50 protein-coding genes, 1 tRNA gene and 1 pseudogene (1 of these 52 cut by a window edge) are annotated in these 57,671 nt (G+C 51.7%); 29 read left to right on the forward strand and 23 right to left on the reverse strand.

Annotated elements, in window-relative coordinates; all coding sequences use genetic code 11:
• Positions 1–108, forward strand: a pseudogene (locus tag WKJ04_RS01715) (zinc metalloprotease HtpX); the annotation flags it as partial.
• Positions 109–149: 41 nt separating this feature from the next.
• Here the strand turns inward: WKJ04_RS01715 and WKJ04_RS01720 are convergent.
• Positions 150–1,082, reverse strand: a complete 933-nt coding sequence (locus tag WKJ04_RS01720; RefSeq protein WP_337878833.1) for a GGDEF domain-containing protein — start codon at positions 1,080–1,082, stop codon at positions 150–152.
• 162 nt (positions 1,083–1,244) lie between these two features.
• Here WKJ04_RS01720 and WKJ04_RS01725 point away from each other — a divergent pair, with 162 nt between their 5' ends.
• The 3 genes from WKJ04_RS01725 to WKJ04_RS01735 all read left to right on the forward strand — a co-directional run bounded on the left by WKJ04_RS01725 (position 1,245) and on the right by WKJ04_RS01735 (position 4,050).
• Positions 1,245–1,478: a TIGR02647 family protein gene (locus WKJ04_RS01725; RefSeq protein WP_337878834.1), complete on the forward strand. Its 234-nt coding sequence runs from the start codon at positions 1,245–1,247 to the stop codon at positions 1,476–1,478.
• 177 nt (positions 1,479–1,655) lie between these two features.
• Positions 1,656–3,005, forward strand: coding sequence for a 3-deoxy-7-phosphoheptulonate synthase class II (locus WKJ04_RS01730; protein ID WP_337878835.1), 1,350 nt, complete (start codon positions 1,656–1,658; stop codon positions 3,003–3,005).
• The gene (locus WKJ04_RS01735; protein WP_337878836.1) at positions 2,989–4,050 is read left to right on the forward strand and encodes a 2-dehydropantoate 2-reductase; all 1,062 of its coding nucleotides are present in this window, start codon (positions 2,989–2,991) and stop codon (positions 4,048–4,050) included. Before WKJ04_RS01730 ends, WKJ04_RS01735 begins: the two co-directional genes overlap by 17 nt.
• 2 nt (positions 4,051–4,052) lie before the next feature.
• Here WKJ04_RS01735 and WKJ04_RS01740 read toward each other — a convergent pair whose 3' ends face one another.
• Complete coding sequence (locus tag WKJ04_RS01740; protein WP_337840142.1) at positions 4,053–4,862, reverse strand: pyruvate, water dikinase regulatory protein; 810 nt, start codon at positions 4,860–4,862, stop codon at positions 4,053–4,055.
• Between the two features lie 137 nt (positions 4,863–4,999).
• On the opposite strand from WKJ04_RS01740, the gene ppsA reads away from it, so the two are divergent.
• The 7 genes from ppsA to WKJ04_RS01775 all read left to right on the forward strand — a co-directional run bounded on the left by ppsA (position 5,000) and on the right by WKJ04_RS01775 (position 19,102).
• Positions 5,000–7,375: a phosphoenolpyruvate synthase gene (gene ppsA, locus WKJ04_RS01745; RefSeq protein WP_337878837.1), complete on the forward strand. Its 2,376-nt coding sequence runs from the start codon at positions 5,000–5,002 to the stop codon at positions 7,373–7,375.
• A gap of 438 nt (positions 7,376–7,813) precedes the next feature.
• A complete protein-coding gene (locus tag WKJ04_RS01750) occupies positions 7,814–8,218 on the forward strand; it encodes a hypothetical protein (protein ID WP_337878838.1) in 405 nt (134 codons plus the stop codon).
• A complete protein-coding gene (gene bcsQ, locus WKJ04_RS01755; protein WP_337878839.1) occupies positions 8,215–8,994 on the forward strand; it encodes a cellulose biosynthesis protein BcsQ in 780 nt (259 codons plus the stop codon). Before WKJ04_RS01750 ends, bcsQ begins: the two co-directional genes overlap by 4 nt.
• Before the next feature lie 22 nt (positions 8,995–9,016).
• Entirely contained in the window at positions 9,017–13,402 is a 4,386-nt protein-coding gene (bcsA, locus tag WKJ04_RS01760) for a UDP-forming cellulose synthase catalytic subunit (RefSeq protein ID WP_337878840.1), read from the forward strand.
• Positions 13,395–17,549 (forward strand): cellulose synthase subunit BcsC-related outer membrane protein, encoded by a 4,155-nt coding sequence (locus tag WKJ04_RS01765; protein ID WP_337878841.1) that lies wholly within the window; start codon positions 13,395–13,397, stop codon positions 17,547–17,549. The genes bcsA and WKJ04_RS01765 overlap by 8 nt, the downstream gene beginning before the upstream one ends.
• Entirely contained in the window at positions 17,542–18,054 is a 513-nt protein-coding gene (bcsD, locus tag WKJ04_RS01770; RefSeq protein WP_337840136.1) for a cellulose biosynthesis protein BcsD, read from the forward strand. The genes WKJ04_RS01765 and bcsD overlap by 8 nt, the downstream gene beginning before the upstream one ends.
• Positions 18,038–19,102, forward strand: coding sequence for a glycosyl hydrolase family 8 (locus WKJ04_RS01775; protein ID WP_337878842.1), 1,065 nt, complete (start codon positions 18,038–18,040; stop codon positions 19,100–19,102). The genes bcsD and WKJ04_RS01775 overlap by 17 nt, the downstream gene beginning before the upstream one ends.
• Here the strand turns inward: WKJ04_RS01775 and WKJ04_RS01780 are convergent.
• Positions 19,028–19,579 carry a transglycosylase SLT domain-containing protein gene (locus WKJ04_RS01780; RefSeq protein WP_337878843.1) on the reverse strand — a complete coding sequence of 184 codons (552 nt, stop codon included), beginning with the start codon at positions 19,577–19,579 and terminating at the stop codon, positions 19,028–19,030. The two genes, WKJ04_RS01775 and WKJ04_RS01780, sit on opposite strands and share 75 nt — an antisense overlap.
• 35 nt (positions 19,580–19,614) lie before the next feature.
• Complete coding sequence (locus WKJ04_RS01785) at positions 19,615–19,836, reverse strand: hypothetical protein (protein ID WP_337878844.1); 222 nt, start codon at positions 19,834–19,836, stop codon at positions 19,615–19,617.
• Here WKJ04_RS01785 and WKJ04_RS01790 point away from each other — a divergent pair.
• On the forward strand, positions 19,828–20,742 hold the full coding sequence (locus WKJ04_RS01790; RefSeq protein WP_337878845.1) for a cation diffusion facilitator family transporter: 915 nt from the start codon (positions 19,828–19,830) through the stop codon (positions 20,740–20,742). The two genes, WKJ04_RS01785 and WKJ04_RS01790, sit on opposite strands and share 9 nt — an antisense overlap.
• A gap of 55 nt (positions 20,743–20,797) precedes the next feature.
• On the opposite strand, the gene yfbR is transcribed toward WKJ04_RS01790, so the two are convergent.
• The 4 genes from yfbR to WKJ04_RS01810 form a co-directional block, all read right to left on the reverse strand.
• Positions 20,798–21,388 carry a 5'-deoxynucleotidase gene (yfbR, locus tag WKJ04_RS01795; protein ID WP_337878846.1) on the reverse strand — a complete coding sequence of 197 codons (591 nt, stop codon included), beginning with the start codon at positions 21,386–21,388 and terminating at the stop codon, positions 20,798–20,800.
• A complete protein-coding gene (locus WKJ04_RS01800; RefSeq protein ID WP_337840130.1) occupies positions 21,385–22,599 on the reverse strand; it encodes a pyridoxal phosphate-dependent aminotransferase in 1,215 nt (404 codons plus the stop codon). Before WKJ04_RS01800 ends, yfbR begins: the two co-directional genes overlap by 4 nt.
• A 90-nt stretch (positions 22,600–22,689) precedes the next feature.
• On the reverse strand, positions 22,690–23,121 hold the full coding sequence (locus WKJ04_RS01805; protein WP_337878847.1) for a hypothetical protein: 432 nt from the start codon (positions 23,119–23,121) through the stop codon (positions 22,690–22,692).
• Positions 23,121–23,747 (reverse strand): hypothetical protein, encoded by a 627-nt coding sequence (locus WKJ04_RS01810; RefSeq protein ID WP_337878848.1) that lies wholly within the window; start codon positions 23,745–23,747, stop codon positions 23,121–23,123. Before WKJ04_RS01810 ends, WKJ04_RS01805 begins: the two co-directional genes overlap by 1 nt.
• A 221-nt stretch (positions 23,748–23,968) precedes the next feature.
• Here WKJ04_RS01810 and WKJ04_RS01815 point away from each other — a divergent pair, with 221 nt between their 5' ends.
• Genes WKJ04_RS01815 through WKJ04_RS01825 form a run of 3 tightly spaced genes read left to right on the forward strand, consistent with a single transcriptional unit; the run spans position 23,969 to position 25,966 of the window.
• Complete coding sequence (locus tag WKJ04_RS01815; RefSeq protein ID WP_337878849.1) at positions 23,969–24,835, forward strand: glucosaminidase domain-containing protein; 867 nt, start codon at positions 23,969–23,971, stop codon at positions 24,833–24,835.
• 1 nt (position 24,836) lies between these two features.
• Positions 24,837–25,481: a DUF2987 domain-containing protein gene (locus WKJ04_RS01820; RefSeq protein ID WP_337878850.1), complete on the forward strand. Its 645-nt coding sequence runs from the start codon at positions 24,837–24,839 to the stop codon at positions 25,479–25,481.
• Positions 25,481–25,966: a tRNA-uridine aminocarboxypropyltransferase gene (locus WKJ04_RS01825; protein ID WP_337878851.1), complete on the forward strand. Its 486-nt coding sequence runs from the start codon at positions 25,481–25,483 to the stop codon at positions 25,964–25,966. The genes WKJ04_RS01820 and WKJ04_RS01825 overlap by 1 nt, the downstream gene beginning before the upstream one ends.
• Positions 25,967–25,984: 18 nt before the next feature.
• Here WKJ04_RS01825 and ttcA read toward each other — a convergent pair whose 3' ends face one another.
• From ttcA to ccoN, 11 genes are all read right to left on the reverse strand, one after another.
• Positions 25,985–26,914 carry a tRNA 2-thiocytidine(32) synthetase TtcA gene (ttcA, locus tag WKJ04_RS01830; protein WP_337878852.1) on the reverse strand — a complete coding sequence of 310 codons (930 nt, stop codon included), beginning with the start codon at positions 26,912–26,914 and terminating at the stop codon, positions 25,985–25,987.
• Between the two features lie 68 nt (positions 26,915–26,982).
• Positions 26,983–27,915: a universal stress protein UspE gene (uspE, locus tag WKJ04_RS01835; protein WP_337878853.1), complete on the reverse strand. Its 933-nt coding sequence runs from the start codon at positions 27,913–27,915 to the stop codon at positions 26,983–26,985.
• Positions 27,916–28,024: 109 nt separating this feature from the next.
• On the reverse strand, positions 28,025–28,741 hold the full coding sequence (gene fnr / locus WKJ04_RS01840; protein ID WP_337840122.1) for a fumarate/nitrate reduction transcriptional regulator Fnr: 717 nt from the start codon (positions 28,739–28,741) through the stop codon (positions 28,025–28,027).
• 31 nt (positions 28,742–28,772) lie between these two features.
• The gene (locus WKJ04_RS01845) at positions 28,773–29,456 is read right to left on the reverse strand and encodes a sulfite exporter TauE/SafE family protein (protein ID WP_337878854.1); all 684 of its coding nucleotides are present in this window, start codon (positions 29,454–29,456) and stop codon (positions 28,773–28,775) included.
• Entirely contained in the window at positions 29,449–29,619 is a 171-nt protein-coding gene (gene ccoS, locus WKJ04_RS01850; RefSeq protein WP_337840120.1) for a cbb3-type cytochrome oxidase assembly protein CcoS, read from the reverse strand. Before ccoS ends, WKJ04_RS01845 begins: the two co-directional genes overlap by 8 nt.
• Entirely contained in the window at positions 29,616–31,997 is a 2,382-nt protein-coding gene (locus WKJ04_RS01855) for a heavy metal translocating P-type ATPase (RefSeq protein ID WP_337878855.1), read from the reverse strand. Before WKJ04_RS01855 ends, ccoS begins: the two co-directional genes overlap by 4 nt.
• Before the next feature lie 21 nt (positions 31,998–32,018).
• Positions 32,019–32,507 (reverse strand): FixH family protein, encoded by a 489-nt coding sequence (locus tag WKJ04_RS01860; RefSeq protein WP_337878856.1) that lies wholly within the window; start codon positions 32,505–32,507, stop codon positions 32,019–32,021.
• A 72-nt stretch (positions 32,508–32,579) separates the two neighbouring features.
• A complete protein-coding gene (gene ccoP / locus WKJ04_RS01865) occupies positions 32,580–33,557 on the reverse strand; it encodes a cytochrome-c oxidase, cbb3-type subunit III (protein WP_337878857.1) in 978 nt (325 codons plus the stop codon).
• Positions 33,550–33,726 carry a CcoQ/FixQ family Cbb3-type cytochrome c oxidase assembly chaperone gene (locus WKJ04_RS01870; RefSeq protein WP_337840116.1) on the reverse strand — a complete coding sequence of 59 codons (177 nt, stop codon included), beginning with the start codon at positions 33,724–33,726 and terminating at the stop codon, positions 33,550–33,552. Before WKJ04_RS01870 ends, ccoP begins: the two co-directional genes overlap by 8 nt.
• A gap of 5 nt (positions 33,727–33,731) precedes the next feature.
• Entirely contained in the window at positions 33,732–34,373 is a 642-nt protein-coding gene (gene ccoO, locus WKJ04_RS01875; RefSeq protein WP_337840115.1) for a cytochrome-c oxidase, cbb3-type subunit II, read from the reverse strand.
• A gap of 11 nt (positions 34,374–34,384) precedes the next feature.
• Positions 34,385–35,812, reverse strand: a complete 1,428-nt coding sequence (ccoN, locus tag WKJ04_RS01880) for a cytochrome-c oxidase, cbb3-type subunit I (RefSeq protein ID WP_337878858.1) — start codon at positions 35,810–35,812, stop codon at positions 34,385–34,387.
• A 364-nt stretch (positions 35,813–36,176) separates the two neighbouring features.
• Here ccoN and WKJ04_RS01885 point away from each other — a divergent pair, with 364 nt between their 5' ends.
• Positions 36,177–36,494 carry a hypothetical protein gene (locus WKJ04_RS01885; protein ID WP_337878859.1) on the forward strand — a complete coding sequence of 106 codons (318 nt, stop codon included), beginning with the start codon at positions 36,177–36,179 and terminating at the stop codon, positions 36,492–36,494.
• Here WKJ04_RS01885 and WKJ04_RS01890 read toward each other — a convergent pair.
• Both WKJ04_RS01890 and gap read right to left on the reverse strand, forming a co-directional pair.
• The gene (locus WKJ04_RS01890; RefSeq protein WP_337878860.1) at positions 36,473–37,348 is read right to left on the reverse strand and encodes a D-hexose-6-phosphate mutarotase; all 876 of its coding nucleotides are present in this window, start codon (positions 37,346–37,348) and stop codon (positions 36,473–36,475) included. The two genes, WKJ04_RS01885 and WKJ04_RS01890, sit on opposite strands and share 22 nt — an antisense overlap.
• Positions 37,349–37,412: 64 nt before the next feature.
• Complete coding sequence (gap, locus tag WKJ04_RS01895; RefSeq protein ID WP_337878861.1) at positions 37,413–38,426, reverse strand: type I glyceraldehyde-3-phosphate dehydrogenase; 1,014 nt, start codon at positions 38,424–38,426, stop codon at positions 37,413–37,415.
• A gap of 184 nt (positions 38,427–38,610) precedes the next feature.
• Between gap and malQ the strand changes: the two genes are divergently transcribed.
• The 5 genes from malQ to msrB all read left to right on the forward strand — a co-directional run bounded on the left by malQ (position 38,611) and on the right by msrB (position 47,215).
• The gene (malQ, locus tag WKJ04_RS01900; RefSeq protein WP_337878862.1) at positions 38,611–40,794 is read left to right on the forward strand and encodes a 4-alpha-glucanotransferase; all 2,184 of its coding nucleotides are present in this window, start codon (positions 38,611–38,613) and stop codon (positions 40,792–40,794) included.
• 126 nt (positions 40,795–40,920) lie between these two features.
• Positions 40,921–43,098: a 1,4-alpha-glucan branching protein GlgB gene (gene glgB, locus WKJ04_RS01905; RefSeq protein WP_337878863.1), complete on the forward strand. Its 2,178-nt coding sequence runs from the start codon at positions 40,921–40,923 to the stop codon at positions 43,096–43,098.
• A 3-nt stretch (positions 43,099–43,101) separates the two neighbouring features.
• The gene (gene glgX / locus WKJ04_RS01910; protein WP_337840108.1) at positions 43,102–45,138 is read left to right on the forward strand and encodes a glycogen debranching protein GlgX; all 2,037 of its coding nucleotides are present in this window, start codon (positions 43,102–43,104) and stop codon (positions 45,136–45,138) included.
• 76 nt (positions 45,139–45,214) lie between these two features.
• Complete coding sequence (gndA, locus tag WKJ04_RS01915; RefSeq protein WP_337840107.1) at positions 45,215–46,744, forward strand: NADP-dependent phosphogluconate dehydrogenase; 1,530 nt, start codon at positions 45,215–45,217, stop codon at positions 46,742–46,744.
• A gap of 87 nt (positions 46,745–46,831) precedes the next feature.
• The gene (msrB, locus tag WKJ04_RS01920) at positions 46,832–47,215 is read left to right on the forward strand and encodes a peptide-methionine (R)-S-oxide reductase MsrB (protein ID WP_337840106.1); all 384 of its coding nucleotides are present in this window, start codon (positions 46,832–46,834) and stop codon (positions 47,213–47,215) included.
• On the opposite strand, the gene WKJ04_RS01925 is transcribed toward msrB, so the two are convergent.
• On the reverse strand, positions 47,205–48,005 hold the full coding sequence (locus WKJ04_RS01925; RefSeq protein WP_337840105.1) for a DUF2989 domain-containing protein: 801 nt from the start codon (positions 48,003–48,005) through the stop codon (positions 47,205–47,207). The genes msrB and WKJ04_RS01925 overlap by 11 nt on opposite strands.
• 167 nt (positions 48,006–48,172) lie before the next feature.
• Between WKJ04_RS01925 and WKJ04_RS01930 the strand changes: the two genes are divergently transcribed.
• The 5 genes from WKJ04_RS01930 (at position 48,173) to WKJ04_RS01950 (ending at position 54,294) form a co-directional block, all read left to right on the forward strand.
• Positions 48,173–49,624, forward strand: coding sequence for a glyceraldehyde-3-phosphate dehydrogenase (locus WKJ04_RS01930; protein WP_337840104.1), 1,452 nt, complete (start codon positions 48,173–48,175; stop codon positions 49,622–49,624).
• 146 nt (positions 49,625–49,770) lie between these two features.
• Positions 49,771–50,898 (forward strand): M14-type cytosolic carboxypeptidase, encoded by a 1,128-nt coding sequence (locus tag WKJ04_RS01935; RefSeq protein ID WP_337840103.1) that lies wholly within the window; start codon positions 49,771–49,773, stop codon positions 50,896–50,898.
• Between the two features lie 105 nt (positions 50,899–51,003).
• The gene (locus tag WKJ04_RS01940; protein WP_337840102.1) at positions 51,004–51,330 is read left to right on the forward strand and encodes a zinc ribbon domain-containing protein; all 327 of its coding nucleotides are present in this window, start codon (positions 51,004–51,006) and stop codon (positions 51,328–51,330) included.
• A 2-nt stretch (positions 51,331–51,332) separates the two neighbouring features.
• Positions 51,333–51,611, forward strand: a complete 279-nt coding sequence (locus tag WKJ04_RS01945; RefSeq protein WP_337840101.1) for a DUF1315 family protein — start codon at positions 51,333–51,335, stop codon at positions 51,609–51,611.
• On the forward strand, positions 51,598–54,294 hold the full coding sequence (locus WKJ04_RS01950; RefSeq protein ID WP_337878864.1) for a DUF349 domain-containing protein: 2,697 nt from the start codon (positions 51,598–51,600) through the stop codon (positions 54,292–54,294). The genes WKJ04_RS01945 and WKJ04_RS01950 overlap by 14 nt, the downstream gene beginning before the upstream one ends.
• A gap of 51 nt (positions 54,295–54,345) precedes the next feature.
• Here WKJ04_RS01950 and ansA read toward each other — a convergent pair whose 3' ends face one another.
• Positions 54,346–55,359, reverse strand: a complete 1,014-nt coding sequence (ansA, locus tag WKJ04_RS01955; RefSeq protein ID WP_337840099.1) for an asparaginase — start codon at positions 55,357–55,359, stop codon at positions 54,346–54,348.
• Positions 55,360–55,525: 166 nt separating this feature from the next.
• On the opposite strand from ansA, the gene WKJ04_RS01960 reads away from it, so the two are divergent.
• The 3 genes from WKJ04_RS01960 to uvrC form a co-directional block, all read left to right on the forward strand.
• A tRNA-Ser gene (locus WKJ04_RS01960) sits at positions 55,526–55,616 on the forward strand.
• A 169-nt stretch (positions 55,617–55,785) separates the two neighbouring features.
• Positions 55,786–56,430 (forward strand): UvrY/SirA/GacA family response regulator transcription factor, encoded by a 645-nt coding sequence (gene uvrY, locus WKJ04_RS01965; protein WP_337840098.1) that lies wholly within the window; start codon positions 55,786–55,788, stop codon positions 56,428–56,430.
• Between the two features lie 6 nt (positions 56,431–56,436).
• Positions 56,437–57,671: the 5' portion of an excinuclease ABC subunit UvrC gene (gene uvrC / locus WKJ04_RS01970; protein ID WP_337878865.1), read on the forward strand. Its footprint extends 580 nt past the window's final position; 1,235 of the gene's 1,815 nt are visible here — the first part of the coding sequence; the start codon lies at positions 56,437–56,439; its stop codon lies off the right edge, out of view.

Consider the following 57,671-nt stretch of genomic DNA (forward strand, 5'->3'; position numbering starts at 1 on the left):
ATGATGGCCTTTGGTATTGCCAGTAAACCTGCGGCTTCTGAGCTGTTTTTAAGTCACCCACCACTGGAAAAGCGAATTGCAGCTTTACGTGGCCAGTACATCGCTTAATACCTGGTCCGGACCAGAAGGCTGCAATTGAGCCTTTTGGTCTAGAAGGTGATCACCCGGTTTCGGCCTGCGGCTTTGGCCTGATACAGTGCCTGATCCGCCGCTTGAATAAGATTAAAAGCCGTAGTGCCATGTTCAGGGTAACAGGCAACGCCGGCAGAAATGGTGACTGTGAGCGGCTGCTCAGCGGCAAAAATCTGCGACTGCTCAATCTGTGCCCGCCAGCTTTCCGCCAGGTGACCTGCCTGAACTTCGGTGGTATTGGGCAACAAAATTAAAAACTCCTCACCACCATAACGAAACAGGATATCGCTGCGCCGGCTTTGGCGCAGTAAATGCCGGGCAACCAACTCAATGATCTGGTCGCCTGTCTGGTGACCAAACTGGTCATTCAGTTGCTTAAAGTGATCCAAATCCAGCATCACCAAACTCAGCGGTTTTTGATTCCGCCTGGCTAATGCCAGTTCGCGCTCCATAAATTCGTTGAGGAAACGGCGGTTAAACAGGTTCGTCAGCGGATCCCGTATGGCTTGCTCACGGATCCTGTTTTTTAGTCGTTCAATGTCAGAGAGCTTCTGCTGCAGTTGGCGGCACTCCTGCTGCCACTGGGTGATGTCGGTGAGCAGAGCAAAATACAGACGTTGCTGCTCAATGATACGGAGCTGTAACGACAATACAAACCAGCGTTCAAACTCATGCTGACGGATCTTCAATTGCAGTGTACAGCTGCAGCCTTCAGCCAGATCAGCAAGCTGCTTTTTCAGATCGTGCGCCCAGTCGGATGGCAGATGGATATCAGCCAGCGAAGCAGGCAAACTGACAGGTTCGGGCAGCAGTTGCAGGAACGCCGGATTTGCTGACACCAATTGCAATTGATGTGCTGAATCGTCCAGCAAAATAAATGCCGGATTGGACAGGTGCTGAAAGAAACTGACCAGCCATTGTTGCTGGCTGAATTGAAAAGTACTGGCCACTGTTGCGAGCCTCCTTGCCCTGCAACTATAGAAGGTGGTTAAAAATACCGCAAAATGAAAATAAGTAAACCATATTGTGTTGTGACTGGTCGCAAGGGGAAAGGCACTGGCACTTTCGTGCGGTCTGGACTAACTTCAAACCAGAATAACAAGGAGACGACTATGGCTGTCAGCGCAGAACTGAATGACGAAATCCGCATTCTGAATTTGTTTAATCTCGACACCTCACTTGAAGGTATTAAAGCCCATAAAGATGCCACTGCCGAGTACAAGGCTGCTATAAGCCGGCTGTATCAGAAAGGCTTGTTGACCCAACCTGATGGCGGCTACCTGACCGATCTTGGTCGTCATTGTGCAGAACATATTCAATCGGCTTTGCGTATTCTGAGTCCCTGAAACTATCATCAAACAGCTGGCCAGCTGGACTCTGCAGCTGGCTTTGTCGTTTTTTTTCAATCCAAATGGCGTTCAGACCAATTTCTCATTGAATTTCTCCGGCAATAAATTTACTTTGTCTGCGGATCCATAACCCAAGCGAAGAATTTATTTAATCTGTAATAGGAAACTTAAAAAGTGACGACCTGGACGCCTCAAAGTTGGCGAGCTTTTCCAATCCAACAACAACCCACCTATGATGATAAATCCCTGCTGGCCTCGGTCGAGCAACAATTGCATAAATATCCGCCGCTGGTGTTTGCGCAAGAGACCCGGGATTTGTTTAGTCAGCTCGGCCAGGTGGCCGAGGGCAAAGCATTTTTATTGCAGGGTGGCGATTGTGCTGAAAGCTTTAGTGACTTTAATGCACCAAAAATCCGCGACACCTTTAAAGTGCTGTTACAGATGGCCGTCGTGCTGACCTTTGCCGGTGGCTGCCCCGTGGTCAAAGTGGCACGTATGGCGGGTCAATATGCCAAACCGAGGTCCAGCGATCTGGAAACCATCAATGGCGTGTCTTTGCCCAGTTACCGTGGCGACATTATCAACAGCTTCGAGTTTACTGAAGACGCCCGCCGGCCCGATCCAAACCGGTTATTAACGGCCTATCATCATTCAGCGGCAACGTTAAACCTGTTGCGAGCTTTTGCACAGGGGGGGCTCGCCGATTTGCATCAGGTGAGCCGCTGGAATATGGGCTTTGTGGAATCCAATCCACTGAAAGGCCGCTACCAGGACATTGCCCAGCGTATTCAGGAAGCGTTGCGGTTTATGGAAATCTGCGGCATCACGTCTGAAAATGCGCCGTCAATCCGTGAGACCTCGCTCTACACCTCGCATGAAGCGCTGCTGCTTAATTATGAAGAGGCACTGACCCGCCGTGATTCACTGACCGGAGACTGGTACGACTGTTCAGCCCATATGGTTTGGATTGGTGAGCGGACAAGGCAGCTGGATCATGCCCATCTGGAGTTCTTTAAAGGGATTAAGAACCCTGTTGGTGTGAAAATTGGCCCTGGTATGGACGAAATGGATCTGATCCGTCTGATTGATGCACTGAACCCGGACAATACGCCGGGTCGACTGACCCTGATCACCCGAATGGGGGCGGACAAGCTGGCAGAAAAACTGCCGGCTCTGGTGCGTCGGGTGCAGCGCGAAGGTCGTAAGGTGGTCTGGAGCTCTGATCCTATGCATGGCAATACAGTCAAGGCGAGTAATGACTACAAAACCCGTGACTTTGAAGCCATTCTGCGTGAAATCCGCTACTTCTTCGCCGTGCATCAGGCCGAAGGCAGTCATGCTGGCGGTATTCACCTGGAAATGACCGGTGAAAACGTTACTGAGTGTACAGGCGGTGCTTATGGTTTGTCGGAGCAGGATTTAAGCCGCTGTTACACCACTCAGTGTGATCCGCGGTTGAATTCCGATCAGGTGCTGGAACTGGCATTCCTGATCGCTGACACTTTACGTGCAGTCCGCAAATAACCACAGTTCTGCCACAACAGCCGCTGCCGTTGCAGCGGCTTTACCTCATTTAGTGGTGCTCGGCGCTGGTAGCATCGGTTGTTACCTCGGCATACTGGCCGCTCAGAGTGGGCTGTTTCAGGTCAGTTTTATTGGTCGCGAATCGCTGGCGCTTGATGCAGCTGTGTATGGCTTTACGGCCCAGAATCTCGAATTACGCTGTTATTCACTGAACAGCCCGGCAGTGTTTACCTCATTAGAGGCGCTGCGGGGAGCGGATCTGGTGCTTTGTACTGTCAAAGCTGTTTCATTGCATTCCTTGTTACCTGAACTTGGCCACTACCTGCGCTCTGATGCCGAAATAATCGCGTTGCAAAATGGCGTCGCAATGCAAAGCTGGTATCAGCAGTTTCTGCCGTTAAAGGTGGGGCGAGCGATAGTGCCTTTTAATGTTGTAAAAGCCGGACCTGGTTTGTATACCCGTACCAGTGGTGGGGCCATGGTGTGGTCAGGGCCAGCAACGACGCTGCAATCCAGGTTGATGGACGCCTTGTCAGCCACTGGTTTGCAGTCAGAGTTACAGCCCAATATTCTGGCGGCTGAACTCGGTAAGTTATTGCTGAACCTGAATAATGCCATTAATGCTTTGTGTGGACTGCCGTTGAGGCAGCAGTTACAGCAACGCCCGTATCGTCTGTTGTTGGCAGGCGTGATGGATGAGTTGTTGACCTTGTGCCGTTACAGGAAACTGTCACTGCATCGTTATACCCAAGTCCCTAACGCCGCACTGCCCACTGTACTGCGGTTGCCGGACGGGCTGTTTCGTGTTGTAGCCAGTTCCATGTTGGCTATCAATCCTGAGGCCCGTTCATCAATGTGGGACGACTTGCAGGCTGGACGGCAGACAGAAATTGATTACCTGAATGGTGCCGTGGTGGCTTTGGCTGAAGAAGCCGGACTGAAGGCGCCCCTTAATCAGGCGCTGGTCAGCCTGGTGCGGCAAAAGCAACAGGGCCAGTCTGTCAGCCTGACACCACAGCAGGCCTTGCAGTTGCTGGCACTTTAGACTCAGTACTTCTGCCGTTTTAAGCCGGTTTGCGCCATGATTTTGGCTGAAATTTCTTCAATCGATAAGTGGGTGGAGTTCAGATAAGCGATACGCTCTTTCTGATACAAAGCTTCCACTTCATCCAGTTCCAGTTTGCACTGGCGCAGTGACGCGTATTTGCTGCCAGGTCGGCGCTGTTCACGGATTTGGCTTAACCGCTCAGGTGTAATGGTTAAACCAAAGAGTTTGTTTTTATGCAGACGCAGCTCATTTGGCAGTTTCAGATGATCCAGATCTTCCGGCACAAAAGGGTAGTTAGCGGCTTTAATGCCGTATTGCAAGGCCAGGTACAAACTGGTGGGGGTTTTGCCGGAACGGCTGACACCGACCAGAATAATATCAGCCTTCGCATAGTCCTTTAAATTGGAACCATCGTCATTGGCCAGAGCAAAGTTTACTGCGTCAATCCGGAAGTCATAGGTTTTTTCATGAATGCTGTGGGTTCGGTGGGTCTTGGGCATCGCCAGTATGCCCAGCTCTTTTTGCATGGGTTCAACAAAGGCATTTAAAAAGTCATAACAACTGCCTTCGCTGCTGTTAATGATCAACCGCAACTTGTCGTCCACAAAGGTTTGAAACACCAAAGGGCGCACTCCGGTAGTTTTATAACGATCGTTAATCCGTTGCTTGACCTGTAAGGCCAACTCTTCGGTTTCGACAAAAGGAATGGTGATATGGTCGAATTCCGCGGGAAAGAGCGATAGAAGGGCATGTCCAAACACTTCAGCGGTAATACCGGTCCCATCAGATATATAGAAGGCAGTTCGCACGGGATACCTCATTTGTCGTTATAAAATTACATTAGAAATTAAGGTTTTAATTCATTCTAACCCCAGTGTAGAATGAGATGGCTATGTGGCTAGCCATGTAAGCTTACAGAACCTGCAACACAAATTGGAGACTTATCGTGCAAGAATTCGTTGTTTGGTACCAGGACTTAGGCATGCATGACGTTCCGCGCGTCGGCGGAAAAAATGCCTCGTTGGGGGAGATGATCAGTAACCTGGCAACTGCCGGTGTACAGGTTCCGGGTGGCTTCGCAACTACAGCGGATGCCTTTAATCAGTTTCTGGAACAGAGTGGACTGAACGAACGAATTTATCAACTGCTGGATGGCCTGGATGTCGATGATGTGACTGCACTGGCGAAAGCCGGTGCGCAAATCCGCCAATGGGTGATTGATACGCCGTTTCAGGCTGAGTTTGAGCAGGCGTTGCAGCAGGCCTATCAGCAGTTAGTCTCAGACAGTGTGGGTGATGTTTCGTTTGCCGTGCGTTCCTCGGCCACCGCCGAAGATATGCCGGATGCCTCTTTTGCGGGCCAGCAGGAAACTTTCCTCAACGTGCGTGGCTACGAGCAGGTTCATGAAGCAGTCAAACATGTGTTTGCCTCCCTGTTCAATGACCGTGCCATTTCTTACCGGGTGCATCAGGGCTACGACCATCGTGGAGTGGCGTTGTCTGCAGGCGTGCAGCGTATGGTGCGTTCTGATTTATCGTCCTCCGGCGTGATGTTCAGCATCGATACTGAATCAGGTTTTGAGGATGTGGTTTTTGTCACCTCGTCTTATGGTTTGGGTGAAATGGTGGTGCAGGGCGCTGTCAATCCGGACGAATTCTATGTTCACAAGCCCACTGTACTGGCAGACAGACCGGCAGTGGTACGCCGCACTTTGGGCAGCAAGCTGGTGCAGATGGTGTATTCCTCCGATCGGAGTCATGGCAAGCAGGTGCTGATTCAGGATGTCGCAGCAGACAAACGCCAGCAGTTTTCCCTGACCGACGCCGAAGTGCAGGAACTGGCCAAACAGGCCATCATTATTGAACAACATTATGGCCGCCCCATGGATATTGAATGGGCCAAAGACGGTGTAGACGGCAAACTCTATATAGTGCAGGCCCGTCCTGAAACAGTACGCAGCCGGGAAGACAGCAATGAGATGGAGCGTTTCCAGCTCAAAGGCACTGCCGCTGTGTTGACTGAAGGCCGTGCTATCGGCCATAAAATTGGCAGTGGAAAAGCCAAGGTACTGGCCAGTATTGCCGACATGGACCAAATTCAGCCAGGTGATGTGCTGGTCACCGATATGACGGACCCGGATTGGGAACCGATCATGAAACGGGCCTCTGCTATTGTCACCAATCGCGGCGGCCGTACCTGCCATGCGGCTATTATTGCCCGTGAACTGGGGATCCCGGCTGTGGTCGGTTGTGGCGACGCCACCGGCCGTATTCAAAATGGTCAGGAAGTCACAGTGTCCTGTGCCGAAGGCGACACAGGTTATGTGTATCAGGGCATTCTGCCTTTTGAGGTGGTGACCTCCCGTGTCGACCAGATGCCGAAGTTACCGATGAAAATTATGATGAACGTCGGTAACCCGGAACGTGCTTTTTCCTTTGCCCGCTTGCCACATGCCGGTATAGGTCTGGCCCGGCTGGAATTTATTATCAACCGGATGATTGGGGTGCACCCCAAAGCCCTGCTGAACTTTGACCGTCAGAGTGCTGAACTGCAGGCCACTATCCGTCAGATGATGGCCGGTTATGCCTCGCCTGTGGAGTTCTACATTGCCAAACTGACCGAAGGGATCTCCACCCTGGCGGCGGCTTTTGCGCCACAACGGGTGATAGTGCGGATGTCCGATTTTAAATCGAACGAATACGCCAACCTGGTCGGCGGCCAGCAGTTTGAGCCACATGAAGAAAACCCGATGATTGGTTTCCGTGGTGCATCGCGTTATATCAGTGCCGATTTCCGTGATTGTTTTGCGCTGGAGTGTGAGGCGCTCAAAAGGGTGCGTAACGAAATGGGCTTCACCAATGTGGAAGTGATGATTCCCTTTGTGCGCACGCTGGAAGAGGCCAAAGCCGTAATTGAACTGCTGGAAGCCCATGGATTGAAGCGTGGCGAAAATGGCCTGAAGGTTATTATGATGTGCGAGCTGCCATCAAACTGCCTGCTGGCTGAACAGTTCCTCGAGTATTTCGACGGCTTCTCCATAGGTTCCAACGACCTGACACAGCTGACCCTGGGTCTGGACCGGGACAGTGGTCTGATTGCCCATCTGTTTGATGAGCGTAATCCAGCCATTAAGAAGTTGCTGGAAATGGCCATTTCCACCGCCAAAGCCAAAGGTAAATATGTCGGTATTTGTGGCCAGGGCCCGTCCGATCATGAAGACTTTGCCGCCTGGCTGATGGAGCAGGGCATTGATTCAGTCTCACTGAACCCGGATACGGTACTGGAAACCTGGTTGTACCTGGGCGAGAAATACGGCGAATAAGCGGGGGGATTCTCTCTTTGTTTTGGCTGCCGGGTGTTGCACCCGGCAGCCTGTCTTTACCATGAAATTCTGCTTTAGAAAATCCACTGCTCAGCCGATGTTTAAACTGAGGCCTGACCGAAATTTTGATCTGGTAAAGTAAGCTGGATCCATGTTTCACATTTATCATATAGTCAAATTAAATTCATCCGTATTGACTTTGAATCCTCAGAATAGTCAGACTCCTGCAGATAAAAATACAGAAATGATAAAATTTGCCGTTTTTTTCATATTTGCACTTGCGCATTGATGTTTTTTTCATTAAATTGGTAAAAGTGATACATGAAATCTGGTTTTTACGTCGTTCCGACAACAGAACCATATCAGATTGCTTGTGCTTTGTTTCAATTTTGTCAATTTTAAGAACCGGCTGATGGCGCGGCTTTGGTAGGAGGTATCATGGAACACTATGATGATGTGTTGCAGTTCGTGACAAAAACTGGCGCGCATAATTTAAATTACCGAAGCTTTGAATCTGCCGCTTTTATTCCGGGCAATTCCCGCTGGAAGTTAATCAATCAGGTGGCGTCGTTTGACCGGGAAACTGCTGAATTTTCCAGAACCCCGAATGCGGATGCCGCTTGCTACCCTTACGGTGACAAACTGGTCGGGCGGAGTGAGCCTGGCAACCCTGTTCAGCGGTTAAGTACTGTCGAATCAGTGAATGAACTGCATGGAACAGCCCGAGACGGTTCCATTCGTGACTTGTCCCATTTATTTCTTAAAACGCAGAATCCGGCACCAGCTGCAGAAAAAGAGCCAGCCAGTCCGTTATCATTATTATTAGAACGGATAGGTGCATGAATTTAATTTGTGTGGCATCTCCGAAAGGGGGGGTGGGTAAAACAACGCTGACGGCCAATCTTGCTCACGCGTTACAGCGTTTAGGCTTGCGGGTACTGGTGATTGATTTTGACCCGCAAAATTCACTGAGGTTGCATTTTGGCATGCCACTCAGTGATTCGTCCGGCCATGTCAAAGACTGGAATGCAGTTCAGGAATGGTCTCATCATGTGCGGGAATCTGATTCCGGTGTGCGTTATGTTCCGTATGGCCGTGTACAAAAATTTGAAAAAGACCACTACGAGCAGACTCTGGCAAAAGAACCCAAACTGCTGGCGACCTGGCTGGCCCCTTTTATCAGCCAGCCAGAGCTGGTGGTGATCGCTGATTTGGCGCCGGGCTATTCTGTCGCCATGCAGGCTTTGTGTCAGTTCGATCCTATTATTCTCAATGTGTTATTGGCAGACAGTGCCTCACTGAGCAGCCTGCCGGAAATTGAGTCCGGCAATTTGTATGGCGAGGATATGCGTGATCGCTGCTATTACATTGTGAATCAGGTGGATGTGCGCAGTCAGCTGAATGCAGATGTCACCTCGTTTCTGACTCAGCGTCTGGGGTCGGCTTTACTGGGGACAGTGCACCGCGATGAGGCTGTGGCCGAAGCCAATGCAAACCAGATGCTGGTATTCAAATATTCCCAGGCGTCAGCTGTTGCCGCTGATTTTGATGCAATAGCAAAAAATCTTCACAGGTTATTGCCCAAAGCAATCTTTAATCCGCATAAAAAATCAATTTAAAAAACGTTGCGTAAGGGATTAAATGACGAACAGAGACTCTAAAGCGCCCTCGACGACCTTGAGTGTGCTGGCATTTATCTTCTGGTTGGTGGTGGCCGTTGTGATAGTGACCACCCCTCTGGACCTGAGCAGTCAGACTTTATTTGGCCTGGCTTGTGGTTTGTTGTTGATTTTGGTGGCTCGCATCAAAAACCACTGGACTCATATGGTCATGTTGTTGATGTGCGTCATTGTCTCCACCCGTTACCTGTATTGGCGTACCACTGAAACCCTGGTGTTTGACAGCCTGCTGGAAGGCTTTCTCGGCATTGGCTTACTGCTGGCTGAGTTTTATGCCTGGATTATTCTGACGCTGGGCTTCTTTCAGACCATCTGGCCGCTGGAGCGCCGTATCGTGCCTATGCCGGATGATGTCTCTGCCTGGCCCACTGTAGACGTTTACATTCCAACCTACAACGAAAGCCTGGATGTGGTGAAAGACACAGTACTGGCGGCGCAAAATATTGATTACCCACGCGACAAACTGAAGATTTACATTCTGGATGACGGCCGGCGCGCTGAATTTGGTGCTTTTGCGGCTGCCGCAGGCGTCGGCTATATCAGCCGTGATGACAATAAACACGCCAAAGCGGGGAATCTGAACAATGCCATCCGGCTGACAGACGGTGAGCTGATCTGCATATTTGACTGTGATCACGTCGCAACCAGAGCTTTTTTGCAGGCGACAGTGGGGGCTTTTGTGACGGACCCCAAGCTGGCATTAATGCAGACACCGCATTTCTTTTACTCGCCAGACCCCTTTGAACGTAACCTAACCACGGGCAATGAAATTCCGCGTGAAGGCGAATTGTTTTACGGCCCGGTGCAAAAAGGCAACGATTTCTGGAATGCCGCATTTTTCTGCGGTTCCTGTGCTGTGATACGGCGCAGTGCAATTGAAGAAATAGGTGGGTTCGCGGTAGAAACAGTCACCGAAGACGCTCACACGGCGCTGAAACTGCAGCGCCGCGGCTGGAATTCCGCCTTTTTGGGCTTGCCACTGGCTGCCGGGCTGGCAACTGAACGTCTGGCATTGCATATTGGTCAGCGCGCCCGTTGGGCCAGGGGCATGATCCAGATCTTGCGGATGGACAACCCGCTGTTGGGCAGAGGATTAACCTTGCCCCAGCGTTTGTGTTATCTCAACGCCATGATGCATTTTTTGTTTGCGTTGCCCCGTATCGTGTTTTTAACCGCCCCCTTGTGTTACCTGTTATTTGGTCAGAACATTATTGATGCTTCGCCAGAAATGATTCTGGCTTATGCATTGCCGCACCTGTTGTTTACCACCTACACCAACTCACGGCTGCAGGGGCGTTTCAGGCACACCTTCTGGGGCGAAATTTACGAGGCTGTGCTGTCGTTTCATCTGGTACTGCCAACCATAGCCACCTTGTTAAATCCGCGCAAAGGAAAATTCAATGTGACCGAAAAAGGCGGTTTGCTGGAAAATGGCTATTTTGACTACGACATTGTCAAACCACATTTGTTTACCCTGGTGCTGCTGATCTGTGGTGTCTTGTCCGGCATCGTGCAGCTGATCTGGAATGAGTATTACAATATTGAACCTAAAGTGCTGGCACTGAACCTGTTCTGGGCCGGCTTCAGCTGCATTATGTTGTTTGCTTCCGTGGCCGTGGCCCGTGAAATGAAACAGGTGCGGCGGACAGTCCGCCTGGATATTTCCTTGCCGGTAGTGTTGCATCTGGAATCTGGTCACACCCGCAAAACCAAGTCGATGAATTTATCGATGGGCGGCGCTCAGGTGGAGAATGTGACCCAGCAGGAAGACAACGAACAGATCCGCGATATTGAGATTTCATTGAACAACACCGCGATGGTGTTCCCGGTCGAAACCATCTACCGGGATGAAGAATGTATCCGCTTCAGCTTTGGTGAGTTGCCTATTGCCCAGCGGCGCGAACTGGTCAAAGTGGTGATGGGCCGTGCGGATGCCTGGTTACCCAGCTACACCGAGCACAAAGACAATAACATCTTATTGTCTTGCTTCCGGGTCATGCGTTCCATTGCCGGCTTATTCCAGGAATCCATCGTGAAGAAGAAAGAGCGGGAGTATGAAGCAGAAGGTGCCGCCCGTCCGCTCAGCGGCTGGAAAGCCAGGCTGGCTTTGTTAGTGGTGATTGCAGTCAGTGCTGTCATTCTGTCTAACCAGGCGCTTAGTGCGCCTCAGACCCCTGCTGAAAAACCAGTTGTCGTGGCCAAAGGCAATAAGGTGTGGGACAGCCGCACTGAAATCTATTCTTTCGAAGAGCTCGGCGCGCTGGAAGACATTTACTTTTTTGGTAATAACACAGCGTCGGGTCTGAATTTCACCTTGCGTAACGATGAATTTGTCCGTAGTGCCCAGTTGAAGTTAAAACTGAATTATTCCGAGGCCTTGCTTGAAGATGAAAGTTTTCTCGATGTGGTGCTTAATGGACAGTTGCTGAAGACGGTGGAATTGTCACCCTTTAATGCCAAGTCCCTGGAAGTGGATATTGCCATTGAGCCAGCGCTGGTGCTGAGCACCAACAATCTTGGTTTTCGCCTGACCGGTCGCACTGTGCAGGAATGTCAGAACGAGTTGTCTAAAGAAATTTGGATCAAGGTTCAACGCGATTCGTCATTGAGTATGTCAGTTCAGCGCCTCCCGGTCAGCCCGGATTTGGCCAGGTTCCCAGAACCCTTTTTTAATCCAGGTGCCATGAACCGGGTTTCAGTGCCTGTGGTGCTGCCGGTCAATGCCAGTGTGGCAACGCTGACCAGTGGGGCCATAGTTGCATCGTACATTGGCCGGGTGGCGGAGTACCGCAATCTGAGTTTCCCTGTCATGCGCAACCTGATCCCGATGGAAAACGCCATTGTGTTTGTTACGCCGGATGAACGCATCCAGGGGTTGACGTTGCCCAGGATCCAGGGGCCGGAACTGCGGTTAATTGACAACCCGTTAAGCCCTGTTTACAAATTGTTGCTGGTGATGGGCCGCACACCGGAAGAGCTGAAAACAGCCGCTACTTATTTGGTCACCCGCACTGCAGCACTCAAAGGCACAGTGGTCAAAGCTGAAAAAGTCAGTCGTGATCTGATGCAACCCTATGAAGTGCCCCGCTGGACTACCACACACAGAGCAGTGCAGTTTTCTGAGTTTTTGCAGGAATCTCAGCTGGCCAGCCATGGCTTGTTCCATTCGCCGGTAGAGTTGAATTTTCGTGCATCGCCGGATCTGTTTTTCTGGGATGGCGAATACATTCCAATGACCATCAAGTATAACTTTCCGGAAGGCGACTGGCTGGATGAACGCAATTCATCATTGGATGTGTCGTTAAATGGCCGTTACCTCGCGTCTTTGCCAGTGAACCAAACCGGCGTCTGGGCCACGCTGAACCGCTGGCTGGGCCGGGACATCCGACAGGAAAGTGCCAGGCTGCGTATTCCGCCTTATTTACTTTATGGCGAAAACAAACTGCGGCTGTACCATCATTTTGCGGTGAATTCGACCGGCTGTGATCTGAATGTGCCAAAAGAAATCACCGGCCGTATTCACGGTGATTCCAGTATTGATTTGACTGCGGCCAAAAACTTTACGCAATTGCCAAACTTATCTTATTTCGTCGGTGTTGGTTTTCCGTTTACGCGCCGGGCTGATCTCTCTGAAACCGTGGTGTTATTGCCAGCCCAGCCTGGCAATGAAGAAATTGAAACCTTGTTCGAACTGGCTGCCCGGATGGGGCGTGATACAGGGTACCCGGCACTGGAGCTCAGTGTGAAAACCGGTCTGAGTTACACTGAAGATCTTCAAGGCCATGATTTACTTGTTATTTCAAACTTTAAAGAGTTAAAAAAATCGCACATACTGAATCAGAGTGCCTTTGAAGTGCAACGTGACCGGCTGCAGGTCAAATCCTACAGCACTCTGGAGCATGTGCTGTGGTTTTTAAAAGGTGACTGGACCAGAGAAACCAAAGCGGCGGCCCGGGTGCTGGACAGCACACAGAATGTGCAGGGGTTGTTTAGTTTTGTTTCACCTGTTGATCAGGAGCGTGTGGTGGTTGTAGTAGCGGCAGAAACCTCTGCTCAGTTACCTCAACTGATCGAATCGCTGAACAAGCCACTGGTCAGCAGTGAAGTCTTGTGGGACATGTCGCTGGTGGATTCAGATGGCAAGGTGCGCAGTGCCAGAGTCGGCGAACAAATTGCGGTTGGCCGCATGCCCTGGCATATGGAACTGCGCTGGTTCTTTGGCCAGCACATTATTTTTATGGTGATAGGTCTTGCCTTAGCGGCCTTTGCTGGCGCCGCTATTTTGTATCCATTATTAAAACAACGGGCTGAGTACAGAATTACGAAGGGATCCGGGATAAATGAATAGATCAATGCTGGCTGCATTCGCCTTTTGTTTGATGGGACAGGCCGTGGCAGCCGACGACCAGACCAGTTTTGGTGGCTTGTTTGAGCAGGCTGACTTTTGGCAGGAACGCAACCGCAGCGATCTTGCCCGCGACGCTCTGCAAAAAATTCTGGCCGCAGACCCGAATAACCTGGAAGCGATTTACCGGATGGGGGTTTTGGCTGCGCGTGATAACAACGAAGCCGAGCTGAAAAAATGGTCAGGTTTGCTGGCCAGTCTGTCACCGCTGGATCCCCGTTTAAAAGAGCTGACCGCCGTGCAGGTGGCCAGACAAATTGACCCGGCCACTTTGAGCGAAGCGCGCCGTCTGGCCGCCTCTGGCCAATACGATTTGGCAATTTCGCGTTACAAAGAGGTATTTGGCAGTGACACACCAACTCAGGATTTAGCCGCCGAATATTACCTGACCTTAGCCGGCACATCGGCAGGACTGGCGGTTGCCAAAAAAGAACTGAAGCAGTTGCATGAACTGCGTCCGGCATCCGGCAGTATACGGCTGGCTTATGCTCAGGTGCTGAGTTATGACGAAGGCAGCCGTCGGCAGGGGATCCGTATGCTGGCCGAGCTGGCGCCTGGTTCTGAAACAGCCCGAAGCCACTGGCGTCAGGCCCTGTTGTGGCTCGACGTCAAAGCTGCAGATAAAAACCTGTACGAACAATACAACCAGCAGTTTCCGGATGATGTTGAAGTGATGGACTACTTCAGGGAAAAAGCCAAGTCTGGATCCACAGCGGCGGTGCTGAACAGCCGCACTCTCGGCTACCGGGCTTTGGATGCCAACCGGCTCAGCCAGGCTGAAAGTTATTTTCGCAAAGCACTGACCGAAAACCAGAACGACGCTGACGCGCTGGCCGGTATTGGTTTAATCCGTCTGAAACAGCAGCAGTTCAGTCAGGCAAAAGACACCCTTGGCCGAGCGATGGCGATGGCACCCGGCAAAAGCAACAACTGGCGCCAGGCCTATCTGTCGGCTGATTTTTACAGCCGCATGGCCCGGGTGCAACAATTGACCGATCAGGAAAACTACCAGCAGGCACAAACCGAAGTCGCGGCATTAACCAAATTCCCGGCCCCCTTTGATCTGGAGGCTCAGGTGGTTTCTGGTCAGCTGCAACACAAACAGGGTCAGCTGGAACAGGCGAAATCCACCTTTGGCGCTGTGTTACAGAAAAAACCGTCCCATACAGCGGCCAAACTGGGGTTAGTGGGCGTACTGCAAAGTATGGGGCGCTGGGAAGAGGCCGAACGTTTAGCGGCTCAATTGTCTGACGCTGAACGTGGTCAGATTGCCGGTTTGTCTCAGCCTGAAGTGCAGCGGCTACGTGCTGATGCTGCCAACAGCAACGAATTGCTGGCGGAAATCAGCCTGCGTCGGGCGTTAAAGCTGGCCCCGGATGATCCATGGGTCCGGCTGGATTTGGCCCGTCTGGTGCAGAAACAGGGAGAGCCGGCAAGAGCCCGGGCGGTCATTGAGCCCTTGCTCAGTCAGCCGGACGCCGATTCCCGCTTTGCTGCAGCCATGTTTGCCAGTGAGCAGCAACGCTGGCGGGATGTGGAACAAATCATGGCTTCAGTGCCGGCCGCTCAGCAGACGGCTGCCATGCGGGAGCTGGCAGTGCAGGCGGCAGCGCGGGCTAAATTAAGCCGGGTGTTGCAACGCGCTGCGGCAGGGGATCAGGATCATGCACAACAACTGATCACAGAGATGATGCAGCAGGGCTCAATGAGTGCAGGTGCAGCCGGCGACTTGGCTGCTGAGCTGTTAAAAAGTGGTCAGTCGGGTCTGGCGTATCAGGTAGTTGAGATGGATTTGATGCGTGGCATGACCGATGCTCCGTCTCAGTATCTGAGCCATATCACAGTGCTGAATGAAACCGGTCATGCACGGCAGGCCAAACTCTTGTTGTCGGAGCTGATGCTCAGATCCGACCTCAGCCAGACCGACAAAGCTCAGTTTGATCAGTTGCAACGGGGACTGGCCGTCAGAGAGGCGGATACGCTGAGAACGGATGGTCAACTGGCGCTGGCGTACGATTTGCTGGCGGCGCATCTGCGTGAGTTTCCGGAAGACGAAAGCCTGCTGCTGGCAATGGCCCGGCTGTACCAGGACGGCAAAAAAACCACTGAAGCTGAACAGATTTACGACTATGTACTCAGACTCAAGCCCGACAGCAAAGAGGCCCTTTCAGGGGCTGTAGAGCTGGCGCTGCAAAAAAATGAACCTGAACGTGCCCGGCAGTTGCTGAACAAACTGGACTGGAATAGCAACCAGCAACCAGAATGGCTGATGCTGGCAGCCAGGGTAGCTCAGGCGGAAGGCGATCATGACAGGGCAACAGAGCTGCTGGTCAAAGCCCGCAAACTGGCGTATCAGAATACGGCGGTCTGGGGACAGACGGAAACAGCACGTTCATCCAACCCATTCCGTGACAGCACAGAGACGGAAAATAACCCGTTCCGTGACCGTAAACAGAAACGGAGTTTTGCCCGCAACAGCCGGCCGGAATGGCTGCCTGGTCAGCCTGGGGTGGCCGATATTCAGAGTGCCGAAGTCAGTAATCCGTCGGCGTCCATGTTTGAGCAAATTGACAGCATGCTGGTGGCTATTGAGCAGGAGACCAAAACCCGGATTGACACCGATGTCGTACTTCGGGTGCGCGAAGGCGCGGATGGCTCCTCCGGACTGGCTGCAGTGGAAACTCCTATCACCCTGTCCACCGGCTTAGTGGGAGGGCGGGTCGAGGCCAGTGTCACTCCGGTGTCGTTGAACTCCGGCACAGTGGAAACAGAAAACGACATCAATTTGTTTGGTCGTGGTGCCGTGGTCAATGCGTCCAGCGGTTTAAGTGCCCGAATGGCTGTGCTGGGTGATGTACTGGATGATATAGATGATTTGGGGGTGGCATATGAAAACGCAAAAAATGAATCGGATGCCGCTGCTGCCAGCCCAAATGAATCTCCGGCCAATATAGCGCGGTTACAGGCTGTTACTGCGGCCGCTAAAACAGTATTTGACCGGGCTGCTGCCATTGATTTATTTCAGACCTTTGATCTGACGGCGCGCAACCTGACGTCCAGTCAGCTTGAACTGATTGACGAGTTTTTAAACGAAAACTATGGTGCATCCACTATTACGCTGGATTCATCTTCCGTTGAAGCGTTCAGGGAAAGCCGGGCCAGGCTGGAAAGCCTGATCGCCACAGCGCAGGATCAACTGGATACCCTGGCCATCAGTACAGGGAATCCGCAGACTCAGCGCAATTCAGGGGTCGCTCTGGCGGTGGGTTATAAGAGCGATCTGCTCAGCGCCGATGTGGGAACTACGCCTTTGGGGTTTGATAAAACCAATGTGGTCGGTGGCCTGAAAGTTCAGCCGGAAATTGCCAAAAATACCCGAGTCGTGCTGCAGGGCGAACGCCGTGCAGTTAAAGACAGCCTGCTGTCCTACGCCGGCACTGTGGACCATGTCAGCGGTGAACGTTGGGGGGCCGTGACCAAAACGGGCGGCAGTCTGGGGCTGAACTTTGACAACGGGGCGGCCGGGGCTTACGGCTCGGTGTCCAAACATAAGTACGATGGCGACAATGTGGCGTCCAACAGAGCCGAAGCTGCAGAGGTCGGTGCATATTACCGTCCGGTGCGTGACCCGGATGAGCAGCTGCAGTTAGGTATTCATGTCAGCTACAACAGCTTCGATGAAAACCTGAGCAAATTTACCTTTGGCCACGGTGGGTACTTCAGCCCGCAGGATTATGTCAGTGTGGCGTTTCCTGTCAGTTATGGTGCTACAGTGAACGACTGGAGTTATAACTTATTGTTTGCACCTGGCTTTCAGAGCTACAGCGAAGATGGCAACAGTCTGTTCCCGACCGACGCGGCAGCACAGGCCGCACTGGATTTATTCTATGCACTTGGTGCCTTTGATCAGGCAGGTTATGCCGCGTCCAGCAAATCTGGTTTTGGCATGAGTTTTGGCGTCAATGGTGAATACAGACCCAGCCCGGATCTGAAGTTTGGTGGACAGCTGGCGTACGACAGTTTTGGTGAATACAACGAGTCGGTGGTCCGGTTGTATATGAAGTATCTGGTGGGAGGGACAAATGACTGATCAGGCGGACATCACTGTAGATTATTTTTTCCGCCAACAAACTCAGGCGGCCTGGATCCCCTTTGTGCGGGTTTTTATTGCTGAAATTGTACAGACCGCCGGTGAAGCTGGTGCCGATTCATTTTTACGTCAGATGGGCAAGCGGCTGGCAAAAGACTATCCTTTGGCGCTGTACAACAGCATTGAAGAGCTTGAGCGTTCTATCAATGGGGTGCTTAAACAGTTTCAGTGGGGCTGGGTGCGTATTCAGGTGCTGGACAGCAGTCTGCTGTTGCGCCACGGTGCATTTCCGCTGCCTTCGTATGGCGATGCCGGGCAGGAGCGGCTGGAGGCGCGGTTGTTCAGTGCGCTGCTGGAAGGTTTGTATCAGAGTTGGTTGGTGTCATTGGGTGGGAAACCCGATGTCCAGGTCAGAATGCGCAAAGCAGAAGCCGGAGGTCTATTTGAATTTGTTTACGGAAAAAGCCGGCAGGACCATCCGGGTCACCATGCCTGGCCTAATTAGCCTGCTGTCCGGCCTGCTGCTGATGTCCATGTCATGCCTGGCCGATACCTCGGCAGACTGGCCAGGTTACAAACAACGTTTTGTCACAGCTGAAGGCCGGGTTGTAGACAGTTTTAACAAAATCAGCCATTCCGAGGGGCAGGGATGGGGCATGTTGTTTGCCCAGGCCAATGATGATCCGCAGACCTTTGAATCCATGTGGCGCTGGACCCGGAAAAATCTCGCCAGAAAAGACAACAGGTTGTTTTCCTGGCGCTATGACAGTCAATCAGTGCCAGCAGTCACTGATCCGAACAACGCCAGTGATGGCGATATTCTGATCGCCTGGGCCTTGCACAAAGCGGCACAGCGCTGGAAAAACCCGAATTACGCAGCGGCTTCTGCCGCAATTCGCCGGGATATTCACCAGTTACTGGTGCGCCAGTTTGCCGGTTATACGGTGTTGCTGCCTGGCTTGTCTGGTTTTGATTCTGACCACTATGTGGACATCAATTTGTCCTATTGGGTGATCCCTGCCTTTAATGATTTCGCCCAGCTGGAGCCGGAGCTGCAGTGGCAGGCTCTGGTGCGCGATGGCCAGAAGTTATTGGCTTTATGCCGCTTTGGCGAACTGAAATTACCAACAGACTGGATCCGCCTCGAGCAGGATGCCAAAGTCTCACCGACGCCGGAAAAACCAAGCCGTTTCAGTTACGATGCAGTACGGATCCCCATGTATTTCGTGTGGGGCAGGGCGTTAACTCCCGAGCTGAAACAGCCATTTCTGGCGTTCTGGCCACAAGGCCAGGTGATTGCAGACTGGGTGGATGTGAAATCCGGAGAAAAAGCCAATTACCCGGCATCCAGCGGAATTAAAGCTGTGCAAGCATTGCTGCATGGCGACAGCAGTTTTATCGCGGCCCAACTGAAAGCGGAAGATGACTACTACGCAGCCTCGCTGTTGATGCTCAGCAAACTGGCTGCGCAGTCTGTATTAACTGGCCCTGCACACGGGCAACTGACTGGTAAAACGACGGATCTGCGGCAATTGCCCCCGGGCGGGCCTTAACACCGACCAATAACGGGCTGCGCCTTTCGCCTGAGTTCCCCAGTCTGACGAGCTGATCTGGCCATCGGTTTGCACCCATTTCTGCATAATTCGTACAGCACAACTTAGATTAATAGCCGGATCATGCAGTTGCTCCGCCTCTGTGATGTTGCAACGGTAACGCGGCTGGTTGGCACTTTCCTGCGAGATTTGCAACAAACCGCGGCTAATCACCGGTTTGCCTTTGCCGTCGCGGAATTTTTCCTGGTAACGGGTTAATGGCTGGAAATTACTTTCAGGTTTAGCCATCGCTGACAACAAGCCCACCCAAAACTTGCTGCGCTGATGCAAGTTCAGTTTGGGGTAAGCCGGACAAAATTGTGTGATATCCGCAGGTTTGAGCTGAGGTAATTTCGATTGCTGAACAGAGCGTTCCAATTGCCTGGTCCAGCTGCCGTCTTTGTTGTGGCCTGCCCAGGCCGCGTAGTCATACGACATCATGGCCTGTAATGGAAAAATAAAACAGCAAAGGCTCAAGCAGTTGAATAAAGTGCGCATAAGAGAAGTGTGATCTGAAGTTCTTGTTCTGTATCGGAAGCGATTGGCAAAACTGTACCAGCCTCACGCATTTTTTTCAGCTGTGCAGTGATTTTTCTGTTGGCTTTGCTGCTGACAGCTGTTGGTTGACTGAGGTAACCTGACAGCCAGCCCGAATAAAGTACTGAAGACAACTGCAGGGAGACGCTATGCCCCATGATCACTCAGGTCATTCTCATTCTCACGGCCATTCCCACCATGGGCATCATCACGGCTCTGAAACGGGCAATATCGCGGTTGCCTTCTGGCTGAACTTCAGTTTCAGCATCATTGAGCTGATCGGTGGCTTGTTAACCAACAGTGTAGCGATTCTGGCGGATGCAATGCACGATTTGGGAGACAGCCTGGCCATTGCTTTTGCCTGGGCGGCTGCCAAAGTGTCTGGCAAAGCACCCAATCAAAGGTATAGCTATGGCTACCGGCGCTGGTCCTTACTCAGTGCTCTGGTCAACAGCCTGATCCTGGTGTTAGGCAGCTGTTGGATTTTGTACGAAGCTGTGCCACGGCTTTGGGACCCGGTGTTACCCCATGCGCCAGGTATGATGGCGCTGGCTGTGCTGGGGGTGTTGGTCAATGGCGCTGCTGTGCTGAAATTACGGCTGGGTAAAACTCAGAATGAACAGGTGCTGACCTGGCATTTGCTGGAGGACGTCTTTGGTTGGGTGGCAGTGTTAGTCGGCTCTTTACTGATTTACCTGACCGGTTGGGCTGTGATAGACCCGTTGCTCAGTATCGGTTTTACGTTGTTTATTTTACTGAATGTCTGGCGCAACCTGCGCCGCACCTTTGGCCTGTTTTTACAGGTATCGCCGGACCCGGCGCTGACACAGGAACTTGAAGAGAAGCTGCAGGCGCTGAATTTTGTCAGCGAGGTGCATCATTTGCATTTGTGGTCATTGGATGGTGAAAAGCATGTGTTAACGGCCCACCTGGTGTTAACTGTGGCCGAACACCCGGACTTGCCTGGGTACAAACAGCAAATCCGCGAGCTGTTGGCGCCTTACCGGCTGCAACATACGACGATCGAATTTGAGTTTGCTGCAGAAGCCTGCCGCGATCATTAAGAGTGCAGTGTGCAGAGCAGGTGCAGCGCAGCTGTACCTGCTGCGGGCTGGCCGCTTATTGACTGATTTCGTCCAGTGATAACGAAAAACTGGGCACAAAAACCTGCAGGAAGTACTTTACTTCAGGTAAATCATAGGTGGCCAGCATGCCTTCCAGCCGCTTTTGGGCAAGCACAAATTCATGATTCCCCGCAGAAATTTCTTCCAGGGTTTTACCATAAGCACATAGAGTGTCGGCCGCCTTGACCAGTTGTTTTTCCGTCTGGCTGTAACTGTCGCTGAGCAACAGACGCTCGTAATGGGCCTGTAGCTCAGGCGGCAGCATTGCCAGCAACTTTTGCTCGGCGATTTGTTCAATCTTCTTGTACTCCTGCGCTATTTGCGCATTGAAATACTTGACCGGCGTCGGTAAATCACCAGTCAGTACTTCACTGGCATCGTGAAACAAAGCCAGAGTGGCCACCCGGTCCGGATTGATTTCTCCTTGAAATAATTCGCGGCGGATAGTGGCCAGCATATGGGCAACCACCGCCACCTGGTGGCTGTGTTCAGCCACATTTTCAGTGGTGACATTGCGCATCAGGGGCCAGCGGTTAATCAGCTTCATCCGGAACAAATGGGCAAAAAAATGGCTGTTGGCTGTCATTGGGAATAACCAGTCACAAACTGACCCAGGCGACCAATGGCCATTTCCAGCTGTTCTTTATGGGGTAAAAACACAATACGGAAATGATCCGGCTCCGGCCAGTTAAAGGCGGTGCCATGCACCAGTAACACTTTATGCTGGCGCAAAAAATCCAACACAAAGAGTTCGTCGTCTTTCACTTTTATTTTTTTGCGGTCTATTTTGGGGAATAAGTACATGGCGCCTTTGGGCCGTACACAACTTAAACCGTCAATGTCGCTGACCAGCCGGTGCGCCAGATCCATTTGGTCGTACAAACGACCACCAGGTACAATCAACTCATTGATGCTCTGATAGCCACCTAATGCGGTTTGAACCGCGTGCTGACAGGGCACATTGGCGCATAACCGCATCGACGCCAGAATATTCAGGCCCTCAATATAGGACTTGGCCAGATGCTTGGCGCCGGACAGGAAAATCCAGCCAACACGAAAACCGGCAATACGGTAGTTTTTCGACAAACCGCCGAAGGTCAGGATAAATAAGTCATCCGCCAGCGCTGCCGTGCTGGTGTGTGTCGTGCCGTCGTATAAAATTTTGTCATAAATTTCATCACTCATTACCACCAGTTTGTGTTCACGGGCTATCGCCAGCAGTTCCAGCAGCATGGCGTCGCTGTAGACAGCCCCCGTCGGGTTATTCGGATTAATCAGCACCAGGGCTTTGGTCTTTTTGCTGATTTTACCGCGCAGGTCGGTCAGATCCGGCATCCAGTCGGCTTGCTCATCACAGCGGTAATGCACGGCTTTACCGCCCGCGAGGTTCACTGCGGCAGTCCAAAGCGGGTAATCAGGGGAGGGGATCAGCACTTCATCGCCATTATCCAATAATCCCTGCAGCGCCATCAGAATCAGTTCAGACACCCCATTGCCAATATAGACATCGTCGGCGTCAGCGCCGCGTATGCCACGCTGCTGGTAATACTGAGCAACGGCAACCCGGGCCGGATAGATGCCCTGAGAGTCGCTGTAGCCTTGGGCATTGGGCAGGTTATGGATCACATGCTTGAGAATTTCATCCGGTGCTTCAAAACCAAAAGGGGCAGGGTTACCAATATTGAGCTTAAGAATACGTTGGCCTTCTTCTTCCATCCGTTTCGCTTCACGTGCCACAGGGCCTCGAATGTCGTAACAAACCCCGTCCAATTTACCCGAGCGCTCAATCGTTTTCATACCACTACCCGTTTATCCCCTGAAAGTCATTGTTGTTTCGACGTTTTCACACATCCAGACGTCTTTTGCAATCACCATCAGGAAAAAAAGTCAGCGCCGAGGCAGTCGGCACTGCTGCCACTGTGGGGTAAAACGCCAATAGTGGGCTAAGGCTTGTTTTAAATCGTAAAAGCTGGTGACAGGCAAGCTTTGGCCGCTGACGCAGGCATAGGTAAAGCGGTGGCAGTTATTGCGTAACAAGTCATAGGACTGGTAACTGTACAGCTGAGAGAGCGCACGCTCTGCTGCCGCAGCTGAACCTATGATCTGGCCTGATGCTGTGGCGGCCAGATACAAATCTTCACCGGAGCGCTGGCCGACAAAACGCTCGAACGACAGCGCCCGGATCAGGCCTGAACCTGCCAGCTCAATCACCTGACCATCGCCAATATAAATGCCGCTGTGTTCAAACAGGTGATAAATTTCACAACACACCACAGCCCCGATTGGGACTGCGGTGTGCAAGGCGGAACTGTGGCGCATCACTGCTGATGATTGACCTTAATATCACCGACACCGACATTCGCGTTGAGGCGCAAAGTGCCTGAGCCTGTCAGCTTGCTGTTGCTGGTGACCATAGCCCGTTCAGTCTGATAACGGCCAGCACCACCTCGGATAGCCGTATCACCAACGCCGGCATCCAGTTCAATCTGCTGATACAGACGGGTGTCCAGTGCAAAATCCACATCACCGACCCCCACATCCACCTTGCCATTCTGGCGTAAACCTTCCACTTCGACAGAGCCGACACCTAAATCCAGCGCCAGACTCAAGTGGGCTGGCAGGCGGACAGTCCAGTTCTGTTCCACATCATCATCATCGTCGAGTTCAATGCGGATTTTGACGGTATCCCCCTGTTGGCGGACATCAATTTTGGCGGCGGATAAATCGGCTCCAAAACCCAACCAGTTGTTATCTGGTTCCAGTTCGACATCCAGAGAGATCTCTGTGCCTTCGACGACGCGGATGTCCACTTCACCTACGGCGACATCCAGTTCAAAATGCTGCAGGTTTTTACTGTCCAGTTGCTGTTGCAGTTGCACTGGCCCGGCAGCCAAGACAGTACCTGACCAGAGAACAGCAGCGGCGATGAAGCTGAGTTTATGCATGGTGTTTATCCTTATTGTTGTGAGTTAAACGGATTTATGCATAGAGTCTGCCAATTTTAAAGTTGTTATTTTTCATATGCTTATGTTGGTGTGGTGGTGGCCGATTTGGCTTTTTCACCGCAGAATAGTCGAAAAACGCATTTGAAGTGGTTAAAATACGCGCCCATTCAGTTTTGACAACAGGCTTCTTCCTTTGACGGAGAAGTTCAACAGGAGATGTGATGCCAGCTCAGGTGATCAGCAGGTTAGGGCAAGTAGCAGTTGCCGCTGTGGTGCTGTACTGCGCCGCTTATCCTTTTTTGAACCCCGCACCTGTTGAAGACATTGTGTCGTTAGAGGAATGGCAAATGCCGTCTAAACTGGCGGCACTGGATGCAGCTGATCAGCGTAAATTACTGAAACGGCTTGCTTATCCGGTCAGCATGCCTGAACTCAGTGCGGTGCCAGATTTTTCTGCCATGAAAGACGTGGACAAAAAGAAGAAGAAGTTTTTTGGTTATCTGTTGCCTTTTGTTGAACGTGAAAATGCCCGTTTGCTGAACCTGCGTCATCAGATCATTGAACTGGAACAACAGTATCAGCAACGAGAGCTGACAGTGGAAGAGTATGCATTTTTATTCAGCCTGTATGATGAATTTAAGCTGGATTACCCGGACGTCGACGCCACAGGCTTTACAGAGTTGTTAAAGCGTGTGGATGTGATCCCGGCTGAACTGGTGTTGGTGCAGGCGGCGAAAGAATCTGGTTGGGGTAGCAGTCGCTTTGCACTGGAAGCCTATAATTTTTTTGGTCAGTGGTGTTTTAAAGCGGGGTGTGGCCTGGTGCCATCGCAGCGTGGCGCAGGTAAATACCACGAAGTGGCGGTTTTTCCGCATGTTGCTGCCGCTGTGACCAGCTATTTCTATAACCTCAATACCTTCTATCAATACGAAGAGTTACGGGCATTGCGGGCGAAACAACGCAGCAATGGCGAAGTGAAAGGGCAGCACCTGGTGGCCGGTTTACTGAAGTATTCTGAACGGGGTCAGGCGTACGTCAACGAAATTGAAAAAATGCTGAGAGTGAATGATCAGCATATTGAGAGCTGATATGAAAGCCTGGATCATCGCGGCAGCGCTTTGCTGCAGCCTGCCATTGCAGGCTGACACTATTTTCAATTACGACGGCTTTTATGCCCGGATGAAAAAAAGCGAAAAGGCGCAGTTCAGTGCTATTACGCTGGCCTTTGAATTGCAGCGTGCAGGCAGCTCAGAGCCTTGTGTGGTGGACAAAGCGCTGATCACTACCGATATCAGCGAAGCCCCTTTGACTCAGGCCGCCAATGGGGAGTTGATCCTGCCTTATGATCAGCAATTGAATGACAATAAAGCGCTGATCCGCTTGCAACAGCCTGCAGGTGAAGCCCCCTGTGACCTCAATTTTAAACTGCGCTCCCGTCTGCCAATTGAGCGTGAAACCCAATTGGCTGTGTTGCAAGGGATGCACAGTCAATTTGATGCGCTGCTCGACAGCCTGGCCGGAGTCGGCAAGTACTGGTTGCCAGAAGTGCAGGGGCTGACGCTGCATTTTGCCGCTGAAGTGGTGGCCAGTTCGCCGGACCCACAGGTTCAGGCAGCACTGCATTGTGAACAGCACAGCTGCAAACTGATGTTGAACAAAGCATTGACTCAGACCGCTGTGATTCAGTTTAGCCAGACACCGCTGTACGCTACACCTTTACTTGCCAGACCCTGATGCCGCTGTATTTGCTGACACACCAGCGTGAGCTGGAAAGGCCAAGCAATACAGGGCGTTTGGTGCTGGAGGAACTGCTTGTTCATGCCAGCCTTCCCGTGACACGTCTTGAGTGGCAACGCAAAAACCCCGACCCGCATTTAGTGCAACTGGCAGAACAACAAAAGTTGTGGTTGTTGTATCCGGCCTCCGAGCCGACAGAAGCTGTGGCAAGGCCAGAGCCGTTGTGTTGGGCCAGTCAGCACTGGGTGCTGCTGGACGCCACCTGGCAGGAAAGTCAGAAGATGCTCAGGCAAAGCCCGTATTTGCAGCAGGCAAAACGGCTGAGTTTACCTGCTTCCCACTCTGTTTATCTGCTGCGGCGCAATCAGCAGGCAGGTGCTTTATGTACGGCTGAAGTGGTGGTGCAGTTGCTGGCGTTGTCTGGTTGGTCTGAGCAGAGCGCTGCATTGGCGCAGCGCTTTATGGATTTTAATCACCGCTGATCGTATTGCAGTCCTGTTTTAGCTTAATTCCACCGTCTGGATCTGTACGGCTTGCTGTTGCTCCTGGTAGTCCTCGTCGGCCAACAAGCCCACCGGAATTTTAGGCACATCGACTTTATCAAAGGCGGTGTCGCCTTCGGCCAGTGTTTCGCCACGGCGCACGGCGGCAAAATCAAACAGATTTTTGTCCAGCATATGCGACAAGGTAATATTTTGCATGGCCTGGAACATGGTCTCAATGCGGCCAGGGAAACGTTTGTCCCAATCCTGCAGCATTTCCTTGACCACCTGACGTTGCAGGCCGTCCTGTGAACCGCAGAGGTTGCACGGAATAATAGGGAAGCCTTTGGCTTCTGCGTACTTTTCAATGTCTTTTTCTTTGCAGTAGGCCAGCGGACGGATCACTATATGCTCGCCGTTGTCACTGATTAGTTTCGGTGGCATCGACTTCATTTTGCCACCGTAGAACATATTCAGAAACATAGTTTCAATCATGTCGTCCCGGTGGTGGCCTAAGGCAATTTTGGTGGCGCCGAGCTCTTTGGCGGTACGGTATAAAATGCCGCGACGCAGCCGTGAGCACAGCGAGCAGGTGGTTTTACCTTCAGGAATTTTTTCTTTGACGATGGAGTAGGTATCTTCGGTGACAATTTTGTAGTCCACACCCAGTTGCGTCAGGTAGGCCGGCAACACATCCGCCGGGAAGCCGGGCTGTTTCTGGTCCAGATTCACCGCCACAATAGAAAACTCAATAGGTGCAGACTGCTGCAGATTCAGCAGTATATCCAGCAGGGTATAGCTGTCTTTACCGCCGGACAAACACACCATCACTTTATCGCCGGCTTCAATCATGTCGAAATCCGCAATGGCCTGACCGACGTGGCGGCGCAGACGTTTGTGCAGTTTGTTCAGATTGTATTGTGCTTTGGCTTGAACTGAATGTGACATGGACTAACACCCCGACGAAAAAAGGCGCACAGTATACTGTGCGCCTTGGCTTCCGTCATCTGTGGTACTCAGTTTTTACTGAGCGGACAGACAAAATTGGCTGGTTTCACTGCCAGCACGTCGCAGTCGAGCCGGTCAATCACGTGTTCGGCTGTATTGCCGATAATGGCTGCCGACAAGCCGGTACGACCTATGGTCCCGATAACGACCATTTCAGCGTCCAGTTCAGTGGCCAGCCGGGGCAACACATCCTCTGGCATTCCTTCGGCGACATGGGTTTGCGCTTGGGGAATACCAAACTCAGCGGCCAGTTTTTGCACCGCCTGCTCGTGGTGTTGTTTCATATTCTGGTTGTAATCCTGTGGGTTAAATTCAGGAATTTCGATGGCGATGTTCACCGGCGTACCTGGGTAGGCATTTACCAGCTGCACTTTGCTGTTGAGCAAAGTGGCCAGCGCAGTGGCCTGCTGCAAAATGCGTTGGTTTAACGAGCTGTGATGCACTTGTTCACTGCCGGCGTTGACAGCCGCTATGATATTGCCTTGTTCCGGCCAGCCATGGTCCTTGACCAGCAGCACGGGGCAAGGGCACTTGCGCAGAACGTGCCAGTCGGTCGGGGTAAAAATCATCGATTTTAAAACGTCGTGATCATGGGTGCCTTTGATCACCAAATCGAACTGTTGCTCCAGCACTGCCTGAACTATGGCTTCAAAGGGCCTGTTGTGCCAGACCACCTGAATATCAATACGCAGGCCTGCGGCCTGGTATTCAGCCACCAGATCACGGATCCACAGCTCGCGGTCCGCTATTACAGCCTGCCGCATGGACTCACGCTCTTCACCGGACAACATAGTGGTCATTTCGTAGGAAAAGTCGTAAATGGATAAAAACGCAGTGAGTTGGCAGTCCTGTAGTCGGGCCAGTTCTATCGCTCTGTCCAGCGCCTTTTGCTCCACCACGGAAGGGTCGAGCACCACCAGAATGTTGGCATATGATGTCATGGTCGATCTCCTGCTTGGCGTTCGCTTTACACTAAGTGTAGCCAAGATAAGCTGATCGTCCGGTCTGGACCTTGTTTTAAATCAAGAGTCTGTGCGACTGACGGTGTATTTAACGGGCAATCACCGACTGTCCGGCTAACTGTTGCAAGGCTTCTGTGTCGATAATGGTAATGAGTTTACCATCTACCCGGATCAGCTCATCCTTATGGAATCGACCCAATAACCGGCTAATAGTTTCAACAGTCAGGCCTAAATAGTTGCCTATTTCACCTCTGGTCATACTTAAACGGAATTCTTTGCGGGAAAATCCGCGGTTGCCAAAGCGGTTGGCCAGATTGGCCAAAAAGGCTGCCAGTTTTTCTTCGGCGTTTTTGCGGTTCAGCAATAACAGCATTTGCTGGTCGCCACTAATGTCCTGACTCATCAGCCGCATCAGTTGCTGCCGAAGTTTAGGCAATTGGTCCATCAACTGGTCAATTTGTGAGAACGGAATTTCACAGACCATGGCCGTTTCCAGCGCCTGGGCATAACTGGGGTGCTGGTGCTCGCCGATGGCATCAAAGCCAATCACATCACCAGGTAAATGAAAACCGGTGATTTGCTCTTCACCTGCTTCGGTCAGGGTAAAGGTTTTAAAAGAGCCGCTGCGTACCGCATACAGGGCTGTCAGTTTTTTGCCGGATTCAAACAGGTAGTCGCTTTTGTGGTACGGTTTTTTTCGGTCAATAATTTCATCCAGGCTATCCAGTTCGGCCTCGCTCAGGCTGAAAGGCAAACAGAGTTGACTGAAACCACAATGTTGACAGTTAAGATTGGCGTGCGACATAAGACCACCCTGACTAAAGACTGGATTCAGCTTAAAAAAACCGCGGGGCAAGAGCAAGCCAAATCAGGTAAATTGCGTAAATGCCTAACAACAAAGCGGCACAAGCCCGTACCTGTGTATGATTTTTAAACCGGCTAAGCAGTGTTGCTGCTCCGCCGGATAACAAAATGGAGGGCAAAGTGCCAGCCCCAAAAGCGAGCATCAAGCAGGCGCCTGACAGCAGTTCACCACTCGCCAGTGCCCAGCCAAGCGCGCTGTACACCAGACCACAAGGCAAGAACCCCCAGCAGAGCCCGTAGGCCAACGCTTTACGGCGACTGTTCAGCGGCATCAGGCGTTTAGCCACTGGCTGAATATGGCGCCAGAGCAGAGCGCCAGCCCGTTCCAGCTGATTTAAACCAAACCAGAGCCTGGCCAGATAAAGCGCCATGGCCAACAGCAACAAACCACTGAGCAGTTTCAACCAGAACAGAGCCAGCCCCAGGCTGGCCAATAACAAGGCGCCAAAACCGGCCACCAGAGCGCCGAGCAGGCTGTAGGTCGTTAAGCGCCCCAAACTAAGCAATAACTGCAGTTCTGTGCGTCTGGTCGCAGATGAACCTGTCATGCTCAGTTGCAGTGCACTGGCCATACCGCCACACATCACCAGGCAATGTCCACTGCCTAAGAAACCAATACTGAATAAACTCAGCAGTTGCAGTGCAAACTCAGTCATCTTTTTTGGCTGTGTGTTTCGAAGAATCGTCGTCGAACAAAATGCTGTAGCCTTCTTTGTTGAGATCCTCGAACTGTTTGCTGCGAACTGCCCAGAAAAAAATAGCCAGACCCAAACAAACAAACAGAATTGCGATGGGGATCAGCACATAGATAATGCTCATGCTTTGAGTAACCTCAGTGAATTCGACACCACCAGCACCGAGCTGAATGACATGCCAATAACAGCGACCAGTGGTGAGACAAAACCACAGACAGCTAACGGAATAATCAACAGATTGTAGCCCATGGCCCACCAGAGGTTTTGTTTAATCACCCGCTGTGCCAACAGCGCGCCTTGCAGCAGCTGTGGTAACTGACGCAGGTCGCTGTGCAATAACACTACATCGGCCTGGTTTTTCGACAGGTCGGTACCGCTGTCCAGTGCCACAGAGACATGAGCGGCGTGGAATGACGGACTGTCGTTAATGCCATCACCCAACATCAGCACATGCTCGCCTTGGCGCACGGCCTGCTGAACGTGCGCCACTTTTTGCTCCGGGCTGCAGCCTTTTTCGACCCGGTCAAAAGCCAGACCGGATGCCACTTTGTCTACTTGCGCTGAACTGTCACCGGTCAGCAGCACCAGTGTTAATTTCTGCTGCTTAAGCGCTGCCAGTGTCTGGGCGGTTTCTGGCCTTAATTGATCGTCCAGTTCAACGGCCAGTTGCAACTGACCATCGATACAACAATACACCTGCGCTTCTGCGATTGTGTCACAACCACAGAAGTCAGCGCTGCCAACCTGAAGCTGGTGTTGCTGGCCGTCCGGAGTTGTCCACCGTGCAGACAGGCCTTCACCTATATGCAGCTGTACATCGGTTAACCTGTCTGTTGTATGCAGATAAGACTGAAATGCACTGGCAATAGGGTGTTCTGAATAGGTTTCCAGCTGGGCAATCAGTGCCATCAGCTGCTCTTCTGACCATGCGCTGCCGACAAGATAGGTGCGGGCCACACTAAAACGGCCTTGGGTCAGGGTACCGGTTTTATCCAGAAACAAGGTGCTTAGCTTGGGTAACACTTCCAGGACTTGTTGATTTTTAATCAGGATGCCTTGCCGGTTCAGTCGTGCCAAAGCGCAGGTTATGGCAGTTGGTGTTGCCAGAGTTAACGCACAGGGGCAAGTGGCGACCAGCACAGATAAAGTGACCCAAAAGGCCCGTTCCTGATCGATCCAGATAGACCAGACGATGAAGGTGGCGGTGGCAATCAGCAGCAGGCGCTGAATAAAAAACTGCGCCAGACGGGTGGTTTTTTCGATGATTTGTGGTTTTTGATTTAAGGTTTGCTGCTGCAGCGCAATGATCTGTCCAAGGCGTGAGCTGACCAATGCCTGAGAGACTTGTACCTGCATAATGCCATCGTGGTTCACAGTGCCCGCCAACACCATATCGCCAGGGCCTTTGGCCACAGCTTTGTATTCGCCGGTCAGCATGGACTCATCGGCTGAGCTGTGTCCCGTCAGTACCAGGCCATCTGCGGCAATGGTTTCACCTGCCTGTACCAGAATGCAATCGCCGGGCTGCAAACGTTTTGCCGGAATAATTTGCGGCTCGCTGCCACCAAGCAACCGGGCTGACACAGGCATTACTTTCAAAAGATTTCCTGTGGCGGCCCGGGCACGGGCCCTGGCGCGGAATTCAAAAAATTTTCCCAGCTGCAGCAGAAAAATAAACATGGTGACGGACTCAAAATACACCTCACCGGTTTCAAACACTGTGGCATACGCGGACGCGAAAAAGGTGTAATACACCGCCAATGTGACAGGCACATCCATATTCAGCTGACGGGTTTGAACAGCGCGCCAGGCACTTTGCGTAAAAGGTTTACCGGCATAAAACACCACAGGGGTGGCCAGCAAAAAGCAAATCCAGCGCAGGTAGCCCTCAAATTCAGGTTCAATACCGGTGTAATCACCAAAATAGAGGCCTATGGCCAGCATCATCACCTGCATACTCATAATGCCAGCGACGGCCAGACGTTTCAGAAACTGACGCAGCTCCGCTTGCTCTTGCTGCTCTTCGTTGTCGGCAATAAATGGACTGGCCTGATACCCCAACGCCTGAATTTTCTGAAGTACGTTGCTGAGTTTTAACTGCTCAGGGTCCCAGTTCAGCTGCAGGCGGGCGGTGGACGAGTTCACCGATGCCCGGTGGATAGCGGGTTCGGCATTCAGCTGCTTTTCGATCAGCCAGGCACAGGCGGCGCAGCTCATTCCGGACAACGACAGTTCGATCTCTGTGCCTGCGGCACTGCGATGAGTCAGTTCGGCCAGAACCTCAGCACTGTCATAACTTTGCAGTTTGAGTTCGTCCGGCACCAGGCTGGCTTTGCTGGCGGGAGCGGTGCGGAACCTGTAATAATCGGTGAGCCCCTGTTCGACGATGGTCTGGGCCACTGCCAGACAACCCGGGCAACAAAAGGATTGGGGTTGCCCCTCAATAGTCAGTTGAAACTGACTGCCAGTGGGGACAGGTTCATGACAATGAAAACACAACACAACAACAGCTCCTGATGGCTTTTAATAGCCAAGCGGAATTTCTTTTTCCGCCGGCAACATGGCCGTGGCTCTTAATTTCCAGTCTTTGTGTTCATCAGACACCACCAGGTTCCATTTACCGGTTAAGGTGGAGGGCAGGGTGGCCACATAGAGATTTTCTCCGCTGCGCTCTGCGGTTACCGCAAAATCTTTGGCGGCGATGGTGTTGTGGAAAAACTCCAGGTTCAGATGCTGGCCCAGCGTTTTATTCTCCTGAAAGCGCACTATCACCTGATTGCCCGCAATCAGTGTGCTGGCCTGCAGATTACGCAAGGCTGCCTCACGGTACAACGCCAGATTCATATTGATAGCCCGGCCTTCTTTGTAATAGTCATCGACCACCAGATCTGGATTGGCACCCTGCATCACGTAAATGGTGTGGCCGGCTTTAATAAAAGACACCAGCGGGAAAGCCAGCAGGATCCAGGGCCAGACTTGTTTATACCAGGGTTTATCATGGCTCAGCATCATCGGTTCTCACTTTAGAGCGTTAGATAGCACTAAGCCCCACGGGTGGGGCTTAGCTGATTCAAACCACCAGATTTATTTGGTGGATTCTTCCGGGCGGGACAAGCGGTACACATAAGCAGCGATAATATGGATTTTATCGTGGCCTAAGGTGTCTTTGAACGCTGGCATCTGACCGTTACGGCCTTTCATCAGCGTTTCTTCCACAGTACCGGCAGAACCGCCGTATAACCAGATATTGTCGGTCAGGTTAGGGGCACCAAAGGGCAGGTTATGCGCCAGGCTGCCTTTACCATCGGCACCGTGACAGGCCGCACACATACCAAACTTGGCTTTACCCGCTTCAGCGTCTTTGTCATTGACTTTACGGCCAGACAGACCCAGCACATAGGCCGTCATTTCCTTCACGCCTTGCTCACCCAGAGCTTCACCCCAGGCTGGCATTGCCGCCTTACGGCCATGCGTAATGGTTTCGACGATCTGATCCGGGGTGCCACCATACAGCCAGTCATCGTCAGTCAGGTTTGGAAAACCACGCTGACCACGGGCATCTGAACCGTGACACTGGGCACAGTTTTGCAAAAACAGACGCTGGCCTATTTTCAGTGCTGCCGGGTCATACGCCAGATCCATAATGTCGCGGCTGGTGAACTTGGCAAACTCTTTACCATAAGTTTCGTTGGCCACTTCATATTCGCGATCCAGTTGAACATTGCGGCCTTCGGCCTTGGCTGCTTCAACGGCGGCCTTCGACTCTGCCAGGTTTTTAATGCCCTGATTTGAGCTGGTCCAGTTCAGTAAACCCTTCCACTGACCGAGGCCTGGGTAGGCGGCGAAATAGTACACTGACCAGGCGATACATGCATAAAACATGTAGGTCCACCATTTGGGCAGCGGGTTGTTGATTTCTTCAATGCCGTCAAACTCATGGCCTGTTGATTCGCCTTCTTTCACCCCAACGTAGTTCTTGAGGTTCCAGGTCAGCAGCACGAAGCACAATACAATAACGGCAAGCGTTAAAACGATGATCCAAATGCTCCAAAAGCTACTCATGATCCGATTCCTGTTTCTGTTGTTGTTGTGGCTTGTCATCGGCAAAAGGCAGATTTGCCTGTTCATCGAAGTCTGGTCTGCGCTTTAACAAGAACAACCAGACCACGAGGCTGATAAAACCCACAAACACGACCACTGTAAAAATGCTGTGTAGAGTTGCGAAATCCATAGGGATTACTTCAACGCTGTGCCCAGTGATTGCAGATAAGCAATCAGGGCCTGCATTTCTGTTTTGCCCTTGACGGCTTCTTCTGCTCCGGCAATGTCGTCAGCGGAATACATCACGCCATCTTCATCGTTCGGGTGCATTTTGCCTTTGGTTAACAGGTTGAAGGTTTCCATCTTCTTCGCTGTTAATTTGCCGTCCAGAACATTCCGGTCCAGCCAGGGGTAACCTGGCATGTTGGACTGAGGCACAACAGAACGTGGATCCATCAGGTGAGCGTGATGCCAGTCATCGCTGTAACGACCACCGACACGGGCCAGATCAGGACCGGTACGTTTGGAACCCCACAGGAATGGGTGTTCCCAGACACTTTCACCGGCAACAGAATAGTGGCCATAACGCTCTACTTCATGGCGGAACGGACGAATCATCTGGCTGTGGCAGTTGGTACAGCCTTCGCGGATGAAAATGTCACGGCCTTCCAGCTGCAGTGCACTGTATGGCATTAAACCGTCCACAGGTTCAGTGGTTTCTTTCAAAAAGATCAGTGGGGTAATTTCCACTAAAGTGCCGAAACTGATGGCAACCACAGTACCAATAGCTAACCAGCCGGCGCTTTTTTCAAATTTTTCGTGATGGTTCTTAGACACGATGGGGCTCCTTAGGCAGCTTCAGCAACGGGTTCCAGAGCACCTTCTTTGGCTCTGATTGTTTTGACCACGTTGTAGGCCATCACCAGCATGCCGGTCACGACGAAACAACCACCGATAAAGCGCATCAGGTAGAAGGGGTATGAGGCTTCCAGTGACTGTACAAAGCTGTACGTCAGGGTGCCGTCTGTATTGACTGCACGCCACATCATGCCTTGCATAATACCGCTGATCCACATGGCAACCACGTACAGAACCACACCCACAGTGTGCAACCAGAAGTGGGTGTTGATCAGTCTGATGCTGTACATCCGGCCCTGATTAAATACGTTCGGGATCACATGGTAAATGGCGCCGATAGATACCATAGCAACCCAGCCTAACGCACCGGAGTGAACATGACCTACAGTCCAGTCGGTGTAGTGAGACAAGGCATTTACGGATTTGATAGCCATCATCGGGCCTTCGAAAGTCGACATGCCGTAGAACGACAGGGACACAATCAGGAAGCGCAGGATAGGGTCAGTTTTCAGTTTATGCCAGGCGCCAGACAGAGTCATGATACCGTTGATCATGCCACCCCAGCTTGGCACAAACAGGATCACGGACATCACCATACCAACGGACTGAGTCCAGTCTGGCAGGGCCGTGTAGTGTAAGTGGTGTGAACCAGCCCAGATATATAGCGCGATCAGGGCCCAGAAGTGAACCACCGACAAACGGTAGGAATAGACAGGACGACCAGCCTGTTTTGGCACGAAGTAGTACATCATACCCAGGAAACCAGCAGTCAGCAGAAAACCTACCGCATTGTGGCCATACCACCACTGCACCATCGCATCAACTGCACCGGCGTAAATGGAGTAGGACTTGGTTAATGTCAGTGGCACCACCATGCTGTTGACGATATGCAAAGCAGCGACCGTGATAATAAAACCACCATAGAACCAGTTCGCAACATAAATGTGGCTGGTTTTACGTTTAATTAAGGTGCCAAAAAACACCACAGCATAAGAAATCCAGACGATGGCGATCAGCACGTCAATCGGCCACTCCAGTTCGGCGTATTCTTTGCTTTGGCTGATACCAAAAGGCAGAGTGCAAATTGCAGCGATGATCACAGCTTGCCAGCCGACAAAGGTGAACATGGCCAGTTTTTCGGCAAAAAGCCTGACCTGGCAGGTGCGCTGGACCACATAATAGGAGGTCGCAAACAGGGCACTGGTGCCGAACGCGAAGATAACCGCGTTAGTATGAAGAGGACGAAGACGACTGTAAGTTAACCACTCCGTGTCAAAGTTTAAAGCAGGCCAGAATAACTGGGCTGCAATAAAAACACCCAACCCCATACCGACAATACCCCACAACACTGTGGTGACGGCGAAGAGGCGGACAACGGTGTAGTTGTAGTCAACATTTAACGATTTGGTCTGGCTCATGTTGAGTTCCGCTGCAGTTTATTGCGTTTGGTTAAAAATTCACCCGAGGGTGACCCTTCTTATTGTTGACTTTGGTTTGACTGGGCTTGGACTGGCCAACACCCTGAAAAAGCCTAGGTCATTTTGGGGCTGAATAATAAAAGTTTTGACCTGAAAAAGATAGGCAAAAGCGCTGGTTTTATGATGTAGAACAAAGGTGCTGGTTGCAAAATGACCAATCACAACAAGCTTTTGCATCAGTGATGGCTTTTTTTATACACTAAAAACCCACTTTTTCCGGAGCCTGGTGATGAACGCCATTTGTAGGCTGATGTCAGTTTTGTTACTACTGGGCTGTTCTGATGCTGCTGAGCAGGGTAGTCGTATGGCCACTTTGTATCAGCAGGACGGCGTGGTGGTGACACTTGGGCCTGAACCTGTGCTGGTGGAGCAGGTGTTACAGCTGCAGGTGCAGCTGCCCGCCGGATTTGAACTGCAACAGGCGCAAATTGTCGGGCTGTCGATGGCGATGGGGCAGATTCCGCTGCGTCTGCAGCACCATGCCGGTGGCTATAACGCCGAGTTTGTGTTGGGGGCCTGTTCTGACCCGGCGATGCAATGGCAATTGCAGTTGCAGCTGGTCACCCCACAAGGACAATTGCGTCGCCTTGACCTGCCTTTTTATTCCCGCTGGGGGCAATAACGGATTTCCTGTATCAGACATAAAGGGCTTGGGTCCTTTAGATCCAGCCGCGCAGTTTCGACACAGACAAAGTCCAGGTAGCCCTGGTCCGGTAAATCCACCAGACGTTTTGCCTTGTCTTGCCAGGGGTTCCATACCACACTGCCATCATGGCCATGCTGACGAAGCTGAAGCTGATACTGACCTGTGATCAACCTGAGCTCGGCTGCAGTGTCCAGATACACTCTGTCTGTCTCCGCCTCAAACTGCACTATATCGCTGTGCTGCTCAGCCTTGCAGCCGGTTACCTTGTCCAGGTAATGGCCCTTTAATGGGCTGACCTGCACTTTGTCCAGTTGTTGCACCGAAAAATAGCTGTGCAATGCCGCCTGTTGCAGCGGTTGACTTGGTGAATGCAGTTCAATCCGCAGCGAATCCAGAGTTAAAACGACGGTCAGACAGACTGACAAGCCCTGATGAAAACAAAGCTGAGCGGGCAGCGCCAGTTGCAGGCTAAGTGTCACCTGATCCGCATCAACCTGTTGCTGCGTGACTGTCCACAACTGAGTTCTGACCAAGCCATGACTTGGCAGAGACGGATTGTTTTGTGAAAAGCCTTCGGCAGCAGGACCAAACCAGGGCCAGCAAACCGGGACCCCTCCGCGGATCGGCGTCTGGTTGCGCCACTCGGCAGTTGGAGACAGATAGAGCAATTCAGTCTGCCCATCAGGCCGGTAAGACAGCAGTTGGGCGCCGTACAGACTGATGACTGCCGTGGCGTCGCCAAGCGCCAGACGCAGGCAAGGCAACTCGGCTAAATGGGCAAAACCATTCAGAGGTTCAATTTTGGCAGGCACTTTTTGATGCTCCGTCATAAAAACTGCGGTGTTCAGCGATTAAAAAAGGCGGCTGATGCCGCCTTTCGGATAGATAAACAGCTTAACGGCCGAATTTCATCAGTTCAACTGTGTTGTCCAGCATGCGGTTGCTGAAACCCCATTCATTGTCATACCAGGCCATGACTTTGACCAGCCGGCCCAACACCCGCGTCTCAGTGGCATCAAAAATAGATGACATCGGATTGTGGTTAAAATCGACAGACACCAGAGGTAAATCATTGACAGCCAGCACCTGACTCATTGGTGCAGATGCAGCCGCTTGACGGATAATGTCGTTTACTTCGTCCACCGTGGTTTCACGGCCTGCGATAAAGGTCAAATCCACCAGTGATACGTTCAGAGTCGGAACCCGCACGGCCAGGCCATCGAATTTCCCTTTTAATGCCGGAACCACCAAGCCAACGGCGGCAGCGGCACCGGTTTTGGTCGGGATCATCGACATCGCCGCCGCACGGGCACGGCGCACATCCGTGTGGTACACGTCGCTCAGTCGCTGGTCGTTGGTGTAGGCGTGAATGGTGGTCATCAGACCAGATTCAATACCCAGAGCTTCATACAATGGCTTGGCGACCGGCGATAAACAGTTGGTGGTGCAGGATGCGTTCGAGATAATGGTCATATCTGCCGTGATGACGTCATGGTTCACTCCATAGACCACAGTGGCATCGACATCTTTGGCCGGTGCCGAAATGATGACCTTTCTGGCGCCAGCTTCTAAGTGGGCACCTGCGGTTTTACGGTCTGTGAATAAACCAGTACATTCCAATACCACGTCTATCTGCAGCTCTTTCCACGGCAAATTGGCCGGGTTGCGCTCGCTCAGGGTCTGTATTTCGTCTTTGTTGACATAAATAGCTTTGTCATCATGGCTGACGTCGGCGGAAAAAATACCGTGAGCCGTGTCGTACTTCAGTAAATGGGCGTTAATAGCGGCGTCGCCCAAATCGTTAATGGCCACGACTTTGATATCGTAGTTTTTGTTTGATTCATACAAAGCACGTAAAACGTTGCGTCCGATACGGCCAAAACCGTTGATTGCCACACGAATAGTCATCACTCACCCCGGAATGTAATTTAATTCTGTAATAAAATTACATTTTTCTTGGTGTTTTTCAAGCCAAATAAATCTATGCATTCGTATTTTCTGCTTCAGGCTCTTGCATCTGCAGTAGACTGTGGTAGTTAGTGGTGCCCTCATCCTTTACCAGACTGAATAGAGTCATATTGCTGGAGCCTTTATGGATAAAACTTTGCTGGCTGATTTGATCGCGTTTTGCGGAATTGAAACCCGGTTTACCGACGCCTGGGGAAATGAAGCCGAAGTGCAGGAACACAACCTGCTGACCTTATTGGCCGTCCAGGGCTTTGCCACAGACAACGATGAACTGGCCAGAGAACAGTTGCTGGAGCGGCAGCTCGACATCTGGCAACAAGTGATTGATCCGGTGTCAGTACAAAAATCCGGGCAGGACATTCAGGTGCAGATCAAACTGTCGATTGCCCAGGCCAATCAGCCGCTGACGCTGCAGCTCACCACAGAGGCAGGCCAGAAACACCAGTTTAGTCTGGTGGCGACTGACGATGCAGAGCTGAATCATGTCACGGTGCTGGATGACGAGGAGTTTCAGCAGTACCAATGGACCTTGCCGGTGCAACTGGAGCTGGGTTATCACCAGTTGCAGTTAACGCTGGAGCAGCAAAGCTACAGCCAAAGCCTGATTATTGTGCCGTCGGCCTGTTATCAGCCTGCTCAGTTTAAAACGCAAAAGCAGTGGGGCGTGTCCGTTCAGTTGTACTGTGTCCGCTCTGAGCAAAACTGGGGTATTGGTGATTTTGCGGATTTAAAACAGCTGGTGAATTATCTGGCGGCACAGGGCGCAGACTTTATCGGCCTGAATCCTATTCACGCGCTTTATCCGGCGATGCCAGAGTCGGCCAGCCCTTACAGCCCGTCGTCACGACGCTGGCTGAACATCATTTACCTGTCGGTGACCTCATTACCCGGTTTTGACCAGTGCCAGCAGGTAAAACAATTGATCTCCGCGCCCGGTTTTATGCAGCAGCTGAATGCTGTGCGTGCAACCGACTGGGTCGATTATAAAAACGTGACGGCACTGAAGCTGCCGGTTTTAAAAGCGCTGTATCACTGGTTTATGGAGCATCAGGCCGACTGTGCAGAACTGGCGCACTCATTTTCTGTATTTAAACAACAGGGTGGTGAAAGTTTATTACAGTTGGCGCTGTATGATGCGATTCATGCCCATCTAATCCAACAGGACCCACATGCCTGGGGCTGGCCTGTCTGGCCTGAAGCTTACCAGCGTCCGGACAGCGACGAAGTACAGGCCTTTGCCAAAGCCCATGCGGACGAGCTTGATTTTTACTGCTATCTGCAGTTTATGGCCCGTGAACAACTGGCTGAAGTACAAAGGCTGGCCAAAGACAAGGGAATGCTGGTGGGGTTGTACCGTGATCTGGCTGTTGGTGTCAGCCAGGCTTCGACCGAGATCTGGGGCAATCCGGATCTGTATTGCCGCGACGCCAGTGTAGGAGCTCCTCCGGACATTCTGGGCCCTAAAGGTCAGAATTGGGGTTTACCGCCTATGCTGCCTTATCAGATGTTCCGTCAGGCTTACCGCCCCATGATTGAACTGTTCCGTGCCAATATGCAAAACAGTGGAGCACTGCGCATTGATCATGTGATGGCGCTGCTGCGGCTCTGGTGGGTACCCAAAGGGGCAGAAAGTGCCGGGGAAGGCGCTTACATCTATTACCCCATCCAGGATTTATTGGGCATTCTGGCGTTGGAATCTCAGCGCCATCAGGTGGTGGTTATTGGTGAAGATCTGGGCACAGTGCCCGATGGTATTCGTGAAATACTGGCTGAATATGGCATGTATTCGTACCGCGTGTTCTTCTTTGAACAAGCGGAAGACGGCGGTTATATTTCGCCGGCACATTACCCGGTGCAGGCGATGGCGACCTTAACCACGCATGACATGCCCACCCTGATTGGCTACTGGCACTGTGGCGATTTGGAGCTGGGTAAAAAAGTCGGGTTGTATCGCGATGACCAATTACCTGCCTTATTTGCATCCCGCCACAAGGATAAGCAACGTATTCTGGATTCTTTGCATGGCCATGCGATGTTGCGGCCTGATTTCGCCAGTCAGGTGGATCAGGTTGGCATGACCACTGAACTCAGCCATGCAATTCAGCGGCATGTTGCCAAAGGGGCCAGTCAGTTATTGTGTCTGCAACTGGAAGACTGGATGGAAATGACCCAGCCGGTCAATATTCCTGGGACCAGCGACGAATACCCGAACTGGCGGCGCAAATTAACCATGACACTGGAACAGCTGGCTGGTCGGGAAGACATCACAGCGCTGCTACAACAGCTGACCTCGTTACGCCACGCCTGATAAAAATAGCCAAACAACTGCCATCTGTAGATGGCAGTTTTATTTTGATTTGGTATCTTAAACAAGACTCTTGTGTTTTGAACTCAAAAGAAGCTTGTCTTTTTAGCTGATTTACAAGGAATTTTTATGTCTGTTGCCCGACTCGCTGCGGTTCAGTGTGCTGATCCTTTTTCGTTGTTGTCCTGGCAAAGCGGCGAAAGCAAGGGGCTGTTATTACGCTGCTACCTGCCAGATGCGGTTCAGGTGGAAGCCCAGGAGCTCGGTACGGCGAAGTCTTTGGGGCATTTTAGCCAGTGTGCTGAATTGCACGGGCTGTTTGAACTGGAATTGCCACGCAAGCGTAAAACCTGCCTGTATCAGTTGAAGGTGACCCTTGGCTCTGGCCATAGTTATGTGCTGACCGACCCTTATCAGTTTCGTGAGCAGGCGTTCTACGCTGTGCATTATGTCAACTCGCTGCCAGAGAACCTGTACCTTCAGTTGGGGGCCCAGCTGGTTGAGTTTGAACAGGACAAACACCTGATTAAGGGCACCCGGTTTGCTGTCTATGCGCCGAATGCGTCCAGTGTCAGCCTGATTGGCGATATGAACCACTGGGATGGCCGTCGCCATCCGATGCAGCGCACCGAATGTGGGCATTGGGTACTGTTTATGCCAGATATCGCCGCTGGCGTGCGCTATAAATACGAAATTAAAGACAGTACCGGTAATTTACTACCGCATAAATCTGACCCGTTGGCGTTTGCTGCGGAGCAGTATCCGTCTCATGCGTCTCTGGTCTACGATCATGGCAAATACCAGTGGCAGGATCAGCGTTGGCAGCAGCGTAAAGCAGACAGCTATCACCAGCCGATGAGTATTTATGAGGTGCATCTGGGCTCGTGGAAATACAACAACAAAAATGAACCTCTGACTTACCTGCAGCTGATTGATCAACTGATTCCTTATGTGCTGGATATGGGCTATACCCACATTGAGTTGTTGCCTGTGATGGAACATCCTTACACAGGGTCCTGGGGCTACCAGCCATTGGGTTTGTTTGCTGCTACATCACGTTATGGCACACCAGACCAGTTTAAGGCCTTTGTGGACGCCTGCCATCAGGCCGGAATTGGCGTCATACTGGATTGGGTGCCTGCCCACTTTCCGGAGGACGGCCACGGTCTGGCCCGTTTTGATGGCAGTTGCCTTTATGAATATGAAGACCCGCGTAAAGGCTGGCATCCAGACTGGAACTCCTGCATCTACGACTATGGCAAAGACTATGTCCGGCAGTTTCTGGTGGCCAGTGCCTTGTATTGGTTTGATTATTTCCATGTGGATGGCCTGAGGGTCGATGCGGTTGCCTCGATGTTGTATCTGGATTATTCACGCCGCGCAGGGGAGTGGATCCCGAATATTGACGGTGGTAATCATAACTATGAAGCCATCAGCTTATTGAAATGGCTGAACACCGAAGTGTACAGCCGTTTTCCGAACGGCATGATGATCGCAGAAGAATCCACCTCATTTAACGGCGTTAGCCGACCGACCGATGCGGGCGGATTAGGTTTTGGTTACAAATGGAATATGGGCTGGATGAATGACAGCCTGCGTTACATCAGCAAAGACCCGGCGTACCGCAAGTACCACCATAATGATCTGACCTTTGCAATGGTTTACGCCTATAACGAAAACTTTATTCTGCCGTTATCCCATGATGAAGTGGTGCATGGCAAAGGCAGTATTCTGGGTAAAATGCCAGGGGATGAATGGCAGCAGGCAGCTAACTTGCGGGCCTATTACGCTTTTATGTACGCCCATCCGGGCAAAAAGCTGAATTTTATGGGTAATGAATTTGGTCAGGGTACCGAATGGAATCATAACCAGCAACTGCCTTGGTTTTTACTGGAATTTGACAAACACAAAGGTATTCAGCAACTGGTGCGCGACCTGAACCTGACGTACCGCAAGGTGACGGCGCTGCATCAGCTGGACCATGAAGCTGCCGGATTTCGCTGGCTGAATTATCAGGACAGTGAACACAGCACTCTGAGCTTTATCCGACAGGATGCTGAACAGCAGTCTTTGTATGTTGTGGCCAATTTCACCCCTGTGCCACGTGATGGCCATGCTTTGCCTGTGTCTGAGCCGGGTGAATACGAAGTGATCCTGAACACTGACAGCGCTTATTATTGGGGCAGTAATTACCCGGTGATCCTGCGGCTGGATGATTTACAGGGAACCGGGGCTTCGTCCCCATACCAGTTGCGGCTCGATCTGCCGCCGCTATCGACCTTGTATATCAGACGAAAGCCGGAGTAAGTGATGCAGTTGTACTCGGACTACGGGCAGGCTTATCCACTCGGTGCCAGCGCTCTGGATGAGCACAACTGGAATTTTGCTGTTTATGCCCCGGAAGCCAGCGGGTTGTGGTTGTGCCTGTTTTGCCCGGATACGGAAGAGCTGCTGCACCAACTGCCTTTTGCCGGCCGTACAGGCGATATCTGGCATCTGGAAGTTCAGGGCATCCAGCCAGGCACTCTGTATGGTTTAAAAGCAGACGGCGCGCAGCGCCCTGACGAAGGCTTCTTGTTTGCGCCGGAGCGTCTGCTGATTGACCCTTATGCCCGGCAGCTGAACCGCGCTTTGGTCTGGAACGAGCGTTTGTACCAGAGTGCCAGCCATTACATGGTGCCTAAAGCTGTGTTGCAGCAACAGGCATTTGATTGGCAGGGCACGAAAAAACCAGCGATAGCCCGGGAAAAAACCATTATTTACGAGGCTCATGTCAAGGGGCTGACCAAATTACACCCGGATATTCCGGCTGAGCAGCAAGGGCGTTATCTGGGGGTGTGTCACCCAGTGATGCTGGAGCATTACAAAAAACTGGGGATCACCAGTATTCAGTTGTTACCAGTGACCAGTTTCATGTCGGAGCCCCGGCTGGAAAAACTCAAGCTGGTCAACTATTGGGGTTACAACCCGGTCAATTTTTTTGCGCCTGATGCGCGTTATGCCCAGGCTGAGCCGGTAACTGAATTTAAAACTATGGTGCGGACTCTGCATCAGCATGGTATCGAAGTCATCCTTGATCTGGTGTTTAACCACAGCGCGGAAGGAGATGATTACCTGCTGAGCTTCCGGGGTCTGGCCAACCGCCAGTATTACCTGTACGAAAGTCATGCCAATATCACCGACTACCGCCACAACAGCAATTTCAGTGGCTGCGGCAATACCCTGAATGTGGCACATCCAATGATGCAGCGTATGGTGCTGGATGCGCTGCGTTACTGGGCAACCGAAATGCAGGTGGACGGTTTCCGCTTTGACTTGGCCGTGACACTGGCCCGGGAAAATAAACGCTTTGAACCCCACGCTGCGTTTTTACAGATAGTGGCACAAGACCCTGTATTAAGCCGGGTGAAACTGATTGCAGAGCCCTGGGATGTTGGGCCATACGGCTATCAGTTGGGGCAGTTTCCGGCACATTGGAGCGAAATTAACGACAAAAGTCGCGACAGTTTCCGGGCTTACTGGTTGCCACAGCCAGGAGGGCGGGCAGAGTTTGCTACCCGGCTGATGGGCTCGAGGGATATTTTCCAGAAGCACCGTAAACCTGCAGTCTGCAGCCTGAACTGTCTCACCTACCATGACGGGTTTACATTGCATGATCTGGTGTGCTACCAGGACAAGCACAACTGGCTGAATGCAGAACAGAACCGGGATGGCCATAACCATAATCTGAGCCTGAATTATGGGGTTGAAGGCCCAAGCAATGAGGCCAAAGTGTTGCAGGCGCGCTACCAACACAAACGTAATCTGGTCGCCACCTTGCTGCTCAGTCAGGGTCTGATCCATTGGCTGGCCGGTGATGAGTTAAGCCGTAGCCAACAAGGTAACAATAACGCCTATTGTCAGGACAATGACATCAGCTGGTTGCACTGGACTTTGGATTACCATGCCACGCAGTTTTATCAATTTGTCTGCCGCATGATCGCACTGCGTCATCAATTCAGCTGCCTGCAGCAATTGTCGTTGACCGACGACCATTACCGGCTGCACGGCGCTAAACACAATGTCAGCTGGTATCGTGCGGATGCAGTGCTAATGCAGGATCAGGACTGGTCAGAGGTCAACGGCCAGTATCTGGTGCTGGTGATCGAACAACTGCCAAGCCACAAAGAATTACTGGTGGTGATGAACCCGATGGAGCAGGAGCTTGCGCTGGAGCTACCTGAACATCCCTGGACTTTGATGCTGGATACCAGTTCAGCCACAGGCGAACCCGTCGCAGCGGTGACCAGCCAGAATTACCGGCAGGCTGGCCGTTCTTTGTCCATCTGGAGCCTGAAGAGCGAATAGAGCTTTTTCTTTATCCTGTGTTTTCCAGTATAATGCCGGCCACTTTTGCAGTGCCTGATTTTAAAAGGAAAATCAAATGTCTGACCGCTCCATGTTATGCGATATCGGTTTTGTAGGTGCCGGTGTCATGGGGAAAAACCTGATCCTGAACCTGGCTGACCATGGCTACAAGGTCGCGGCGTTTGATTTGGACCATAAAAAACTGGAAGGCGTGCTGGCACAGGATGAAGCTGAACGGGGTGACAAAGCCGCCCGGGTATTGTCCTGCAGTTCTTATACCGAATTACTCAGTAAACTCAAAGCACCGCATTTAATTATTTTGTCAGTACCAGCGGGCAAACCTGTGGACGATGTTTGTCTGAAACTGATTGATGCCGGTATTGCGGCCGACGATATCATTGTCGACACCGGAAACAGTCTGTGGACCGACACAGTTCGTCGCGAAAAACATTTTGAAGGCAAGTTTATTTTCTTCAGCACGGCCGTATCCGGTGGCGAAGTGGGAGCCCGCTTTGGCCCCTCACTGATGCCCAGTGGTGATCCTTACGCCTGGACCAGGATTGAACCCGTCTGGCGCGCTATTGCTGCCAAAGTGGATCCGGAAACAGGACGCGCCATCGAGCGCTATGAGCCAGGCAACCCCGTGACTGAAGGGGAACCTTGCGCCACCTATATTGGCCCTGGTGGTTCTGGCCATTATGTGAAAATGGTGCATAACGGTATTGAATACGCCGACATGCAGCTGATTTGCGAGGTCTATCAGGTGATGCGCGACGCCCTTGGCATGAGTGCAGAACAAATCAGTGCGGTGTTTAAAGACTGGAGTAAAGGGCCGCTTGGCAGTTATCTGATGGAAATCAGTGCGGAAGTGCTGGCGACCAAAGATTCAGAAACAGGCTTACCGCTGGTGGACGTGATCCTGGATAAAGCAGGTCAGAAAGGTACAGGGTTGTGGACAGCCGTCAGCAGTCTGGAGTTGGGGTGTCCGGCACCCACCATCGCCGAAGCCGTGTATGCCCGTTCCATTTCCACTTTAAAAGAGCAGCGTGTGCTGGCCTCAACTTTATTGGCCGGCCCGGTGCGGGAACACTGCACCAGTCAGACGGCTGAGCAACTGATTAAGCAACTGCATGATGCCTTGTATTGCGCCAAAATCTGTGTGTATGCTCAGGGCTTCGACCTGATGAAAACGGCGGCAGCAGAACATGGCTGGCAACTGAATTTCGCTGAAATTGCGAAGATCTGGCGGGCGGGTTGCATTATTCGAGCAGTGTTTCTGCAGTCCATTACCCAGGCTTATGAACGTGATGATCAACTGGCAAACCTTCTGCTGGATCCATTCTTTGCCAAACAAATTTCACTGAATCAGTCGAACTGGCGTCGTGCTGTGGCCGAAGCAACTATCACTGGTATTCCGGTAGCGGCTTTAAGTTCAGCCTTAAGTTATTACGATTCGTACCGCACTGCGGTCTTACCGGCCAACCTGCTGCAGGGCCAACGTGATTACTTTGGTGCCCATACCTTTGAACGTACCGACAAAGCCAAAGGCAAAACTTTCCATGTTGACTGGAGTCATAGTGACAGGCCGATGCAAAAAGTAAAATAACCGGAAAAAGGCCCTGTTGGGCCTTTTTTGATCGTGGTTTTTATCGGGCTCAGGTATACCTGACTCATCATTACACAGGGGGGCTGCATGAAAAAAACCGACGCTGAATGGCAACAGCAATTGAGTGCTGAGCAGTACAGGGTGACCCGCCAAAAAGGCACTGAATACCCCTTTACTGGCGCCTTGCTGCACAACAAAAGTACCGGCAGTTACCACTGCGTCTGTTGTCATGCCGAGTTATTCAGTTCCGATAGCAAATTTGACTCAGGTTGCGGCTGGCCATCGTTTAGCGCGGCTATCGCAGGGCGGGTGAGGTATGAGGCCGACTTCAGCCATGGCATGGACAGAACTGAAATTCTTTGTGCCAACTGTGACGCTCATTTGGGTCACGTATTTGACGATGGCCCGGCGCCGACGGGCCAACGTTATTGCGTAAATTCTGTATCGCTGAACTTTGAGCCTAAGCCTTGATCTCTTTTTCCTTGTACTGGCCCTGCTGCAGCTGTTGCAGGGTTTGCTCCGCCTGCAGCTGGATCTGTTCGTGGTTCAGTTTGGCTTGCTCCAGCTGAATTTTAAGTTCCTGCAACTCCACGTTGAAGGCTCCGCTCTGTTGCGCCAGGTAAGCCCAATGGTAGGACGCGGGATAGTTTTTCTTTTTGTAATAAATGGTTGCGAGTGAGGCAAAAATTTCCGGATCCACAGAGGCATTGGCCGGATACAGTTCCAGAGCATGGTGCAGTAGCCGAATACTTTTATTGATATCTCTTTTGCTGTAGTAACTGACCAGGGCCAGTTGCAGCTCCGGGGTTTCAGTCAGCCCTTGCTGTTCTGCCAACAAAAACTTTTCCAGATGACTTTCACTTTTATTGCGCGACCAGTGGTAGTGCAGTAACCGCGGATCCTCGGATGAGACTGTTTCATCACTTAAACGCTTGATTTCATTCAGGCTGGTAAGGTAACCCTGCATTCTCGAGGTGGTTTTTTCTTTCAGTTTGATATGTTCAATACCGGCTGCCAGTTCAATACATTTGGAATACTTTTCAAAGGCATTCAGCAATAAATACTTGTTATTGTCGGACGGCAGGCGTTTTTCTTCAAAGCGTTTGAGGATCACATCACGGCGTTGATTATTACAGTGGGAATCTTCATTTAAATCAGTGCAGAGCCCTGAATCTTTTTCACAGACAGTGCGTACATTCAACTCGGTCTCTGAGCAGGCACTCAGTGCAAGTACGAGAGAAAGGGGAACTAAAATTTTCATAGGGCATCCGGCAAAAATAAGCTGAACCAAGCATAACGAAGTTTCAACAAAAAATCTTTTTGTAATTGTTGTTGTAGGGTTACGGTTTAAATTACAATGCGCCGGCCATCAAGTGGCGCACGACCACTGGCTTACCTCTGACCCTAGACGACGTAAAAGGCGAAAACATGACCTTATCCCACGAAGAACAGTACCAACGCAGCTGGCAAGAACGCCAGGAATACGCCGAAAATATGCAGCCAATCATCGGCCGTTTGTACCGGAACAAAGGTATTGAAGTGGTGGTATACGGCCGCCCGCTGGTGAACGCAACAACAATAGATATCATCAAAGCCCATAAAACGGTCGAGCGTTTTGAACACACCAAACTGCGGTTGCGGGAAAGTTTCCCTGTGCTCGAAGCCATCAGTCAGATGGACCTGGCTCCAGCGCGGGTCGACATTGGTAAGCTGGCTTTCGCCTACCTGTATAAAGGTGCAGGTGAAGGCATGGAGTTGTCACAGTACCTGGCCGGTGAACTGAAGGATATTCTGAATCAAGCCGATGGCATCAAGCCAGTGGATGTGGTGCTGTATGGGTTTGGCCGTATTGGTCGTCTGCTGGCCCGTTTGATGCTGGAACGTTCTGGCCCCAGCAGCAAACTACGCTTACGGGCAGTGGTGGTGCGGGGGGGCCGTAAAGGCGATCTGGAGAAACGCGCCAGCCTGCTGCGTCGTGATTCAATTCATGGCCCTTTTAACGGCAGCATCACTGTGGATGAAGAAAATGGTGGTATTAAAGCCAATGGCACTTTTATTAAAGTGATTTACGCCGATTCACCGGATCAGGTGGATTACACCCACTATGGTATCCACGACGCGCTGGTGGTGGACAACACAGGTATCTGGAAAGACGACAAAGAATTAGCCATTCATTTCAAAGCCAAAGGTGCCGCCAAAGTATTGTTGACCGCACCGGCCAAAGGTGACGTGAAAAACGTGGTCTATGGTGTGAACCATAAAATGATCACTGCACAAGACCACATTGTGTCGGCGGCCAGCTGCACCACCAATGCGATCACGCCGGTGCTCAAAGCGCTGCAGGACGAATACGGCATTCGCAATGGTCATGTAGAAACAGTGCACTCGTACACCAACGACCAGAACCTGATTGACAACTACCACAAAGCTGAGCGTCGTGGCCGTGCAGCGCCACTGAATATGGTGATCACCTCCACAGGTGCTGCCAGTGCGGTCGCCAAAGCTTTGCCTGAGCTAAAAGGCAAGCTGACAGGTAATGCTATTCGGGTGCCGACGCCCAATGTGTCGATGGCGATTTTGTCACTGAACCTGAATAAAGAAACCAGCCGGGACGAACTGAACGCCTTCCTGCAGAAGACCTCATTGTTTTCCGAGTTGCAGGATCAGATCGATTTCACCAGTTCGACAGAAATTGTGTCCAGCGATTTAGTGGGCTCCCGTTATGCCGGTGTAGTTGATTCGCAGGCCACTATTGTGGATGGCGACCGCTGTGTGTTGTACGTCTGGTACGATAACGAGTTCGGCTACAGCACTCAGGTGATCCGGGTGATGAATGAAATGGCCGGGATTAATTACCCGACCTTACCTGTCAACAGGTAACAATACCAAGGGCGCAGTGAACTGCGCCTTTTTGTTATCCGTATTGCTGCAATAAACCGGTACTACAAAGCACCGTTCAAAAAGAGTATGATTCAGGCACTTTCAGGCCCGCTGTGGCCTATTCAAACAATCAGGTGGACAGTTCAATGAAAATTACCTGCAATTTTGACAGTGGCAATATCGATGTCATTAAAGCAGATTCGCCAGCGGATATTCAGCTGGCTATTCGTAAAGACAACAACTCAGACTTTTACCAGTGGTTCCATTTCCGGCTGAACTCCAGCAGTCTTGAACCGCACACGCTGCGAATTGTGAATGTGAAAGATTCAGCCTACCCAGGGGGCTGGAAAGACTATCAGGCTGTGGCGTCTTATGACCGTGAACACTGGTTCCGGGTTGAAACCCAGTACCTCAATGATGAGCTGGTGATCACCCATTACCCTGAAGCCGAGTCGGTGTATTTTGCTTATTTTGCGCCTTACAGCTACGAACGTCATATGGACTTGCTGCATCAGACGCAGGCCAGCGGTATGGCCCAGCTGGTCGAGCTTGGCGAGACGCTGGATGGTCGCGATATGTCCTTGCTGGTGGTCGGCGAGCCTGCAGCAGAAAAGAAAAAAATCTGGATCACCGCGCGTCAGCACCCAGGTGAGAGTATGGCGGAATGGTTTGTCGAAGGCTTGCTGGACCGCCTGCTGGATGAAGATGACGCAGTGTCACGCCGTTTGCTGGAAAAAGCGGTGTTTTACATTGTACCTAACATGAACCCGGATGGCTCGGTGCGGGGGCATCTGCGTACCAATGCAGCCGGTGTGAACCTGAACCGGGAATGGCAGACTCCGTCAATGGACAAGAGCCCGGAAGTTTATCTGGTCCGTCAGAAGATGCTGGAAACTGGCGTCGATATGTTCCTGGATATCCATGGCGACGAAAACCTGCCTTACAACTTTGTCGCTGGTGCCGAAGGGGTTCCATCCTACGATTCACGGATGCAACAGCTGGAGCAGTCGTTTAAGCAGGCACTGCTGGCCGTCACACCAGAGTTTCAGACCCAGTATGGCTATGAGCTGGATGCACCAGGGCAGGCCAATCTGACCATTGCGTCCACCTGGGTCGCTGAACAGTTTAAGTGCCTGTCTTATACGGTGGAAATGCCTTTTAAAGACAATGCGAACTTGCCAGACCCGGCGTATGGCTGGTCTGATGTGCGTTCGATAAAGTTGGGTGCCGACACCTTAGTGGCCGTGCTTGCTGTGGTGGACCAGCTGCGTTAAACCATACAATCAGGCAGACGGGGTGCTGTTGTCAGCCGCCCCCTTTGCTTGCAAAGTCCGCTGCTTACTTTATAGTGCTGCCAATTCAACTTCGGAACCTTCGTTATGGCCATTATTGCCTGTCCACAATGTGGTAAAAAAATCTCTGACAAAAGCCAATCCTGTCCGCACTGTCAATTGTCGATGACCGGCATGACCGCGGATCGGATTGACGAGCTGAACAGCCGTAAGCGTATCGACCGGATGCAAAGTTATATTAACCAGTCGATGCTGGCTCTGGTTATTTTTCTGGCTGGTTTTTGTGTGTTGTATTTCTGGCAGTCTGAGCCGGACAGCTGGCAGTTACAGGCCAGCCAGGCGGCCATTGCTGTTGGTTTTCTCTGGTACATTGCCGCCAGAGCCATGATTATTTATTTAAAACGTAAGAATTAACTATGGATTTCAGAGCATTAGTCAGTTCGCTTTCGCCTGACGCCTATCAGTCCCTGCTGGATGCCATTGCCACAGGCCGTTGGGCCGACGGGGTGGCTTTGAGCGACGCCCAAAAGGATCAGACCCATCAACTGGTGATGGCCTATCAGGCCTATGTACTGAAATCAGATGAGCCGTACACTATAGGCCCGGATGGCCAGATGGTGGTGAAATCCAAAGCCCAGATGAAAAAAGAATTGTCTCCAGACTCCATTGCCAGGTTTAACCATGATGATCTTTAAACGTTGGTTCGCACCGAAGTGGCAGCATAAGGATGCTGCGGTGCGGCAACAGGCTATCGCCGAGCTTTCTGCCACACAAGAGCATAAACAGATTTTGCATGAGCTGGCCTTTAACGATGGTCATGAAGCAGTGCGCCGTGCCGCACTGGATAAACTCAATGAGTTCTCTTTATGGTGGCAGGCCAGTAAGCAGGATAATGCCGAGCGACTGAAACAGTATGCGGAGCAGCAATTGATCCAGATGGTGCTGGAGAACCGCATTTCTGGCCATTTAAAACACCAGTTTGTCGAGCAGTGTCAGCGTAGCTCCGTGCTGGAGAAACTGGCGTTGTCAGAGCCAGACGCCGAGCTGCGTTTTTCCATTCTGCAACGACTGAATAAAGCCGAACTGATCGCCCAAAACCTGCAGCAAGAGTTGTTGACTTTGGCACAGAAGCGACAGTTGTTGCAGCAGCTTGATGATACGAAGCTGCTGGAAAAATTAAGTCGTCAGCTGAACGAACCTTTGGCATCTGAGCTGAAGCAGCAGTTGCAACAGGCCGCTGAAGCACGGGAGAAACCTGTATTGCTGCGTAAGCAGGTGGCGCTGGTGCTGGCCAAGCTGAACAGTGTGAGGGAAAAAGGCTCGCTGGAACAAATGCAACAAAAGTGGCAGCAGTTTGAGCAGGAATGGCAAGGCCTTGCTGCGGAGTTGTCGCTGTTGCCGGATGCAGGCGAGTTTGAACAAAAGTATCAAAAAATAAAACAGCAGACGGAGCAGGCCTGGAAACCACTGCTGGCACAACAGGCTGAGCAGCGAGCTGCTGCCGCTATGCACCTGGAGGCGCAACAACTGCAACAGCAACTGGACGCCGAGTTGCAGCGCATTCGCCTGCAGTTGCAGCAGTGGTTGCAGCAGGGGGAGTTGACCGCAGCGATGGATCTGCAACAGCAACTGCAGGACTTTTCAACCCAGCTGGCACTGCAACAGTTGCCTGTGACTGTTCAGTCTGAACTGAAACGGCAGGTGAAGCAGTTATTGGTACAGCTGAATCAACTGCCACAGCAGGCGGAGCAACTGGCATTATTGACCCGGCTTGTGGCCGACTGGTCAAGCACAGCAATTCCCGCGGATTTGGCGCAGTACCTTCAGCTGAGTTCCAGCTACCAGCAATGGCAAAAACAGTGGAAGCAAAGCACGGCAAACCTGGGCGCTCTGGTGCCTGAACACCTGCAGCTGGCGCTGCAGCAATTGCAACAGAACTGGCAGCAACCTATGCAACATTTTGCCGCCAGCGTTGAACGGGAGCTGAAACAGCTCAAAGCCAAACTGGCAGAGTTCAGGCGTTTGCACCAGGCGGGTCGTTTTAATGTGCTGTTTGGCTTACTCAAAGGCATAGAACAGAATTACCAGCAATGGCCTGTTGCCTTGCAGCAGCAACTGGACAAAGAGATGGCGCAGGCGAGGGCGGTGATAGCTGAACTGACCGACCTGCAACGTTATATCGCCACGCCGCGCAAACAGGAACTGGTGGCGCAGATGCAACAGGCGGCGTCTGAAGCCGTGACCGACGTCGGTCAGCGGGCGGCTTTGGTCAAACAGGCCAGAGCCGCCTGGCTCAGTTTGGGTAAAGCGCAGCCAGAGCTGGAGGACGAGCTGAATCAGGCGTTTAATCTGGCCTGTGAGCAGGCCTTTGCGCCTTGTCGCGAACATTTTGCCAGACTGGATGCTGAACGTGCTGCAAACGCAGCCGCTAAACGACAGCTGCTTGTTGAGCTAAAAACACTGCTTGAATTGCCAGCCGGCAAAGAGCTGGATACCAGGTTAAACCGTCATCTGCAGCAATGGCGCGTTCTGGGCCCTGTCGATGCAGCTGAGCATAAACAGCTGTCGGCAGAGCAAAAACAACTGACCTCTGTGCTCAGACAACGACAGGCAGCATGGCAACACGACAATGCTGAAGCGAAAAAGTCGCTGATTGTTCAGGCCAAAGCGGCATCTGAGCTGGAGTCTGGCCCAGCTGTTGCTTTGGTCAAAACTCTGCAACAGCAATGGAAGTCACATGGATTTGCCGGCAAGCTGGACCAGACTTTGTGGCAGGAATTCAGAGCAGAGTGCGACAAGGTGTTTGCCACCCTGACTGCAAAACGCGAACAGAAAGAACAGCTGGCTCAGCAGGAGCTGTCTTTGGCTTCGCAGCAAATTTCTGAAATGGAAAGCCAGTGGCAGCAAGATCAGAGTGCAGCACAGCTGGAACAGTTGTTGCTGCAGCTATCCGCTGTTGTTGTGCCTGCGAAATCTGAGCTGGCCACTAAAAAGCAGCAATTGCGTCAAGCTATCACACAACGGCTGGATGACCTTATGGCGCGTCAGGCCAATGCCGGGCTGGAGCAGCTACTGACTGCTCTGGAACAGCAGGATCCAGAGCTGGTGCCTGCTTTGTACCGGGAGCAGCTGACACAGCCAACAGAGCAGCTGTTTAGCCGTGCCCAACTGACCTGGGCCATTGCCCTGGTGCAAGGAAAAACGGCCTTATGCTCCGAAGCAGAACGTGCTCAGGTGCAGCTGTTGTTGTTGTCGGAAAAGCATAATCAGGGGCAGCAGTTATCTGCGAAAGCTTTGCTGCAGCGCTGGCTCAGCCTGGGAATGCCAGGTGCAGATGAGCTCGACCTGGTCAAACAGCTGCGGCAGGCGCTGCTTTGATAGCATACAAAAAAACCGGTGATGACCGGTTTTTTTGTGGTTCAGCCCAGGCTAAAGTGTCAGCTCTCCCCGAAGGCTTTGTTGCATAAAGAGTCGCACCTGCTCAGTGCTGATCGGTTGGCTAAGCAAGTAATGCAGCTTGGTCAAGGTGGCTTCGAGGGTCATATCGTACCCACTGATCACACCACAGGAGCGCAGTGCATTGCCGGTGGCGTACCCCCCCATATTCACCTTGCCTTTAAAGCACTGAGTGCAATTGACAATGATAGTGCCACGGCCTGATGCTTCTTTCAGTGCATCCAACAAGGCCGGCTGTTGGGGGGCGTTGCCCACCCCATAAGACTTGATAATCAATGCTTTGACCGGTGCTGCCGCCATATTGCGGATCACATCTGTGCTGATCCCGGGATACAAGGTGACGACACTGATAGGTTGTGGTGTGATTTCGGCCACCTTCAGCGCCTTGGGGACGGCAGTCGAGGTCAGATGGCCTGAAATCAGATTGATATGAATGCCGGCTTCAATCAGCGGCGGAAAGTTCGGAGAGGCAAAGGCATCAAAGCCATCGGCATCGGCTTTGGTGGCGCGATTGCCACGAAACAACTTATTGTTAAAAAACAAGGCCACTTCAGCAATAGGGTAATAGGCGGCCAGATACAGGGCATTCAGTAAATTCACCTGACCATCGGAGCGCAGCTGCGCCAATGGAATTTGTGAGCCTGTGACGATGACCGGCTTGGCTAAATCTTCCAGCATAAAAGATAAGGCCGATGCGGTGTAGGCCATGGTGTCTGTACCGTGCAGGACGACAAAACCGTCGTAGTCGGCATAGTTGGCTTTAATGTCTGCGGCTATTTCAGACCAATGCGCCGGAGTCATGTCGGATGAATCAATCACCGGGTTGTATTCATGAATATCAAATTCCGGCATTTCACCACGATAAAACTCGGGCATAGCCCGCACTGTGTCGGACAAAAAGCCGGGCACAGGCACAAAACCATTGCTGGATTGCTGCATACCGATGGTTCCGCCTGTGTAGGCGACATAAATGCGCTTCTTATTCATCAAATTAATCCGGATTTTTTCTTTATTGTACCGCTGTAATGGCTGGACTGTCAGAGAAATCAGGCAATTTTTCAGCAGGTTGCACAAATGCTGAGCAAACAGTGCAGGCGATGCAGAAAAGCGCTTTACAACCAAAAGCAGGGTCTCTAAGATGCAGTCCTGTCGCGGAGGGATGGCAGAGCGGTTTAATGCACCGGTCTTGAAAACCGGCGAAGGTTAATAGCCTTCCGAGAGTTCGAATCTCTCTCCCTCCGCCACTTTAAAACCAGCTGAATGCTGGTTTTTTTGTTTATGCATCTTTTTGTTTTCAATAGATTTTTCCAACCCGTTCTTAGCCACAAATTCAACGACTGCCCTTGAGCTTTGAGTGGCTATTGCTTATGCTCAGTGAGGCTTTGCTGCCCCTTCAAACACGGAGAAATTCTGGTGATAAAAGTATTGTTAGTGGATGATCATGAGCTGGTTCGCACTGGCATCAGTCGTATACTAATGGACGAGCGGGGCATCAAGGTGATAGGCGAAGCCAGTTCAGGGGAAACTGCACTGCAGTTCTGCCGGCAAAACACGCCGGATGTGGTGTTAATGGACATGAATATGCCAGGCATGGGCGGCATGACCGCCACCAAACGGATTTTACATTATTGCCCGGATATTAAAGTGCTCGCGTTGTCGGTGTCCTGTGAAGAGCCGGTACCGACTAAGGTGATGCAGTTAGGTGCGGCTGGTTTTTTATCAAAAAATGCCGCGCCACCCGAAGTGGTGCTGGCCATTCGCCGGGTGCACCTGGGGGAGCGTTATATCAGTGCCGAAGTGGCGCAGAAAATGGCGATGAGCAAGGTGACCAGCAACAGCAACAATCCTTTTGATGAACTGTCTGATCGGGAAATGCAGATCATGCTGATGATCACCCGCGGTGAAAAAGTAAATGATATCGCTGAGCAGCTCAATGTCAGTGCAAAAACTGTCAATTCCTACCGTTACCGGATGTTTGAGAAGCTGGATATCAGTGGGGATGTGGAACTGACTCACCTGGCATTGCGCCACGGTATGATTGATATCGCGAAGTTTTAACTGCTGATGTTTGACGCTAAAACCTTTCTGAAAACAGTACCGGACTTACCCGGCGTGTATCGTATGCTGGACCACAAAGATACGGTGATTTACGTTGGTAAAGCCAAACAGCTGAAAAAACGCTTAGCCAGTTATTTCCGCCAGAATCTGGCCGGGGTTAAAACCCGGGCTTTGGTCAGTCATATCCGTCAGGTTGAATTTACCGTGACTCAAAGTGAAACTGAGGCACTGATCCTGGAAAATAACCTGATCAAGCAGTATCTGCCGAAATACAATGTGTTGCTGCGTGATGACAAGTCCTATCCATTTATTCTGATTTCTAACCATAAACACCCGCGTATCAGTGGTCATCGTGGCCCCCGTAAGGTCGAAGGGCAGTATTTTGGCCCTTACCCCAGTGCTGGTGCTGTCTGGGACAGCCTGAAACTGCTGCAGAAAGTGTTTCCAGTCCGTCAGTGTGAAGATGGTTTTTACCGGGCTCGCACCCGGCCTTGTCTGCAATATCAGCTAAAGCTGTGTTCTGCCCCTTGTGTCGGCAAAATCAGCGATGCGGACTATGCCGAGCTGGTGCGTAACACCAGTTTGTTTTTATCAGGTAAAAGCCATCAGTTGATTGAACAGCTGGTCAGTGCAATGGAGCAGGCGAGTCAGGACTTAGCTTTCGAAAAAGCAGCCGGTATTCGCGATCAGATCATTGCACTGCGTAAAGTGCAGGAGCAGCAATACGTCAGCGGCGATCAGGAAGAAATGGATGTGGTAGCGCTGGAGTGGTCGCACGGAATCGCCTGCGTGCATGTACTGTTTATTCGCGATCACAAAGTATTAGGTAGCAAAAACTTCTTTCCTAAAGTGCCTGCCGATGCTGACCCGACTGAAATTATGCCGTCTTTTCTGGCCCAGTTTTATTTAAGTGGTGCAGGCGGTCAGATGGTCCCCAAAGAAATAGTGCTGAATCAGCAGGTAGAGGATGACACTGAGCTGGCACAAGCGATTTCTGATATGGCGCAACGCAAAGTCAGCCTGGTGGTCGCCCGGCGTGGCGAAAAAGCCCGATATCTGGCTTTGGCACAAAAGAACGCGGCGCTGGCAGCAGCCACCCGCTTGTCGGTGAAGGACCAGGTGGCAGTCCGTTACCGCGAACTGCGCGAGCTGTTGGGCTTGGTGCAGTTGGAGCGCATGGAATGTTTTGATATCAGTCATACCATGGGACAACAGACCATTGCGTCCTGTGTGGTGTTTGA

Origin of the sequence: Rheinheimera sp. (assembly GCF_037442345.1) — a bacterium.
Taxonomy (GTDB): Bacteria; Pseudomonadota; Gammaproteobacteria; order Enterobacterales; family Alteromonadaceae; genus Pararheinheimera.

Coding starts and splice junctions, on each gene's coding strand:
- WKJ04_RS01725 (WP_337878834.1), top strand. CDS start 1,245: ATGGCTGTCAGCGCAGAACTGAATGACGAAATCCGCATTCTGAATTTG.
- WKJ04_RS01750 (WP_337878838.1), top strand. CDS start 7,814: ATGGAACACTATGATGATGTGTTGCAGTTCGTGACAAAAACTGGCGCG.
- bcsQ (WP_337878839.1), top strand. CDS start 8,215: ATGAATTTAATTTGTGTGGCATCTCCGAAAGGGGGGGTGGGTAAAACA.
- bcsA (WP_337878840.1), top strand. CDS start 9,017: ATGACGAACAGAGACTCTAAAGCGCCCTCGACGACCTTGAGTGTGCTG.
- WKJ04_RS01765 (WP_337878841.1), top strand. CDS start 13,395: ATGAATAGATCAATGCTGGCTGCATTCGCCTTTTGTTTGATGGGACAG.
- bcsD (WP_337840136.1), top strand. CDS start 17,542: ATGACTGATCAGGCGGACATCACTGTAGATTATTTTTTCCGCCAACAA.
- WKJ04_RS01775 (WP_337878842.1), top strand. CDS start 18,038: ATGCCTGGCCTAATTAGCCTGCTGTCCGGCCTGCTGCTGATGTCCATG.
- WKJ04_RS01780 (WP_337878843.1), bottom strand. CDS start 19,579: ATGTCGTATGACTACGCGGCCTGGGCAGGCCACAACAAAGACGGCAGC.
- WKJ04_RS01790 (WP_337878845.1), top strand. CDS start 19,828: ATGCCCCATGATCACTCAGGTCATTCTCATTCTCACGGCCATTCCCAC.
- WKJ04_RS01785 (WP_337878844.1), bottom strand. CDS start 19,836: ATGGGGCATAGCGTCTCCCTGCAGTTGTCTTCAGTACTTTATTCGGGC.
- yfbR (WP_337878846.1), bottom strand. CDS start 21,388: ATGACAGCCAACAGCCATTTTTTTGCCCATTTGTTCCGGATGAAGCTG.
- WKJ04_RS01800 (WP_337840130.1), bottom strand. CDS start 22,599: ATGAAAACGATTGAGCGCTCGGGTAAATTGGACGGGGTTTGTTACGAC.
- WKJ04_RS01805 (WP_337878847.1), bottom strand. CDS start 23,121: ATGCGCCACAGTTCCGCCTTGCACACCGCAGTCCCAATCGGGGCTGTG.
- WKJ04_RS01810 (WP_337878848.1), bottom strand. CDS start 23,747: ATGCATAAACTCAGCTTCATCGCCGCTGCTGTTCTCTGGTCAGGTACT.
- WKJ04_RS01815 (WP_337878849.1), top strand. CDS start 23,969: ATGCCAGCTCAGGTGATCAGCAGGTTAGGGCAAGTAGCAGTTGCCGCT.
- WKJ04_RS01820 (WP_337878850.1), top strand. CDS start 24,837: ATGAAAGCCTGGATCATCGCGGCAGCGCTTTGCTGCAGCCTGCCATTG.
- WKJ04_RS01825 (WP_337878851.1), top strand. CDS start 25,481: ATGCCGCTGTATTTGCTGACACACCAGCGTGAGCTGGAAAGGCCAAGC.
- ttcA (WP_337878852.1), bottom strand. CDS start 26,914: ATGTCACATTCAGTTCAAGCCAAAGCACAATACAATCTGAACAAACTG.
- uspE (WP_337878853.1), bottom strand. CDS start 27,915: ATGACATCATATGCCAACATTCTGGTGGTGCTCGACCCTTCCGTGGTG.
- fnr (WP_337840122.1), bottom strand. CDS start 28,741: ATGTCGCACGCCAATCTTAACTGTCAACATTGTGGTTTCAGTCAACTC.
- WKJ04_RS01845 (WP_337878854.1), bottom strand. CDS start 29,456: ATGACTGAGTTTGCACTGCAACTGCTGAGTTTATTCAGTATTGGTTTC.
- ccoS (WP_337840120.1), bottom strand. CDS start 29,619: ATGAGCATTATCTATGTGCTGATCCCCATCGCAATTCTGTTTGTTTGT.
- WKJ04_RS01860 (WP_337878856.1), bottom strand. CDS start 32,507: ATGATGCTGAGCCATGATAAACCCTGGTATAAACAAGTCTGGCCCTGG.
- ccoP (WP_337878857.1), bottom strand. CDS start 33,557: ATGAGTAGCTTTTGGAGCATTTGGATCATCGTTTTAACGCTTGCCGTT.
- WKJ04_RS01870 (WP_337840116.1), bottom strand. CDS start 33,726: ATGGATTTCGCAACTCTACACAGCATTTTTACAGTGGTCGTGTTTGTG.
- ccoN (WP_337878858.1), bottom strand. CDS start 35,812: ATGAGCCAGACCAAATCGTTAAATGTTGACTACAACTACACCGTTGTC.
- WKJ04_RS01885 (WP_337878859.1), top strand. CDS start 36,177: ATGGCCACTTTGTATCAGCAGGACGGCGTGGTGGTGACACTTGGGCCT.
- WKJ04_RS01890 (WP_337878860.1), bottom strand. CDS start 37,348: ATGACGGAGCATCAAAAAGTGCCTGCCAAAATTGAACCTCTGAATGGT.
- gap (WP_337878861.1), bottom strand. CDS start 38,426: ATGACTATTCGTGTGGCAATCAACGGTTTTGGCCGTATCGGACGCAAC.
- malQ (WP_337878862.1), top strand. CDS start 38,611: ATGGATAAAACTTTGCTGGCTGATTTGATCGCGTTTTGCGGAATTGAA.
- glgB (WP_337878863.1), top strand. CDS start 40,921: ATGTCTGTTGCCCGACTCGCTGCGGTTCAGTGTGCTGATCCTTTTTCG.
- glgX (WP_337840108.1), top strand. CDS start 43,102: ATGCAGTTGTACTCGGACTACGGGCAGGCTTATCCACTCGGTGCCAGC.
- gndA (WP_337840107.1), top strand. CDS start 45,215: ATGTCTGACCGCTCCATGTTATGCGATATCGGTTTTGTAGGTGCCGGT.
- msrB (WP_337840106.1), top strand. CDS start 46,832: ATGAAAAAAACCGACGCTGAATGGCAACAGCAATTGAGTGCTGAGCAG.
- WKJ04_RS01925 (WP_337840105.1), bottom strand. CDS start 48,005: ATGAAAATTTTAGTTCCCCTTTCTCTCGTACTTGCACTGAGTGCCTGC.
- WKJ04_RS01930 (WP_337840104.1), top strand. CDS start 48,173: ATGACCTTATCCCACGAAGAACAGTACCAACGCAGCTGGCAAGAACGC.
- WKJ04_RS01935 (WP_337840103.1), top strand. CDS start 49,771: ATGAAAATTACCTGCAATTTTGACAGTGGCAATATCGATGTCATTAAA.
- WKJ04_RS01940 (WP_337840102.1), top strand. CDS start 51,004: ATGGCCATTATTGCCTGTCCACAATGTGGTAAAAAAATCTCTGACAAA.
- WKJ04_RS01945 (WP_337840101.1), top strand. CDS start 51,333: ATGGATTTCAGAGCATTAGTCAGTTCGCTTTCGCCTGACGCCTATCAG.
- WKJ04_RS01950 (WP_337878864.1), top strand. CDS start 51,598: ATGATGATCTTTAAACGTTGGTTCGCACCGAAGTGGCAGCATAAGGAT.
- ansA (WP_337840099.1), bottom strand. CDS start 55,359: ATGAATAAGAAGCGCATTTATGTCGCCTACACAGGCGGAACCATCGGT.